50 protein-coding genes (1 of these 50 running past the window's edge) are annotated in these 56,204 nt (G+C 66.0%); 18 read left to right on the top strand and 32 right to left on the bottom strand.

Going from position 1 to position 56,204, the window contains the following annotated elements; all coding sequences use genetic code 11:
• The 6 genes from NJH59_RS21395 to NJH59_RS21370 form a co-directional block, all read right to left on the bottom strand.
• Positions 1-288, bottom strand: partial view of a TonB-dependent siderophore receptor gene (locus NJH59_RS21395; protein ID WP_253087297.1) — the 5' portion only. 2,145 nt of this gene lie to the left of the window's left edge; 288 of the gene's 2,433 nt are visible here — the first part of the coding sequence; the start codon lies at positions 286-288; the stop codon falls past the left edge of the window.
• Between the two features lie 205 nt (positions 289-493).
• Entirely contained in the window at positions 494-1,444 is a 951-nt protein-coding gene (locus NJH59_RS21390) for a FecR domain-containing protein (RefSeq protein WP_043860919.1), read from the bottom strand.
• Positions 1,441-1,971: a sigma-70 family RNA polymerase sigma factor gene (locus NJH59_RS21385; RefSeq protein ID WP_054915138.1), complete on the bottom strand. Its 531-nt coding sequence runs from the start codon at positions 1,969-1,971 to the stop codon at positions 1,441-1,443. The genes NJH59_RS21390 and NJH59_RS21385 overlap by 4 nt, the downstream gene beginning before the upstream one ends.
• Before the next feature lie 195 nt (positions 1,972-2,166).
• Positions 2,167-3,423: an OprD family porin gene (locus tag NJH59_RS21380; protein WP_253087280.1), complete on the bottom strand. Its 1,257-nt coding sequence runs from the start codon at positions 3,421-3,423 to the stop codon at positions 2,167-2,169.
• 172 nt (positions 3,424-3,595) lie between these two features.
• Positions 3,596-4,123: a cytochrome b gene (locus NJH59_RS21375; protein ID WP_058541244.1), complete on the bottom strand. Its 528-nt coding sequence runs from the start codon at positions 4,121-4,123 to the stop codon at positions 3,596-3,598.
• The gene (locus tag NJH59_RS21370) at positions 4,120-5,163 is read right to left on the bottom strand and encodes a catalase family peroxidase (protein ID WP_253087279.1); all 1,044 of its coding nucleotides are present in this window, start codon (positions 5,161-5,163) and stop codon (positions 4,120-4,122) included. Before NJH59_RS21370 ends, NJH59_RS21375 begins: the two co-directional genes overlap by 4 nt.
• Before the next feature lie 131 nt (positions 5,164-5,294).
• Here NJH59_RS21370 and NJH59_RS21365 point away from each other — a divergent pair, with 131 nt between their 5' ends.
• Together NJH59_RS21365 and NJH59_RS21360 are read left to right on the top strand one after the other, a co-directional pair.
• Complete coding sequence (locus NJH59_RS21365) at positions 5,295-5,804, top strand: sigma-70 family RNA polymerase sigma factor (protein ID WP_043860914.1); 510 nt, start codon at positions 5,295-5,297, stop codon at positions 5,802-5,804.
• The gene (locus NJH59_RS21360) at positions 5,801-6,553 is read left to right on the top strand and encodes an anti-sigma factor (RefSeq protein WP_088515176.1); all 753 of its coding nucleotides are present in this window, start codon (positions 5,801-5,803) and stop codon (positions 6,551-6,553) included. The genes NJH59_RS21365 and NJH59_RS21360 overlap by 4 nt, the downstream gene beginning before the upstream one ends.
• On the opposite strand, the gene NJH59_RS21355 is transcribed toward NJH59_RS21360, so the two are convergent.
• Positions 6,492-7,430, bottom strand: coding sequence for a LysR substrate-binding domain-containing protein (locus NJH59_RS21355; RefSeq protein ID WP_043860912.1), 939 nt, complete (start codon positions 7,428-7,430; stop codon positions 6,492-6,494). The genes NJH59_RS21360 and NJH59_RS21355 overlap by 62 nt on opposite strands.
• 113 nt (positions 7,431-7,543) lie before the next feature.
• On the opposite strand from NJH59_RS21355, the gene NJH59_RS21350 reads away from it, so the two are divergent.
• A complete protein-coding gene (locus tag NJH59_RS21350; protein WP_253087278.1) occupies positions 7,544-8,386 on the top strand; it encodes an SDR family NAD(P)-dependent oxidoreductase in 843 nt (280 codons plus the stop codon).
• 149 nt (positions 8,387-8,535) lie between these two features.
• The gene (ppnN, locus tag NJH59_RS21345) at positions 8,536-9,909 is read left to right on the top strand and encodes a nucleotide 5'-monophosphate nucleosidase PpnN (protein WP_043860910.1); all 1,374 of its coding nucleotides are present in this window, start codon (positions 8,536-8,538) and stop codon (positions 9,907-9,909) included.
• Positions 9,910-9,996: 87 nt separating this feature from the next.
• On the opposite strand, the gene NJH59_RS25545 is transcribed toward ppnN, so the two are convergent.
• Positions 9,997-10,632 carry a TetR/AcrR family transcriptional regulator gene (locus NJH59_RS25545; RefSeq protein WP_043860909.1) on the bottom strand — a complete coding sequence of 212 codons (636 nt, stop codon included), beginning with the start codon at positions 10,630-10,632 and terminating at the stop codon, positions 9,997-9,999.
• Positions 10,633-10,637: 5 nt separating this feature from the next.
• Positions 10,638-13,052: a membrane-bound PQQ-dependent dehydrogenase, glucose/quinate/shikimate family gene (locus NJH59_RS21330; protein WP_253087277.1), complete on the bottom strand. Its 2,415-nt coding sequence runs from the start codon at positions 13,050-13,052 to the stop codon at positions 10,638-10,640.
• Positions 13,053-13,211: 159 nt separating this feature from the next.
• Between NJH59_RS21330 and NJH59_RS21325 the strand changes: the two genes are divergently transcribed.
• The gene (locus tag NJH59_RS21325; protein WP_104572640.1) at positions 13,212-13,775 is read left to right on the top strand and encodes a GNAT family protein; all 564 of its coding nucleotides are present in this window, start codon (positions 13,212-13,214) and stop codon (positions 13,773-13,775) included.
• 113 nt (positions 13,776-13,888) lie between these two features.
• On the opposite strand, the gene NJH59_RS21320 is transcribed toward NJH59_RS21325, so the two are convergent.
• Both NJH59_RS21320 and NJH59_RS21315 read right to left on the bottom strand, forming a co-directional pair.
• The gene (locus tag NJH59_RS21320; protein WP_253087276.1) at positions 13,889-16,081 is read right to left on the bottom strand and encodes a TonB-dependent siderophore receptor; all 2,193 of its coding nucleotides are present in this window, start codon (positions 16,079-16,081) and stop codon (positions 13,889-13,891) included.
• Positions 16,082-16,205: 124 nt separating this feature from the next.
• Entirely contained in the window at positions 16,206-17,144 is a 939-nt protein-coding gene (locus NJH59_RS21315; RefSeq protein ID WP_052504229.1) for a helix-turn-helix transcriptional regulator, read from the bottom strand.
• 79 nt (positions 17,145-17,223) lie between these two features.
• On the opposite strand from NJH59_RS21315, the gene NJH59_RS21310 reads away from it, so the two are divergent.
• Positions 17,224-17,685 (top strand): GNAT family N-acetyltransferase, encoded by a 462-nt coding sequence (locus NJH59_RS21310; RefSeq protein ID WP_253087275.1) that lies wholly within the window; start codon positions 17,224-17,226, stop codon positions 17,683-17,685.
• Between the two features lie 79 nt (positions 17,686-17,764).
• Here NJH59_RS21310 and NJH59_RS21305 read toward each other — a convergent pair whose 3' ends face one another.
• From NJH59_RS21305 to NJH59_RS21280, 6 genes are all read right to left on the bottom strand, one after another.
• Positions 17,765-20,188, bottom strand: coding sequence for a TonB-dependent siderophore receptor (locus NJH59_RS21305; protein WP_253087274.1), 2,424 nt, complete (start codon positions 20,186-20,188; stop codon positions 17,765-17,767).
• Positions 20,189-20,296: 108 nt separating this feature from the next.
• Positions 20,297-21,268 (bottom strand): FecR domain-containing protein, encoded by a 972-nt coding sequence (locus tag NJH59_RS21300; RefSeq protein WP_054915125.1) that lies wholly within the window; start codon positions 21,266-21,268, stop codon positions 20,297-20,299.
• Positions 21,265-21,768 carry a sigma-70 family RNA polymerase sigma factor gene (locus tag NJH59_RS21295; RefSeq protein ID WP_043860903.1) on the bottom strand — a complete coding sequence of 168 codons (504 nt, stop codon included), beginning with the start codon at positions 21,766-21,768 and terminating at the stop codon, positions 21,265-21,267. Before NJH59_RS21295 ends, NJH59_RS21300 begins: the two co-directional genes overlap by 4 nt.
• A 147-nt stretch (positions 21,769-21,915) precedes the next feature.
• On the bottom strand, positions 21,916-22,347 hold the full coding sequence (locus tag NJH59_RS21290; protein ID WP_173925090.1) for a hypothetical protein: 432 nt from the start codon (positions 22,345-22,347) through the stop codon (positions 21,916-21,918).
• Between the two features lie 97 nt (positions 22,348-22,444).
• A complete protein-coding gene (locus NJH59_RS21285; RefSeq protein WP_043860901.1) occupies positions 22,445-22,654 on the bottom strand; it encodes a DUF6434 domain-containing protein in 210 nt (69 codons plus the stop codon).
• Positions 22,644-23,558, bottom strand: coding sequence for a helix-turn-helix domain-containing protein (locus tag NJH59_RS21280; RefSeq protein ID WP_088515170.1), 915 nt, complete (start codon positions 23,556-23,558; stop codon positions 22,644-22,646). Before NJH59_RS21280 ends, NJH59_RS21285 begins: the two co-directional genes overlap by 11 nt.
• A gap of 175 nt (positions 23,559-23,733) precedes the next feature.
• On the opposite strand from NJH59_RS21280, the gene NJH59_RS21275 reads away from it, so the two are divergent.
• The 4 genes from NJH59_RS21275 to NJH59_RS21260 all read left to right on the top strand — a co-directional run bounded on the left by NJH59_RS21275 (position 23,734) and on the right by NJH59_RS21260 (position 28,215).
• Complete coding sequence (locus NJH59_RS21275) at positions 23,734-25,092, top strand: glutamine synthetase family protein (RefSeq protein ID WP_043860899.1); 1,359 nt, start codon at positions 23,734-23,736, stop codon at positions 25,090-25,092.
• Between the two features lie 48 nt (positions 25,093-25,140).
• Positions 25,141-26,229: a polyamine ABC transporter substrate-binding protein gene (locus tag NJH59_RS21270; RefSeq protein WP_043860898.1), complete on the top strand. Its 1,089-nt coding sequence runs from the start codon at positions 25,141-25,143 to the stop codon at positions 26,227-26,229.
• A complete protein-coding gene (locus NJH59_RS21265) occupies positions 26,226-27,530 on the top strand; it encodes an FAD-binding oxidoreductase (protein WP_253087273.1) in 1,305 nt (434 codons plus the stop codon). The genes NJH59_RS21270 and NJH59_RS21265 overlap by 4 nt, the downstream gene beginning before the upstream one ends.
• 64 nt (positions 27,531-27,594) lie before the next feature.
• Positions 27,595-28,215, top strand: a complete 621-nt coding sequence (locus NJH59_RS21260; protein ID WP_058541232.1) for a cell wall hydrolase — start codon at positions 27,595-27,597, stop codon at positions 28,213-28,215.
• A gap of 13 nt (positions 28,216-28,228) precedes the next feature.
• Here NJH59_RS21260 and NJH59_RS21255 read toward each other — a convergent pair whose 3' ends face one another.
• The 4 genes from NJH59_RS21255 to NJH59_RS21240 all read right to left on the bottom strand — a co-directional run bounded on the left by NJH59_RS21255 (position 28,229) and on the right by NJH59_RS21240 (position 32,451).
• Positions 28,229-29,059: a hypothetical protein gene (locus NJH59_RS21255; RefSeq protein WP_116054825.1), complete on the bottom strand. Its 831-nt coding sequence runs from the start codon at positions 29,057-29,059 to the stop codon at positions 28,229-28,231.
• Positions 29,060-29,228: 169 nt separating this feature from the next.
• Positions 29,229-30,638 (bottom strand): GntR family transcriptional regulator MpaR, encoded by a 1,410-nt coding sequence (gene mapR, locus NJH59_RS21250; protein ID WP_043860894.1) that lies wholly within the window; start codon positions 30,636-30,638, stop codon positions 29,229-29,231.
• A 39-nt stretch (positions 30,639-30,677) separates the two neighbouring features.
• The gene (ccoG, locus tag NJH59_RS21245) at positions 30,678-32,090 is read right to left on the bottom strand and encodes a cytochrome c oxidase accessory protein CcoG (protein ID WP_253087272.1); all 1,413 of its coding nucleotides are present in this window, start codon (positions 32,088-32,090) and stop codon (positions 30,678-30,680) included.
• Positions 32,091-32,211: 121 nt separating this feature from the next.
• Positions 32,212-32,451, bottom strand: coding sequence for a DUF3203 family protein (locus NJH59_RS21240; protein ID WP_210013941.1), 240 nt, complete (start codon positions 32,449-32,451; stop codon positions 32,212-32,214).
• A gap of 139 nt (positions 32,452-32,590) precedes the next feature.
• Here NJH59_RS21240 and NJH59_RS21235 point away from each other — a divergent pair, with 139 nt between their 5' ends.
• Positions 32,591-33,109, top strand: a complete 519-nt coding sequence (locus NJH59_RS21235) for an MgtC/SapB family protein (protein WP_043860891.1) — start codon at positions 32,591-32,593, stop codon at positions 33,107-33,109.
• A 550-nt stretch (positions 33,110-33,659) separates the two neighbouring features.
• Here the strand turns inward: NJH59_RS21235 and NJH59_RS21230 are convergent.
• From NJH59_RS21230 to NJH59_RS21220, 3 genes are all read right to left on the bottom strand, one after another.
• Positions 33,660-34,559 carry a hydroxymethylglutaryl-CoA lyase gene (locus NJH59_RS21230; protein WP_253087271.1) on the bottom strand — a complete coding sequence of 300 codons (900 nt, stop codon included), beginning with the start codon at positions 34,557-34,559 and terminating at the stop codon, positions 33,660-33,662.
• A gap of 20 nt (positions 34,560-34,579) precedes the next feature.
• Positions 34,580-34,981, bottom strand: coding sequence for a MerR family DNA-binding transcriptional regulator (locus tag NJH59_RS21225; RefSeq protein WP_043860889.1), 402 nt, complete (start codon positions 34,979-34,981; stop codon positions 34,580-34,582).
• Between the two features lie 166 nt (positions 34,982-35,147).
• Positions 35,148-36,074, bottom strand: coding sequence for a LysR family transcriptional regulator (locus NJH59_RS21220; RefSeq protein WP_058541227.1), 927 nt, complete (start codon positions 36,072-36,074; stop codon positions 35,148-35,150).
• Between the two features lie 150 nt (positions 36,075-36,224).
• On the opposite strand from NJH59_RS21220, the gene NJH59_RS21215 reads away from it, so the two are divergent.
• Entirely contained in the window at positions 36,225-37,454 is a 1,230-nt protein-coding gene (locus tag NJH59_RS21215) for an acyl-CoA dehydrogenase (protein ID WP_043860887.1), read from the top strand.
• Positions 37,455-37,538: 84 nt separating this feature from the next.
• Here the strand turns inward: NJH59_RS21215 and NJH59_RS21210 are convergent, their stop codons facing one another.
• The 3 genes from NJH59_RS21210 to xthA all read right to left on the bottom strand — a co-directional run bounded on the left by NJH59_RS21210 (position 37,539) and on the right by xthA (position 40,906).
• On the bottom strand, positions 37,539-38,537 hold the full coding sequence (locus NJH59_RS21210; protein WP_229589335.1) for a TerC family protein: 999 nt from the start codon (positions 38,535-38,537) through the stop codon (positions 37,539-37,541).
• Positions 38,538-38,697: 160 nt separating this feature from the next.
• Entirely contained in the window at positions 38,698-40,008 is a 1,311-nt protein-coding gene (locus tag NJH59_RS21205) for a substrate-binding domain-containing protein (RefSeq protein ID WP_104572630.1), read from the bottom strand.
• An 85-nt stretch (positions 40,009-40,093) separates the two neighbouring features.
• Positions 40,094-40,906, bottom strand: a complete 813-nt coding sequence (xthA, locus tag NJH59_RS21200; RefSeq protein ID WP_043860884.1) for an exodeoxyribonuclease III — start codon at positions 40,904-40,906, stop codon at positions 40,094-40,096.
• A gap of 148 nt (positions 40,907-41,054) precedes the next feature.
• Between xthA and NJH59_RS21195 the strand changes: the two genes are divergently transcribed.
• From NJH59_RS21195 to NJH59_RS21185, 3 genes are all read left to right on the top strand, one after another.
• On the top strand, positions 41,055-41,705 hold the full coding sequence (locus NJH59_RS21195) for an N-acetyltransferase (RefSeq protein ID WP_043860883.1): 651 nt from the start codon (positions 41,055-41,057) through the stop codon (positions 41,703-41,705).
• 66 nt (positions 41,706-41,771) lie between these two features.
• On the top strand, positions 41,772-43,511 hold the full coding sequence (locus NJH59_RS21190) for an autotransporter assembly complex family protein (RefSeq protein ID WP_043860882.1): 1,740 nt from the start codon (positions 41,772-41,774) through the stop codon (positions 43,509-43,511).
• Complete coding sequence (locus NJH59_RS21185; RefSeq protein ID WP_253087270.1) at positions 43,508-47,182, top strand: translocation/assembly module TamB domain-containing protein; 3,675 nt, start codon at positions 43,508-43,510, stop codon at positions 47,180-47,182. The genes NJH59_RS21190 and NJH59_RS21185 overlap by 4 nt, the downstream gene beginning before the upstream one ends.
• A 79-nt stretch (positions 47,183-47,261) precedes the next feature.
• On the opposite strand, the gene NJH59_RS21180 is transcribed toward NJH59_RS21185, so the two are convergent.
• Positions 47,262-47,642: a Mor transcription activator family protein gene (locus NJH59_RS21180; RefSeq protein ID WP_043860880.1), complete on the bottom strand. Its 381-nt coding sequence runs from the start codon at positions 47,640-47,642 to the stop codon at positions 47,262-47,264.
• 455 nt (positions 47,643-48,097) lie between these two features.
• Here NJH59_RS21180 and NJH59_RS21175 point away from each other — a divergent pair, with 455 nt between their 5' ends.
• A complete protein-coding gene (locus NJH59_RS21175; RefSeq protein ID WP_043860879.1) occupies positions 48,098-48,286 on the top strand; it encodes a hypothetical protein in 189 nt (62 codons plus the stop codon).
• 40 nt (positions 48,287-48,326) lie between these two features.
• Here NJH59_RS21175 and NJH59_RS21170 read toward each other — a convergent pair whose 3' ends face one another.
• Positions 48,327-48,713: a fe2+ zn2+ uptake regulation protein gene (locus NJH59_RS21170; RefSeq protein ID WP_088515161.1), complete on the bottom strand. Its 387-nt coding sequence runs from the start codon at positions 48,711-48,713 to the stop codon at positions 48,327-48,329.
• A gap of 210 nt (positions 48,714-48,923) precedes the next feature.
• Between NJH59_RS21170 and NJH59_RS21165 the strand changes: the two genes are divergently transcribed.
• The gene (locus NJH59_RS21165; RefSeq protein WP_317618627.1) at positions 48,924-51,245 is read left to right on the top strand and encodes an acylase; all 2,322 of its coding nucleotides are present in this window, start codon (positions 48,924-48,926) and stop codon (positions 51,243-51,245) included.
• A gap of 84 nt (positions 51,246-51,329) precedes the next feature.
• On the opposite strand, the gene yegQ is transcribed toward NJH59_RS21165, so the two are convergent.
• Positions 51,330-52,649 carry a tRNA 5-hydroxyuridine modification protein YegQ gene (gene yegQ, locus NJH59_RS21160; protein WP_253087269.1) on the bottom strand — a complete coding sequence of 440 codons (1,320 nt, stop codon included), beginning with the start codon at positions 52,647-52,649 and terminating at the stop codon, positions 51,330-51,332.
• A 120-nt stretch (positions 52,650-52,769) separates the two neighbouring features.
• Between yegQ and NJH59_RS21155 the strand changes: the two genes are divergently transcribed.
• On the top strand, positions 52,770-53,831 hold the full coding sequence (locus tag NJH59_RS21155; protein WP_043860876.1) for an AI-2E family transporter: 1,062 nt from the start codon (positions 52,770-52,772) through the stop codon (positions 53,829-53,831).
• Positions 53,832-53,848: 17 nt separating this feature from the next.
• Here NJH59_RS21155 and NJH59_RS21150 read toward each other — a convergent pair whose 3' ends face one another.
• Positions 53,849-55,942 carry a TonB-dependent receptor gene (locus NJH59_RS21150; protein ID WP_253087268.1) on the bottom strand — a complete coding sequence of 698 codons (2,094 nt, stop codon included), beginning with the start codon at positions 55,940-55,942 and terminating at the stop codon, positions 53,849-53,851.
• 80 nt (positions 55,943-56,022) lie between these two features.
• On the bottom strand, positions 56,023-56,204 hold a 182-nt coding region (locus tag NJH59_RS21145; protein ID WP_253087267.1), incomplete at its 5' end, for a hypothetical protein.

Genomic DNA, 56,204 nt, shown 5'->3' with positions numbered 1-56,204 from the left:
GCTGGGGGCCGGGCGCAACGAGTAGCTGCCGTCGCCTTGTGGGAAGGCTTGCAGCCCGCTGCCGGCCAGGATGCGGCTGAGGCCGTCGAGGGTGGCGTACTGGCCTTGCAGGCCGGGGCTCTGCTTGCCGCGGGTGAGGGCGGCGTCGTAAGACAGGTTGAGGCTGCTGGCGGCGGCGAAGGCACCGAGCACGCTGGCCAGCGAACCGGCGGGAATGTTGTAGGCCGTGCGGCTGCTGCTGACTTCATCGGCCATCGCCGAGGGGGCTGGCAGCACGCTGGCGGCCATGGCGGCGGCCAGCAGGTGGGCGGGGAGCAGGCGGGGGGAACGGGGTGACATGGGGGCCTCGTCGGATGCAGAAGGGATGCGCGAAAGGGGGTGTTTCAGACAAGGCGGATGAGAATGAGAAAAGGTACCGCGGGGGGAGGAATTTTTTTTGCTGCATCAAACACTGCGCTGTGCAGGTCAAGAGCCGGCCAGACAAGGCCGGCGCCTACATCACCCGCACCCAGTACCGACCATGCCGCTCGATTCGCAAATCGAACGAGCGCGCCAGCGCCGACAGCGCCGCATCACTGTCGGTCAACGAGAAGTTGCCCGACACACGCTGCTCTGCCAGCTGCGGCGCATAGGTCAGCAACCCCGGCCGGTACCGCCCCAGCTCGTCGAGCAGATCACCCAGCCGCCAGTTCTCCACCACCAGTTGCCCCAGGCTCCACGCCGCCTGGGCCGCCGATGCCAGCTGCGGGCTATCCACCCGCTGATCACTGAACCCGCACGCCTGCCCGCTCTCCAGGCGCTGCGCCTCCCCCAGCAAGGGGCTGACCCGCACCGCATGCTCGAACACCTCGACCTCGCTGCGCCCGGCCTGCTGCGCCACGCTGAAGCGTGTGCCCAACGCCTGCACCACGCCCTGCGCGGTCTGCACCCGCAACGGCCGCTGCTGCACATCCTTGCCACTGGTAAGCAGGATGCGCCCGCGCACCAGCTGAATCAGCCGTTGCCGGCTGTCGAAGCGGATGTTCACCGCCGACGCCGTATCGAGCACCAACTGGCTACCGTCGGCCAGGGTGACGCTGCGAATTTCACCCGTGCCACTGTGCACGTCCGCCAGCAACGCCTGCGCCGGAGTACTGCGGTAGCTGGCCCAGCCACCCAGCCCCAGCCCGGTCGCCAGCAGCAGCCCCTTGACCACGCCGCGGCGGGTCAGGCCATGGGCTTCGGCACGCTTGAAGGCATCGAACGCCAGCCCACCCGGCACACTGGCCAGTTGCCCATGCAACTGCTCGACCCGGGCCCAGGCCCAGCCGTTCTGCGGGGCACTGTCCAACCATGCCCGCCAGGCCCGTTCCAGGCCGGGGCTGGCATCGCCGGCCATGCGCTGCACATGCCAGCGGGCGGCTTCCTTGAGCGCCTGGCGCTGCGCTTCGCGGTCGTTGCTCATGGCTGCTCGTCGAAGGCGAGCAGCAGGCAGCGCTCGGTGGTCTTGTACATGTACTTCTTCACCGAACTGAGCGAAACGCCCAGCGCCGTGGCGATTTCGCCATAGGTCATGCCCAGCCAGTTGGCCATCAGGAACGCCTGGCGCGCCTTGGCGCCGCACCCGGCCAGCAGGCGGTCGACTTCGCGCAGGGTCTCGAGAATCAGCAGGCGCTCTTCCAGCGAGATCTCCTCGTACACCGGCTGGGCGGCCAGGGCCTCGAGGTAGGCCTGTTCAAGCTTCTGGCGCCGGAAGTGGTCGATCATCACCCGCCGCGCCACGGTCGCCAGGTAGCTGCGCGGCTCACGCAGCAGGCGCACCAGCTCCAGCGACTCGGACGAGGCGAGGATGCGCACGAAGGTGTCCTGCATCAGGTCGGCGGCGCGCTGCGGGCAGCTCAGGCGCCTGCGCAGCCAGTGCTGCAACCACAGGTGATGGTGCTGGTAGAGCTGGCCGACTTCGGCGTTGGCGGGTGAGGTGGGGGCGCTCATCCTGGCGACTTCCGGGGAAAAAGGATGCAGATGATAAGCATTCCCAAGAATGTTAGGAAGAGGGCAGGTGAAATAGCGCTGGGCGCATCGCGGGTCAAGCCCGCTCCCACGGGGTCTGCACCGTCCTGCAAGGCAGCGGTTTGGCTGTGGGCGGGCTTGCCCCCGCGAAAGGGCCGCCACGCGGCCCCTCGGCGATTACCACAACGCCAGCGTATACCCCACGATCAAGCGGTTCTCGTCGATATCGCTGGTCAACCCGCCACTGGAACGGAACGTCGCATTGCGCAATCGCACGCTCACGTTCTTCAGCGGCCCGCTCTGCACCACATAGGCGATGTCGGTGTCGCGCTCCCATTCCTTGCCGCCGCTCACCGTCGCGGTCTGGATATGGTTGCCATTCACATAGCGGGTCATGAAGCTCAGCCCCGGCAGCCCCAGCGCGGCGAAGTTGTAGTCGTAGCGCGCCTGCCACGCATCGGTTTCGGCCTTGGTGAACACATTCACCGTCACCAGGTTGACCGAGTACGGGTCCAGCCCCGGGTAGGCGAAGTCGCCGTCCCCCGAGAGGTTCTGGTAGCCCAGGCCGAATTTGTGCGCGCCCACGCCCAGGGTCAGCATGCCGTTGAAGAAGCGGTTGTCGATGCGCCCGCCGTCCACCCGCGCAGCGGAACGCAGGTTGGCGTTGCCTTGTTCGCGGGTGTCGAAGTAGCGCAGGTCGCTGCGCAGGCTCACGCCTTCGGCCAGCGGCAGGTCATGCACCAGCCCGGCGTACTGCTGGCGGTAGAGGTCGTGCATCTGTGCGTAGTAGTAGCTCAGCGCCAGGTTGGGGCGCAGCGCGTAGGTGCCGCCTGCCAGGTCCAGGTGGCTGCTCTGGACACCGGCATAGCTCATCTGGTCGTTGCTCGAGGAGTCGCGCAGGTTCTGTTTTTCCAGACGGCCCACGTTCAGGGTCAGGCCGTCGATGTCCTGCGAGGTCAGCAGGCTGCCGTTGTAGGTTGAGGGCAGCAGGCGCACGTCGTTGATCGAGGCAACCGGCAAGGTGGGCTGCAAGGTGCCGAGCTTGAGCACGCTCTTGCCCAGGCGCAACTTGGCGGTCAGGCCCAGTTCGCTGTAGTCGTGCGCCGGCTCCTGGCTGGCGCCGAACGGCAGCAGGCCGGTGCCCCGGTGCGCCTTGCTGGAGTCGAGCTTCAGGCCCAGCTCGCCCAGCGCATCCAGGCCAACACCCAGGGTGCCTTCGGTGTAACCCGACTCCATGCGCAGGATGAAGCCCTGGGCCCACTCCCGCGCCTGGCTCTGGGGCGCGGCGTGCTGGCGAAAGTCGCGGTTGAAATAGAAGTTGCGGGCCTCCAGGCTGGCCTTGCTGTCCTGGATGAAATCGGCCTGCACAAGCAACGGCGCAAGCGCGGCGCACAGGCCGGCGCTGGCCGTCAGGGGACGGCGGGAAAACGACATGCAATCTACCTTTTGTTGTTGTTCTGGCGGCAGCCGCTGCTGCGGTGCGGGCATATAATTAACATATTATCTTTTTGCTCCGAAAGCCTTTGCAGGCTTGCGAGCGAAAAAAGTTAACGTGTTAACGTTATGCCCGTTGCCAGGTAGGTTGCCTGTTGCTGCGCCGCCGCGCTCAGCGCCCCGGCCACATGCTGCGCAACACGCCATCGCGGCGGACAAAACCGTGTACCAGTGCGGCGGCGATATGCACCAGCACCGTGGCAAACAGCAGGTACGCCAGCCAGCCGTGCAGGGCGCGCAGCAGGGCGTACAGGCGCAGGTCGTGGGGCGCGATGGCCGGCAGTTGCCACGGCAGCGGGTAGCCACCGGCCGATTGCATGCCCCAGCCGATCAGCGGCATGCCCAGCATCAACCCGTACAGCAGCAGGTGCGAAGCCTTGGCGGCCCACTGCTGCAGGCGTGGCAGGTCGCTGGGCAGGGGCGGGGTGGCGTAACGCAGGCGTGTGGCGATGCGCAGCACCACCAGCACCAGCAGGGCCAGGCCGATGGCCTTGTGCAGGCTGACCAGCCAGGGGTGGCGGGGCGAGAGGTCGGCGACCATGCTCACGCCGACAAACAGCATCGTCAGGATCAACACGGCCATCAGCCAGTGCAGCAGGCGCGCCAGCGGGTGGAAGCGGGTGGACGGGTGCAGGTTCATGGGTGGGCCCTCAGGGCGGTTTCGCGGCTGCGCCGGTTGAAGGATTCGGCATAGGCGGCCGAGCGGGCGGCCAGGATCGGGTCGGCCGAGGCCTGGATGCCGTCGGGCAGTATCAGCGGGTCGAAGTTCAGGTCACGGCATTCGCCCTGCTCGGGCGCATCGATGTGGTCGATCACCAGGGTGCCGGCATCGACCTGCTGGCGGGTGACGGGCCAGGGGCGCGCGGGGTCGTCCACCGGGTCGTCGGCGCCGGCCAGGGTCAGGCGCAGGGTCCAGCGCAGCGGGCCCTTGGCCAGGCGTTGCTGCAGGTCGTGCTGAAGGAAGTTCCTGTCGTCGACCTGGGCTGGCAACGGGGCGAAGTCGCTGTGCGGCTGCAGGCTCCAGCGCACGTACTGCACCTTGCCCGCCGCATCCACCAGGCGAAACGCGTTGATGCTGTTGAAGGCCGAGCTGGCAAAGCTGTCGGAGGGCTTGTAGTCCCTGGCCCACTGGCGGAAGGCGGCGCTTTCGGGATGCCTGGCGAAAAACGCCTGCAGGGCCGCCGGGTCCGGCTTGCCGGTGGCCGGGTCGGGCGTCGAGGCCAGCACCTGTTCGTAGAACCCTGCGGCATCGCTGACGGCCAGCACTGGCGGGGTGTTCATGCCGGTACGCCAGCGCTGACCGTCGTCGCTGCTGAACTGCAGCGCCAGGCTGCGGGTGGCGACACTGGCGTCGGCGCTGAACGGGTTGGCGCCGCCGATGGCGAAACGTCCGATCACCGGCACTCTGGATTGGCTGAACACCCGGGCCCGCGACCAACTGGCAGCCTGGCCGCTGCTGTCGAAATAGCCGCTCACGCACAGGCCCTTGGCGTGGTTCTTTCGATAGCCGGGGTAGTGCCCGGCCTGGGCCTCGAAGGTGTCGATGATACGTTGCGGGGTCAGGCGCTGCGGGCCGATCCAGCCGGCAGCGTAGGCAAAGCTTGCGCCCAGGGCGGCGATACCCAGGCCGATGACGGCCAGGCGCAGGGTGCGGGCGCGACCGTTTAACGGAGTGCTCATGGCGGCGATCCGGTCAGTGAATGAGCCGGTACGACGCACCGCACCAGGTTTTATTCCACGCCGGCGGGAATAAATTTCGGCGGCGAGCGTCTGCCTCGTACACTGACTGCCAGCCGCCCAGAACCCCGACCATGAACGATCTTGATGACGACCAGTTGCGCGACATGCTCCAGCGCCTGCGCCGCTTTGCCTTGTGGCTGACCCGTGAGGCCAGCAGCGCCGACGACCTGGTGCAGGCCACGGTGGAGCGCGCCCTGAGCCGGCGCGGCCAGCAGCGTGGCGATGACAGCCTGCGCGCCTGGCTGTTCGCGATCCTGTACCGGCTGTTCATCGACGCCAAGCGCCGCGAGCGCCGGCATGCCCGTTGGCTGGCGTGGTTCGGGCGCGACGAGGCGGTGGGCAGCAGCACCGAGGATATCGTGCTCGCCGAGTCGGGCCTGGCCGCATTCGCGCGCCTGCCCACCGAGCAACGGGCGCTGTTGCTGCTGGTGAGTGTCGAGGGTCTGAGCTACAAGGAGGCCGCCCAGGCCCTGGACGTGCCCATCGGCACGGTGATGTCGCGCCTGTCACGGGCGCGTGCGGCAATGCGAGAACTGGCCGAGGGCAATACGCCGCCCCCGGCATTGCGGAGGTTGAAATGAGCCGGCTGATCCCGTCCGAAGACGAGTTGCACGCCTATGTCGACGAACGCCTCGAGACGGCGCGCCGCCGCGAGGTGGAACTGTACCTGGCAGCCCACCCCGAGCAGGCGGCGCGGGTCGAGGGCTGGCGCGCCGATGCACGCCTGCTGCGCACCGCCCTGGCCGGGCTGGCCGAGCAGCCCGCGAACCCGCGGCTCGACCCGGCAGCCGTGCGCCGCGCCGTGCGCCAGCGCCATCGCCGCCAATGGGCCAGCGCGGCGATGCTGCTGGTGGCACTGGGCATCGGTGGCCTGGGCGGCTGGCAGGCGCGCGAGTCGAGCCTGCAGGCGGGCCTCGCACCGATGGCCGATGCCGTGCAGGCGCACCGCCTGTTTGCCCAGTCGGGCACATTGGACCTGAACGTGCAGCGGCCGGGGCAATTGCAGGCCTGGCTGGGCGAGCACTTTGCCCAGGCAGGGCAGTTGCCGGACCTCTCGGCCTATGGCTTCACGCCGGTGGGCGCGCGGTTGCTCAGCAACGAGCAGGGGCCGGCGGCGCTGCTGCTGTTCCAGGATGCCAGCGGCGAGCGGGTCAGCCTGTTCCTGCGCTCGCCCGGCGAGCACTATGCGCGCATGCCCAGTGGCGAGCGGGTGGACGGCGAGTTGCAGGCCCGCTACTGGTCGCAGGGCGCCTACAACTACGCGCTGGTCAGCCCGGCAGCAGAGCCGCGTGCCGCGCAGTTGCGCCAGGCACTGGGGATTGCCCTGTAGCGGGTGCGAACAGGTCCATGAAGTGGCGTGCCTGCGGGGTACTCTGCTCCCCCGGGCACACCATGTACAGGCCCAGCGGCGGGGTGTCGTGCAGGGCACAGAAGTGCACGCCGTCCTGACGGTTGGCCCGCGCCGCCGCCTGCGGCACCAGGGCCACGCCGAACCCGCAGCCCACCAGGCTGACCAGTGTCTGCATCTGCGCCGCCTGCTGGCTGATGCGCGGGGTGAAGCCAGCGCGTTCGCACAGGCTCAGCATCTGCTGGTGAAAGCCGCTGCCCAGGGCCGGCGGGGTGAACACGAAGTCTTCGTCTGCGGCCTCGCCCAGGTGCACCGGGCCACCGTGGGCCAGTCGGTGCCCGGCAGGCACCGCCAGCAGCAGCGGCTCGTCGAGGATCAGCCGGCTGTGCAGGCGCTCGCTCAGCCCCGGCAACTGGCGCATGAAGGCCACGTCCAGTTCACCACCCAGCACGCCCTCGGCCAGTTGCGCCGAGGGTTGCTGCTGCAGGCTCAGGCGCACCTTGGGCCACTGCGCGCGAAACCGGCGCAGGGCCTCGAGCAGCGGCGGGTAGCCGGCCAGTGCCAGGCTGCCGATGCGCAGGTGCCCGCTGACCCCGTCGGCCACCTCGCGGGCGTGTTCGGCGCCCTGGTCCAGCAGGCTCAGGGTGGCGCGCGCGGTCTCGACGAAGGCCTGGCCGGCGCCGGTCAGGCACACCCCGCGCGAGTGACGTACCAGCAGCGTGCAACCGAGCTTCTGTTCCAGCCGCGCAATCGCCTGGCTCAGCGGTGGCTGGGCCATGTGCAGGCGTTCGGCGGCGCGGTGGATGTGCAGTTCTTCGGCAACGACGATGAACTGGCGTAACAGGCGGGTCTCGATCATGGCGGCGTCCCTGGCGCGGTGTGATATCTGACGGGTATCGGAACCGGCCTTCGATAATATTCAACTTTGCGCGGCGCGCTCGATAGGCTCGACGACTTTACAGGAGAGCGCCCATGAACTTCACCCATCGCACCTTTCTCGTCACCGGCGCCGCCCGCGGCCTGGGGCTTGCCTACGCCAGGGCCCTGGCCGAGCGCGGCGCGCGGGTGGTCATTACCGACCGCGGCGCCGACCGCGCCGGCTGCGGCACCGACCCCGGCCCGGTCGAACAGGCGGCCCAGGCCCTGCGGGCGGCGGGGCACCAGGTACTCGGGCACTGCGCCGAGCTGGCCGATGAATCGGCCTGTGAGGCGCTGGTGGCACGCACTGTGGAGCAGTTCGGCGGCCTCGACGCGGTGATCCACAACGCCGGCTGGGTGGGGTACCAGCCGATCGAGCAGGTGGATGCAGGCTTTGTCGAGCGCGCCCTGGCGATCAACGTGCAGGCGCCCTTGTGGCTGTGCAAGCACGCCTGGCCGCACCTGAAGGCCAGCGCCGCGCCGCGTGTGGTACTGACGACCTCCGACCGGGCGATGTATGCGTGCTACGCGCAAACCGGGCTGGCGGCCTATGCCGCCGGCAAGATGGCGCAGCTGGGCATCATGAATGCCTTGAGTGAAGAGGGCGCCGCACACGGCATTCTGGTCAACGCGGTTTCGCCGGTGGCGCGCACGCGCATGTGGGGCGAGGAGGGCGAGCCGGATGACCTCAAGCCCGAGTGGGTGGTGCCGGGGGTGGTGTACCTGGTGTCGGACGCATGCCAGGTGACGGGGCAGGTGCTGCGCGCCAGCAACGGGCAGTTCGTGGCCACGCGCTTCGAGGAGCAGGCGGGGGTCACCTACCCGAGGGATCTGCGCGGGGTCGAGGCGCAGCAGCCCGAGCAGGTGGCGCAGTGCTGGGCGGCGCACGGAATCTGAGGCATCGCCGGGGGATCGCGCCTACTCTTTCAGGCAGACCGTTTGCCATTGCGACCGGCCACCTGATAAAACCTGTATGCAGCATTGCGTCAGGCGTTAATACCCCGATGCCACAGCCGTTCGCTGGCGTCGTACATATGGAATCCAGAATGACCCCAAGACACGTAATCAACGCATCTGTCAGCCCCAAAGGCAGCCTGGAGACACTCTCCCAACGTGAAGTGCAGCAACTGAGCGAAGCCGGTTCCGGCAGCATCTACACCCTGTTCCGCCAGTGCGCCCTGGCCATCCTCAATACCGGCGCCCACGTCGACAACGCCAAGACCATTCTCGACGCCTACAAGGACTTCGAAGTCCGTATCCACCAGCAGGACCGCGGCGTGCGCCTTGAGCTGCTGAACGCGCCGGCCGACGCCTTCGTCGATGGCGAAATGATCGCCAGCACCCGCGAAATGCTGTTCAGCGCCCTGCGCGACATCGTCTACACCGAAAGCGAACTGGACCGCATGGGCATCGACCTGGAAAGCTCCCAGGGCATCACCGACTACGTCTTCCAGCTGCTGCGCAACGCGCGCACCCTGCGCCCGGGCGTGGAGCCGAAGATGGTGGTGTGCTGGGGCGGCCACTCGATCAGCACCGAGGAATACCAGTACACCAAGAAGGTCGGCCACGAGCTGGGCCTGCGCAAGCTGGACATCTGCACCGGCTGCGGCCCGGGCGTGATGAAGGGGCCGATGAAGGGCGCCACCATCGCCCACGCCAAGCAGCGCATGAGCATCGGTCGCTACCTGGGCCTGACCGAGCCGGGCATCATCGCCGCCGAGGCGCCGAACCCGATCGTCAACGAGCTGGTGATTCTGCCGGACATCGAAAAGCGCCTGGAAGCCTTCGTGCGCGTGGGCCACGGCATCATCATCTTCCCTGGTGGCGCAGGCACGGCCGAGGAGTTCCTGTACCTGCTGGGCATCCTGATGCACCCGGAAAACCGCGACCTGCCGTTCCCGGTGATCCTCACCGGCCCGCGCAGCGCCGAGGCGTACCTGCAGCAGCTGCATGATTTTGTCGGCGCCACCCTGGGCGAGGCGGCCCATGCGCTGTACGAGATCATCATCGACGACCCGGCCCAGGTGGCGCGGCAGATGACCGAGGGGCTCAGGCAGGTCAAGCAGTTCCGCCGCGAGCGCAACGATGCGTTCCACTTCAACTGGATGCTGAAGATCGAAGAGGGCTTCCAGCGCCCGTTCGACCCGACCCACGCCAACATGGCCAGCCTGCAGCTGAGCCGCGACTTGCCGGCACACGAGCTGGCGGCGAACCTGCGCCGGGCGTTCTCCGGGATCGTGGCGGGCAACGTGAAGGACAAGGGCATTCGCCTGATCGAGGAGCATGGGCCGTACGAGATCCATGGCGATACCGCGATCATGCAGCCACTGGACAAGCTGTTGCAGGCGTTCGTGGAGCAGCATCGGATGAAGCTGCCGGGTGGGGCGGCGTATGAGCCGTGCTACCGCGTGGTGAGTTAAGGCCTATCGCGGGTCAAGCCCGCTCACACAGGTGGCAGATGATCCTGTGGGAGCGGGCTTGACCCGCGATCGCCGGCGACGCGGTGTTCAATTCTGCTGCAAGCGCCTGAGCACCAACCCGGTCAGCTCATCGATCATCGGCCGGAACGCTTCGGCCGTGCAGTGCTGCCCGAGCATCACGGTGCGTGTGGTGAGGTGCGAGAACAGCGCATCGAACAGCACGTGCGGCAGTTCCGACAGCGATGCATCCGCGGCCACTGCCCCTTGCCCGCGCTGGCCTTCGAGCAAGCGCAGAATCAGCGAATGCCACACCTGCGGGCCATGCTCGTACCAGGTCTGGCCCACTTCGGGCACATGCGCCGTGCCATTGACCACCAGGCGGTAGAACGCCACGTGCCGCGGGCTGGTGACCACCGCCACCAACTGGTCGAGGATCAGCCGCAGCCCCTCGGCCAGCCCCACGGTGCTGGTGTCCAGCTGGCGCAGGTCGATGATGAAGTCGTCGCACAAGTACTCCACCACCGCCACCAGCAGCTCGTTCTTGCTGCCGAAGTAGCGGTAGATGGTGGCCTTGGAACCGCCTGCCGCGGCGACGATGGCGTCCATGCTGACGCCATCGTAGCCGTGCTCCAGAAACAGCTCGCTGGCGGTCACCAGCAGGTTGCGCCTGCGCTCCACACTTCGGCTCGTAGGGGAAGTCGGGGCACGGTGCAACGGGGTCATGGGCGCTACTCTTTGTCAGGGAGCGCGTACGCTATCACGTAATCCCCGCGATCTGGAGACTGGCGCGCACCGCCGGCCACCACCACCACGTACTGACGGCCCGAGCGCGGCGACACGTAGCTCATCGGCGTGGCCTGGCCGCCGACCGGCAGGCGACCCTTCCACACTTCCTCGCCCGTGGCGATGTCCAGTGCCCGCAGGTAGTAGTCCTGGGTACCGGCATAGAACACCAGCCCGGCACCGGTGCTCACGCCGCCGCCCAGGGTGGGCATGCCCAGCGGGATCGGCAGGTTGGCACGCACGCCATTGATCACCGCGTCCTGCACCGTACCGGCCGGACGTTCCCAGACCTGCTTGCGGGTTTTCAGGTCGATGGCGGCGAACACGCCCCATGGCGGGCTCTGGCAGGGGATGCCCAGTGGCGAGTTGAAGGCCTTGTGGTCGATCACGAACGGCGTGCCGTCCATCGGGTAGGTACTGCCCACGCCGTGCCCGGACTTGAGGTGCGACAGGTCGACGTTTTCACGCTTGACCAGCTTGACCACCTGCGGGATGCGGATGTCGTTGAGGAACAGGTAGCCGTTGCGCTCGTCGATGGCCGCGCCGCCCCAGTTGAAGCCACCGTAGTAGCCCGGGTAGATCAGGGTGTCGCGGGTGCTCGGTGCGGTGAACTCACCCTCGTAGTTGAGTTCGCGGAAGTTGATGCGGCACATCAGCTGGTCGAAGAAGGTCGCGCCCCACATGTCCTGTTCGGTCAGCGGTTCGGCGCCCAGCGCCGGCATGCCTACCGAGTAGGGTTGGGTCTTGGCTACCCAGTCGCCTTCGGCATGGGCCTGGGGCACGGGTTTTTCGACCACGTCGGCAATCGGCTTGCCGGTGCGACGGTCGAGCAGGAAGATCTGCCCGCGCTTGGTCAGCTGGATCAGCGCGGGGATCTTGCCGCCCTTGCCGTCCGGCACGTCGTACAGCGCCGGCTGGGCAGCCACGTCGTAGTCCCAGATGTCGTGGTGCACGGTCTGGAAGGTCCAGCGCTCGCGGCCGGTGGCCATGTCCAGGGCAACCACGGCAGACGAGTATTTCTCGGTCAGCGCCGGGCGATCGCCACCCCAGAAATCGGGCTGCTGGTTGCCGGTAGGCAGGTAGACCAGGCCCAGTTCGTCATCGAACGCCGGGGTAGACCACATGTTCGGCGTGCTGCGGGTATAGGTTTCGCCCTCCGGTGGCAGCTTGGTGATGGCCGGGTTGCCCAGGTCCCACGCCCACACCAGTTCGCCGGTGTCGGCGCTGAAGGCACGCACCACGCCTGACGGTTCGTCGGTGGAGCGGCCATCGAAGACCCAGCCGCCGAGGATGATCAGGTTGCGTGCCACGGTGGGCGCGGAGGTGTAGGCGTAGTACGGCACGCCTTCATCCACCAGGCCCAGGCCCTGGGTCAGGTCGACCGAGCCCTTGTCGCCGAAGTCTTCGCACGGCTTGCCGGTGTCGGCGTCGATCTCGATCAGCCGTGCATCCATGGTGACCTGCACGATGCGCTTGGCGCACACACCACCCGTGGCGCGTGGGGCGGGTGCCAGGTCAGCGAACTGGAACGGCTTCTGGACCTTGGCCGGCTCGTAGTAGCCAAGGCCGCGGCAGCGGTTCCAGGTCTTGTCGTTGGCGGGCTTGGAGTCGAAGGTCCAGCGCTCCTTGCCGGTGTCGGCATCCAGCGCGATGACCTTGCTCAACGGGGTGCAGGTGTACACCGTGTCGGCGATCTGGATCGGCGTGTTCTGCGACTCGGAGGCGCCTTCGGCGATCTCGCCGGTGCGGTAGGTCCAGGCCACCTGGAGCTTGTCGATGTTGCCCTTGTTGATCTGGTCCAGCGGCGTGAAGCGCGTGCCCTGCGGGCCGTTGCTGTAGTGCTGCCAGTCCTGGGGGGCGCCGGCCGTGGTGGCCGGGGTGTCGAGCACAGGTTCCGTGGTGGCGTGCATGACCCCGTGCGGCACGAAGGTCGAGGCGCCGCCGGCCACCAGGGCCAGCCCGAACAGGGCGGCGCAGGCATGGCTGAGGCCACGCTGACGGCCGCCGGCCAGGTACGGGTGCAACACCGCCGCCACCAGGCCGATCACCAGGAACGGCGCCAGGCGCGGCACCAGTGGCCAGAAGCGCAGGCCGACTTCCCACAGCGACCAGGTGACGGTGGCGCCGAACACCAGCGCCATCAGGCCGGCGCCCAGCGGCTTGCGCCGGGCATAGAGCACACCGGCCAGCAGCATGCCCAGGCCGGCCAGCAGGTAGTACCACGAGCCGCCGAGGGTGGCCAGGCGCACACCGCCGACCGCCAGGGCCAGGCCGCTGAGGCCGAGCAGGGTACCGAAGATGTAAAAGGCAAGGCGAGTTGAAGCAGGGGCAGGGGCCCCCGGGTTATCTGTGTTTTTCATTCCTGTTTGTCCATGACACGACCCCAGCTGCGCGGGCATGGGGGCGTGGATTCATGTTTAGTACTGTACGGTACAGTTTTATTTTGAACCTGTTCAGGCGGCAATGAAAGACAAAATGTCGCACCGGTGAAATTTTTTGTGACAATCATCGGGATCAGGATGAACAGCAAGGGGAGTGCAGACATGGTGTTGCAGGTGGTGGCGAGTACGCCCAGGACGGTGGTGGTGATGCCGGATGCGGTGTTGGCGCCGTGGGTGAACCAGGCGTTGATCGACAGCTTTGTGCTGCACCAGCCGTTTTTGCCGTGGGCCAAGGCCGCACCGGCGTTGCAGGACACGCGCAACAACCTGCGCCAGGCGTTGCTGGACCACGCGCGGGTGGCGGCCGAGAAACGTTACTTCATTCTCACGGCCGATCAGACCGCGGTGATTGGCTGTGCGGGACTGCACCCGGACCCTGCGGGCGAGCATGCGCATGTGCTGGGGTACTGGGCCAACGTCGGGTACAGCGGGCAGGGGTTGATGAGCGAAGGCATCGGCGCGCTGCTGGCGGCGCAGGATTTCGGCACCTTGCGCCTGACCGCGGCGTCGGTGAACGGCGCCAGCCATGGGTTGGCCAGGGCGCTTGGGTTCGAGGTGGTGCGGGTGGTGGAGGGTGTGCGCGATACACCGTGGCATGGGGTGCATGACACCTGGATATTCGAGCGCAGGGTTGAGGGATGATTGAGGCGGGGCTGCCTTGCAGCCCATCGCGGGTCAAGCCCGCTCCCACAGGTATTGCGATGTTCCTGGGGCCGGCGCAGTACTTGTGGGAGCGGGCTTGACCCGCGATGCGGTCAGAAGGTGGCGCGCACGCTCAGGCGCAGGTTGCGCGGCTCGCCGTACCAGCCCTGGCTGTAGAAGCCGATCTGCTCGTAGTAACGCTTGTCGAACAGGTTGTCGACATGCGCACTGACACTCAGATGGTCGTTGAGGGCGTAACGGCTCATCAGGCTGACCAGCGTGTAGCCGCCTTGCTCCAGGTCGGTGAAACCGCCCGGCATCGCCACGTCGCTGCGTGACACGCCACTGCGCCACGTCGCGCCACCGCCCACGGTCAGCTTGTCCAGCACACCGCCCAGACGGTAGGTGGTGAACAGCTTGGCCTGGGTGCGCGGGTGGTTGGTGTTGATCGCCTTGTCGTCGGCATTGCGGGCAATGAAGTGGGTGTAGCTGGCCGACAGGTTCCACTGCTCGGTGAGCTGTCCGGCCAGTTCCAGGTCGAAGCCGTCGACCCGCGCCCCGGTGCCGGCCTTGTACGCCTGCTCATTGGGGCGCCCCTCCACGTTCACCCCCGGGATCGCTTCGGCCAGGCCCTCCTGCTGGGTGCGGTACACCGCCAGCGCTGCGTTCAGGCGACCGTCCAGGTAGCCGGCCTTGATGCCGGCCTCGTAGCTGTCACCGGTCACCGGGTCGAGGATGCTGCCGTCCGGCCCGCGCGCGTTCTGCTGGTTGAAGATGCTGGTGTAGCTGGTGTACAGGCTGTAGGTCGAGTTCAGGTCATACACCAGCCCCGCGTAGGGCGTCACTTCGTTGCGGTAGCGGTACTGGCGCAGGCTGCCGTAGTAGTCCTGGTCGATTTCCCAGTTGCTGACCCGTGCGCCGAGTATCAGGTGCAGCGGGTCGGCCAGCGACAGGCGCGTTACCGCGTAGCCGCCGTTCTGGCGGGTGTGGGTGGCATCGCCCGAGGCACGCACGTTGGCCCAGGCGGGCTCGGCAATGTGGTTGCTGTTCCAGTCCATGAAGTTGCCGGTATCCGGCACCGTGCCCAGCGGCCTGAACTGGTCGATGGTCAGGTCGTCGTCGATGCTCATCGCACCGAACGCCAGCTCGTGGCTGCGGCCCAGCAGCTGGAACGGCCCGCTGGCGGTCAGGTGCCAGTCGTCACGGGTGCGTTCGCCCTCGTACTTGAGGAAGCTGGCCGACATGCCGCGCCCGGTTTCGCGGTCCGGGTAGCCGCCGCGGTACAGGTAGCGCATGCGGTAGTTGCCTTCGAAGCGGCTGTAGGCGGCGCGCAGCTTCCAGTCGTTTTCCAGCTGGTGCTCGAGGTCGACGAAGGCGGTGGTGGACTCGGTGCCGAAGTAGCCCCACTTGGTGTTGTTGGCCGCCGAGCGGCCGAAGTCGGTACGCCCACCGTCCTTGTAGAACAGCGGAAAGCCGCTGCCCATGCCGTCGGTTTCGTTCTTCTGGTACTCCAGGCTGGTGGTCAGCCGGGTGCGCGGGCCCAGTTCGCTGCTGACCACGCCGTACAAGGTGCGCGAGCCGTAGTCCAGGTAGCTGACGTGGCTGTCCTTCTGCGAATAGGCGGCCACCACCCGCGCGGCGATGCGCCCGTCCTCGGTCAGCGGGGCCGACACGTCCACATCACCCCGTCGCTCGTCCCAGCGCCCGATGCCCGCCGAGCCGCTGGCGGCGAACTCGGGCAGCGGGCGCTTGCGCACGAAGTTGACCGCCGCCGACGGGCTGCCGGCGCCGGTCAGCAGGCCGGTGGAGCCGCGCACGATCTCGACGCGATCATAGATGGCCGAGTCCATCTCGGTGGCGCCGAAGTTCCAGAAGCCGTTGATCGGCGAGGCCAGGCCGTCGAACTGGAAGTTGTCGATGGTGAAACCACGCGCCGAGAACGACAGGCGATTGCTGTCGTTGCGCACATGGGAAATGCCCGGCGCGCTGTCGAGAATCTGCGCGGTGTTGCTCAGGCCCTCGTCCTCGATCTGCTGGCGGGTCACCACGCTGACCGACTGCGGGGTTTCGCGGATCGCCATCGGCAAGCCGATGGCGGTGGACATCGCGCCGGTGGTGTAGCTGGCGCTGCCTTCGGTGGTCTGCGGCCGGTACGCCTCACCCTGTACGTCGGTGGCCTGCAGTGTCAGCACCGGCTTTTCGGCGGACTCCTCGGCACTGGCCATCAGGGAGACAAAGGCCCCGCCCAGCAGGGCGATACGCACGCTGCTGATCGGTCGGGTAGAGGGGGCAAGGCGGCGCTGCATGGGAATCGTTCTCCGCAGAGTATCGTTATCGTCTGCGTATTATTCACAGTTGCTTGCGGGGCCACGTTTGGCAGATGCCAGACTGCTTATGGGCGCTGCCAAAGCGTGCGTCGGGTGGGGAACTTCAGGCGGTCTCGCGGGGGGCGTGGCCAAAGCGCTGGCGAAACGCGGTGGCGAAATTGCTGGCGTGGCGGTAGCCGACATGGTGGGCGGCCTGCTGGATCTGCCAGCCCTGTTCGAGCAACTGGCGGGCCTGGTCGAGGCGCCGGTTGCGCAGGTAGCCGAACACCGTTTCGCCGTACAGCGCGCGGAACTTGCTGCGCAGTGAGCTGCTGCTCATGCAGGCCAGGCGCGCCAGTTCGTTGAGGTCGTGCTCGTCGCCGGGCTGTTGGTGCAGGTGCTCGCGCACCCGTTCGAGCATCAGCCGGTCGCGTGGGCACAGGCCCGGCGAAGGGGCCGGCAGGCTGTCGAAACTGGCCAGGCCGTGGCTGAGCAGTTGCAGGCTCAGGCCCTGGCACAACAGGTGCTGCAGGGTGCCTTGCCAGCGACCGGACAACATGTCTTCGATGCCCGCCAGCAGGTGCGCGGGCAGGGCCCAGCAACTCAGGGCCGAGCCGTGGCCGCGCAGGCGAGCCTCGATCAGCTCGGCCAAGGCCTCTTCGCCCACATCCTGCGGGCGGCGCAGCGACAGGTTGAGCCCGCGCAGGTGCGCGCCACCGCGGTGCAGTGCCGACATCGGCCGGCCATCGCCGCACAGCGCGGTGATGCAGGCGCCTGGTTGCAGGGGCTGGGTGCGGGTGTAGGTGATCGAGGCCTGACCCTGGAGTACCAGCGCGAGGGTCAGGTCGGGCATGTCCAGCGAATCGGCACGGTAGGTGTGGAAGGCCTGCACGTCGGAGTTCACCAGGCTGAAGCCGGGGGCCAGGCGATGTTCGCTGATATGGCCCTGCATCAGGCACGGATCGTCCTCGCCGCCGTCGCCTTCGGGCAGGCTATAGTGCACGTCGTAGCGCTGGCCCAGGGCATGGAAGTCGCTCAGCAGGTAGCGGGTGGGCGCGGACAAGACAGGGCTCGGGTGTCGAAAAAAGGAAGGCGATAATAGCATTCATTCTCAAATGCAGGGTGGCTGGAGTGGGGCGGTGATGAGCGAAACATGTCAGGTGCGCCAAGCACTGGAAACGGATGCGCCGGCAATCAGCCGGGTGATTGTCCAGGCCTTGCGCACGAGCAACAGCCAGGATTATTCGCCGGCGGTGATTGCGCGGGTGGAGCAGAGTTTTGCCCCCGAGGCGCTGCTGGGGTTGATGGCGCGCCGGCAGGTGGTGGTGGCGCAGTTGGGCGGGCAGGTGGTGGGTACCGCGAGCCTGGAGGGGGACGTGGTGCGCACGGTGTTCGTGGCGCCGGACCGGCAGGGGCTGGGCATCGGTCGGGCCTTGATGCTGCATGTTGAAGAGCTGGCCGGTGCGTCGGGGGTGCAGGCGCTGCGGGTACCGTCCTCGCTGACGGCGCAGGCGTTCTATGCGCGGTTGGGGTATGCGGTGGTACGCGAGGTGGTGGAGGGGGAAGAACGCACCATCGTGATGGCCAGGGCGCTGGGCAGGTGACACCGCGTCGGGGCATTCGCCGGCAAGGCAGGCTCCTACAGGCCGTGCAGGAGCCGGCCTTGCCGGCGAAGCAGGCGCCTCAGAACTGCGGCGTGTACTTGACGCTGAACATCATGTTGCGCGGCTCGCCGTAGTTGTTGTTGCCGCCGAGCTGGTTGTAGCCCGAGGCAATGTAGTGTTTGTCGAACAGGTTGTTGGCGTTGACTGCCACGCTCACCTCTGGCGTCAGCTGATAGGCCAGGCGTGCATTCCACACCGTGTAACCGGGCACATCAAACGTGCTCTCGTAACCCAGTGTGTGGCTCTGGCTGCTGAAGCCCAGGCCCGCGCTTACGCGGCTCCAGTCGCCCGGCAAACGGTAGTCGCTCCATACCCGCAGCATGTGCTTGGGGGTCCACTGGTTGAAGACCTTGCCTTCGTTCTCCGGGTCCTTGATGTACGTGGTGGTGGTGTAGGTGTACCCGGCGAACAGCTGCAGGTCGGGCATCACTTCGCCACTGATTTCGGCTTCGAAACCCTGGCTGCGCACCTTGCCGGACGCTTTCGAGCAATCGCCGGAGCCACATTGCGCAGAAGCGTCGGTGATCGCTCGGTTGTTCTGGTCGTAGCGGAACACGGCGAACGAGGTGTTGACCCGGCCATCCATCAGTTCGCCCTTGAGGCCCACTTCGTAGTTGCTGCCGACAATCGGCTTCAGCACCGATTGTGCGGCATCGAGTTCGCTCTGCGGCTGGAACACGTCGGTGTAGCTGGCGTAGGCCGCCCATTCCTGGGTCAGGTCATAGATGATGCCGGCATAGGGGGTAACCACGCCGGTTTCGGTCATGACGCTTGGGTCAGCGACCGTCACCGTGTTGCCCTGTGTGATGACTGAGGAGTAGCGGAAGTCGTACCAGCTCACGCGCGAGCCAAGCACTACGGTCAACGGCTCGGCCAGCTTGACCCGCCAACTGCCGTACAGGCCTTTCTGGCGCACGTCATATTCGCTTGCGGTGGCTCGGCCGCCGTCACGCATCAGGCTGTCGTAGCTGGGTTTGGGGCGGTCGTGGTCGATATCGAAGATATTGCCGCCGTTGATGAAGGTGCGCGCGAACACATCGTCGGTCTTGAGCTGGGAATAGTTGCCACCCAGGATGAGTTCCTGTTGCAGCCCCAGCGTCTCGAAATGGCCGTTGACGTAGGCGTCCAGACCCACCTTGGTCGAGTCGAAGTCGGTGTACCAGTTGGCATACTGGACACCACTGCCGTCAGGATTCAGCCCTTGGCCGGTGGTTTGCACCCGCTGGTGCAGCGAGTCGTTGCTCTCGCTCATGTACACGGCGGCGGCATGCACCTTCCAGTCGTCGTTGAAGCGGTGGTCGAGGTCGGCAAACACCGTGGTCACGTCGATTTCGGAGTGGTTCCAGCGCGCGCCGGTATAGGTCGAGCGCGGCACGTCCACAGGGCGTCCGTCGGCATAGCGCGGCAGGCCACGCAGCATGGGCCGCGAGGTGTTGTCCGAGTAGCTCACGCCCACACCCACGGTGGTGTCCGGGCTCAGGTCGAAATCCAGCGCGCCGTACAGCGAGTGGGTCTTGCTCCACTCGTAGTCGATGAACGACTGGCTCTGGTCTTCGTCGGCGACGAAGCGCCCGCGGATCGTGCCCTGCTGGTTCAGCGGGCCGCCAGCGTCCAGTTGCAGGCCGTAGTGGTCCCAGGAGCCGGCCTTGCCGGTGACGGTCACGGTGGGTTTGTCCTGCCCGCGCTTGCGCACCAGGTTGATCGCGCCGCCCGGGCTGCCGGTGCCCTGCAGCAGGCCCGAGGCACCGCGCAGGAACTCGATGCGGTCGAAGAAGATCAGGTCCTGGGTCGCCCAGTTGCCCAGCGAGTAGGTGTTGCGCGGAATCGGTACGCCGTCGTACTGCCAGTCGTCGATCTGAAAGCCGCGCGACATCAGGATCATGCCCTTGCCCACGCCTTGCTGGCCGACCAGGCCGGTGGTCTGGTTGGCGGCGTCCTTGAGGTTGGTCAGGCCCTGGTCGTCCATCTGCTTGCGGGTCATGACGCTGACCGACTGGGGGATTTCCTTGAGCGTGTGTTCGCCCTTGCCGATGGTGGTGACCCGCGCTGCGTAGGAGTTCGAGCCTTCGGTGGTGGCCAGGTTGCGCACCTCGGTGATGCTGGTGGCGCCCAGCTCCAGTGCGCCGTCGGCACTCACACCTTGCACCACGCTGAAGTGGCCGCTGCCGGTCACCAGCAGTTGCAGCCCGCTGCCGGCGAGTGCGGCCTGCAGGGCCTGCTCGGCGCTCATCTGCCCACGGACGGTCGGGGCCTGTTTGCCCTGCACCAGGGCCGGGTCGAGGGAGATGATCTGGCCGCTCTGGCTGGCGATGGCATTGAGCGTGGCGGCGAGCGGGCCGGCCGGCAGGTTGAACGCAAGTGCCTGCTGCTGGGCAGACACGGCGCAGCTCAGGGTGGCCAGGGCAACGGCGACGGGGAGGGCGCGGGACCAAGGGTTGAGCACGGAATTCTCCTGATTGTGTGTGCAGTCAGGAGATAGGTGGGATGAGAAATGAAAACCGGACACAAATGCGATTGTTTTTCATAAAAACTTTTCAGAGGGTTCTCGGGCTCAGCTTTTCGGGCCGATCAGGGTCAACCACGGGCCGTAGTGTCGTACCTCGATCGGCAGTGTTTCGGCCAGCGCACCGAAGCTGCGCTGCGGATCGTTGAGCGGGAACACCCCTTGCACGCGCAGGTTGCGCACCTGCGGCGCGACCCGCACGAAGCCGCGGGTGTAGGGGCGCAGCGCGTCGACCACTGCATCCAGCGGGTCATCCAGTACATTCAGGTGCCCGTTCAGCCAGTCGGCGCGGTGACGCTCGTCACGGCCCAGACGCTCGATGCGCTGGGCGTGCAGCAGGGCGGCCTGGCCTTCCTGCAGGTCCAGTTCGCTGCCATCGTGCAGGCGTGCGCGAACCGCATGCTGCAGCACCACCACGCGGGTGGCGTCGGGCTGCTGGCTGACCAGAAAGCGCGTGCCCAGCGCGCGGATTTCGCCCTGGGCGGTGCGCACGCGCAGGGGGCGCTGCGGGTCGGGTGCCACTTCAATCACCAGTTCGCCCTGGCGCAGCAGCACCAGGCGCTGGTGGGCATCGAATTGAAGGTCGACGGCAGTGCTAGCGTTCAGGCTCAGCTGGCTGCCGTCTTCCAGTTCCAGGGTGCGCCGCTCGCCGGTACCGGTGTGCAGGTCGGCCATCAGCGTGGTGCCGACCTCGCTGCGCGCCGCCAGCCACAACCCGCCGCCCAGCAGGCCCAGCCCGCCGATGGCGCGCAGCACATCGCGCCGGGAGGTGCCGGGCTGCATCAGCACGCGCCGGGCTTCGCCGGCCTGGCCGGGCAGGCGCTGGTCCAGCGCCCGCACGGTGCCGAACGCGCCACCCAGGCGCTCCTGCAGCCGGCCCCAGGCCTGGGCATGGGCCGGGTCGCTGTTGAGCCAGGTATCGAAACGGGCGTGCAGGCGGGTGTCGTTGCGGTCGGCGCTCAGGCGCACCATCCAGTCGATGGCCTGCTCCGCGGCCGGGTCGAGGCGGGCCTTGCTCATGGTGCCATCTCGGCCAGGTAGCACTGGCGCAGGGCCTGTTTCATGTAGCGGCTGACGGTGCGTTCCGACAGCGCGAGCTTGCGCCCGATCTCCACATAGCTCAGGCCATCGAGCTGGCTGTAGAGGAAGGCTGCCTTGACCACCGCGGGCAGGCCGGTGAGCGCTCGGTCGATGGCCACCAGCGCTTCGACCAGCAGCAGTTGTTCCTCCGGGGAGGGCGCTACCTGCTCGGGCAGGCTCGACAGGCGTTCCAGGTAGGCATTTTCGAGTTGGCGGCGGCGGTGACGATCGAAGATCAGCCGGCGTGCGATGGTCGACAGAAAGGCCCGCGGTTGCTGGATGCTGTCCGGATCAACCCGCGCCACCAGCAATTGGCAGAACGCCTCGGCAGCCGTGTCTTCGGCGTCGGCGCGGTTGCGCAGGCGCTTCTGGATGTGTTGCAGCAGCCAGCGGTGGTGGTCGCTGAAGAAGAAGCCGAGCTTGGAGGAAGGCGTGTGCACCGGGAACGACTCGACAGTGAATGTGAATAGTTCTCAATACTACAGTGTCGCAATGCCTGTGTGTAGCCTGGGCGGGGGTGCAATCGCGCGCGGGTTGCGCCAAGGCGCGTTGCCGGCTCTGCCGGCAACGCGCCCCAGGCATGGCCGTCAGGCGGCGGCCTGGGCTTGCAGCACCAGTTGCCCGTCGACCTCGACAACCAGCCCGCTGGCGACGAACAGTGGCACCAGGCGTTTGTGCAGCTGTGGCTCGACGAAGGCCTTGATGGCGTCCAGGTCCAGGTTGCCGCTGACATCCAGTTCGGCCTTGGTGTAGGACAGCCAGGCTTTTTTCAGGACCATCAGCACATCGCTGGCGGTGGTGGTGGCGAAGCGGCGATGGGTGACCTGGCCCTGGAAGTCGAAGGTATGGGCGAAGGCGTAGCCGCTCTCGTCGCCCTTGTTTTCCAGGCAGCGGCTGCATGCGCAGGCGCCGTCGGCGAATGCGGCGCGCAGGTAGGTGTTGAAGTCCACCACGGGTTTGAGGCCCAGGCGCTTGTCGACTTCGAACAGGTCCCCGGTCATGTTCGCATCAGCGTTCAACGTCATTTCCTCACAGTCATCCAGTTGGGTTTGCAGGGCGGCACAATACCAGCCTGGGCTGCCAGTGGGTACTTGCGCAGGGATGTCGCGGGTTCAGCTAAGCACTACGACGCCTGGCCCACTCATCCACCACATCCCCCATCGTCCGCGCCGTACCATCGACTATCCATGCCATCAACGGCCGGTCGAACCTGAAATCCTCGCCACACTGCTCACGCATGAACCGCCGCACGTTCTGCGTGTTGCGGTAATCCTCGCCCACCGGTGTATCCCGGGTAATCACCCCGCCATGCCAGTCAAAAGCCATACCGTGTCTCCTTGCGTCGTTTGAGGGTTTCACTGGGCAACTCCTTGAACAGCGCCTGATAACTGCTGGAAAACCGCCCCAGGTGCCAGAACGACCAGCGCATCGCCACTTCCGCCACGGTGTGGCCGCGCGCGGTCAGCAGCTCGCGGTGCGCGCCATTGAGGCGGCGCAGGCGCAGCCAGTGGCTGGGCGTGATGCCGGTGTACGCCTTGAACGCATGCTGCAACTGACGCACCGAACTGCCGGCCACCTGCGCCAGTTGCACCAGGTTCAATGACTCCTCCGGCGAATCCGCCGCCCATTCGCTGACCTTGCGCATGATGGTGCGCTCCTCGGTGCGCCGCCACAGCTCGCCGCGGTCCAGGCACACCGAGGCGGTGTCGAGAATGTACAGACAATCGTCCAGCAACTGCCTGGCCAGCACCTGCTGGCACGGCGCGTCCTCGCTCTGCGAGAGGCGCGTCAGGGTACTGCTCAGCCAGCCGCTGAACAAGGCATTGCGCTGGGAATTGAGCGGTGCCATGAACAGACCTTCGAGCGCCGCAACGTCCACGCCGTGCTCACGCACGAACGCAGGGCCGAACACGACGGCCACTTCCTGGTAGTTCTCGGGGGTGATCCAGATGTTGCGGCTTTCGCCATTGAGCACGTACAGGCTGTTGTCACTGCGGTCGAAGCAGAACGACAGCGAACCGCCGGGGGCGCTGAAGCTCTGCTCCACCCGGGTGTTCATGCGCTCTTCGTACACCTCCACGCCCTGCAGGTCGAGGCAGCGCACCATGCCGGCAAAGTGCCCGGGTGACATCTGCTGGTAGTGCTGTGCCCAGCCTGGCGTGGCGCGTACCTGTTCGGCCACATCGGCACTGGTGAAGGCCTGTACCCGCAAGGGCGACGGGGTTGTCATGAGAACCTCTGAATGCACTGCTTTGGTGCATTTTCTTCTGCTCAAAGTGGATAGATGCAGCCGCAGCTGCGGCACCAAGATAGACCTCAACGCGGCGCAGGGGAAGCCAGGCCTTGCCCGCCCGCGCCACACACACACCCTTGCGCATGCCCTGCATCACGACAACGAGGTTCTCATGAATACCCCCTTCGATCAGCTGTCCACCTGGCTGAAAGAACACAAGATCACTGAAGTGGAATGCGTGGTCACCGACCTGACCGGTATCGCCCGCGGCAAGATCGCCCCCACCAACAAGTTCCTGCATGAGCGAGGCATGCGCCTGCCGGAAAGTGTGCTGCTGCAGACCGTGACCGGCGACTTCGTCGAGGACGAGATCTACTACGACCTGCTCGACCCGGCCGACATCGACATGCTCTGCCGCCCCGACTCGACGGCCATCTACCCGGTACCCTGGGCGCTGGAGCCCACCGCGATCGTGATCCACGACACCTTCGACAAGCAGGGCAACCCCATCGAGCTGTCGCCGCGCAACGTGCTCAAGAAAGTTCTCAAACTGTACGCCGACAAGGGCTGGCAACCGATCGTGGCACCGGAGATGGAGTTCTACCTGACCCAGCGCTGCGAAGACCCGGACCTGCCGTTGCAGGCGCCACTGGGCCGTTCGGGCCGCGCCGAAAGTGGCCGCCAGTCGTTCTCCATCGATGCCGCCAACGAGTTCGACCCGCTGTTCGAGGACGTCTACGACTGGTGCGAGGCCCAGGGCCTGGACCTGGACACGCTGATTCACGAAGACGGCCCGGCGCAGATGGAAATCAACTTCCGCCACGGCGACGCCCTGGACCTGGCCGACCAGATCACCGTGTTCAAGCGCACCATGCGCGAGGCCGCACTCAAGCACAACGTCACCGCCACCTTCATGGCCAAGCCGGTGGGCGACGAGCCGGGCAGCGCCATGCACCTGCACCAGAGCGTGGTCGACAGCGCCACCGGCAAGCCGATCTTCGTCAATGACGACGGCAGCATGAGCGAGCTGTTCCTGCAGCACATCGGCGGCCTGCAGAAGTACATCCCCAAGGTGTTGCCGATGTTCGCGCCCAACGTCAACTCGTTCCGTCGCTTTCTGCCCGACACCTCGGCGCCGGTGAACGTGGAGTGGGGCGAAGAGAACCGCACCGTGGGCCTGCGCGTGCCCACCTCCAGCCCCGAGTCGATGCGCGTTGAGAACCGCCTGCCCGGCGCCGATGCCAACCCGTACCTGGCGATTGCCGCCAGCCTGCTGTGCGGCTACCTGGGCATGGTCGAGGGCATCGCGCCCAGCGCCCCGGTGCAGGGGCGTGCGTATGAACGGCGCAACCTGCGCCTGCCGATCACCATCGAGGACGCGTTGGCGCACATGGAAGACTGCCCGACCATCGAACGCTACCTGGGCAGCAAGTTCGTGCGTGGCTACGTGGCGGTCAAGCGCGCCGAGCACGAGAACTTCAAGCGCGTGATCAGTTCGTGGGAGCGCGAGTTCCTGCTGCTGAGCGTGTGATGCGCTGACCTGCCGATCATCGATAAAACAATCAGAAGAGGTGTCGATATGCGTCTGTTGAAATCCGTGTTGCCGGTGGCCCTGGGGTTGCTGTGGGGGGCCGCCGCACAGGCCCAGCCGAGCGTCAGCGTGTACAACTGGACCGATTACATCGGCCCCACCACTCTGGCCGACTTTCAGGGGGCGACCGGGATCAAGGTGATCTACGACGTGTTCGACTCCAACGAAACCCTGGAGGGCAAGCTGCTGGCGGGGCGCACCGGCTACGACGTGGTGGTGCCGTCCAACCACTTCCTGGCGCGCCAGATCAAGGCCGGGGCGTTTCTGGAGCTGGACCGCTCGCAACTGCCCAACTGGAAGAACCTCGACCCGGTGCTGCTCAGGAAACTGGAGGACAACGACCCCGGCAACCGCCACTCGGTGCCCTACCTGTGGGGCACCAATGGCATCGGCTACAACGTCGACAAGGTCAAGCAGGTGCTGGGCATCGACCATATCGATTCGTGGGCGGTGCTGTTCGAGCCCGAGAACCTGAAAAAGCTCAGCCAGTGCGGCGTGTCGTTCATGGATTCGGCCGACGAGCTGTTCCCGGCAGTGCTCAACTACATGGGCCTGGACCCGCGCAGCGAAAACCCGCAGGACTACAAGAAGGCCGAGGCCAAGCTGCTGGCGCTGCGCCCGTACATCACCTACTTCCATTCCTCCAAGTACGTCACGGACCTGGCCAACGGCGACATCTGCATCGCCTTCGGTTACTCCGGCGACGTGTTCCAGGCGGCCAACCGCGCCAGGGAAGCCCACAACGGCGTGAACATCGCCTATTCGATTCCCAAGGAGGGCAGCAACCTGTGGTTCGACCTGCTGGCGATCCCGGCCGACGCCACCAACCCCAAGGAGGCGCACGCCTTCATCAACTACCTGATGGACCCGCAGGTGATCGCCAAGGTCAGCACCCTGGTGGGCTACGCCAACCCGACGCCGGCTTCGCGCCAGTACATGGCCGCCGACCTGGTCGACAACCCCGAGGTGTATCCGCCCCAGGCGGTGCTCGACAAACTGTACATCTCCAGCACCCCCACGCCGGCCATCATGCGCTTGATGACCCGCTCGTGGAGCAAAGTGAAATCGAACAAATGAACAACGTGAATGGCAATGCGCAACACGCCCGTTCGTACTACGCAGCGACGGCCAGACGCCAGGCCGACTACCCGACGCTGGAGCAGGACCTGATCGCCGATGTGTGCGTGATCGGCGGTGGCTTCACGGGGGTCAACACCGCCATCGAACTGGTTCGCCGCGGGCTTTCGGTGGTGTTGCTGGAGGGGCGGCGCATCGGCTGGGGTGCCAGCGGGCGCAACGGCGGGCAACTGATTCGCGGCATCGGCCACGAGGTGTCGGGGTTTGCCCGCTACGTGGGGCAGGAAGGGGTGGCCTACCTGCAACGCGCCGGCATCGAGTCGGTGGAGGTGGTGGGCCGCCGGGTGCAGGAGGACGGCATCGACTGCGACCTGCGCTGGGGCTTCTGCGAGCTGGCCAATACCCCGGCGCAGTACGCAGCGTTCCAGGCTGAACAGCAGAGCCTGGAGGCGCTGGGCTATAGGCACCAGACCCGACTCTACGGGCCGCAGCAGATGCACGAGGTGGTGGCCTCGAAGGTGTATGCCGGCGGGCTGCTGGACATGGGCTCCGGCCATCTGCACCCGCTCGACCTGGTGCAGGGCGAGGCGCGCCTGGCGGCGTCGCTGGGGGTGCAGGTGTTCGAGCACAGCACGGTGCTCGAACTGGTGCATGGCCCCACCGTGCAGGTGCGCTGCGCGCGCGGCAGCGTGCGGGCCGGCAGCCTGGTGCTGGCGTGCAATGCGCACCTGGACGACCTGGAGCCACGCCTGAGCGGCAAGGTGCTGCCGGCCGGCAGCTACATCATCACCACCGAGCCGCTGTCGGCACCGCGCGCCGCCGGGCTGATCCCGCAGAACCTGGCGCTGTGCGACCAGAAGGTCGGCCTGGACTACTACCGCCTTACTGCCGACCGGCGCCTGCTGTTCGGCGGGGCCTGCCATTATTCCGGGCGCGACCCGGCGGATATCGCCGGCTACATGCTGCCCAAGCTGCTCAAGGTGTTCCCGCAACTGGCGGATGTGCGCATCGACTTTCAATGGGGCGGCAAGATCGGCATTACCGCCAATCGCTTCCCGCAGGTGGGACGCCTGCAGCAGCACCCCAACGTGTTCTACGCCCAGGGCTATTCGGGGCACGGGGTGAACGTCACCCACTGGACGGCGAAGCTGCTGGCCGAGGCGATCCACGCCGGGCATAGCCAGGGCCTGGATATCTTCAGCAAGGTGCCGCACATGACCTTCCCCGGCGGCCCGGCCCTGCGCTCGCCACTGCTGGCGCTGGGCATGTTGTGGTACCGCCTGCGCGAGCTGCTGGGGTAGGGCGGCGCAAATCGCCGGTTGCAGCTACTGTGCATCTATCAGAGGCTCACAAGAAGGCTCGGTCATGCGCTCATTCGCTGCAGTTTGCTGTCTTGCCGTGTGGTTGATCGCTGTTCTGCCGGGCTCTGCCGCCGCGGCGCCGCCTGCGGCGGTAGCCGAAGACAAGGCCCAGGTGCTGGAGCAGAAGGCTGCCGAACAGGGGCGCGAGGCCAGCGTACCCAGCGACCAGGCCATCACCCGCAGCGAAGTGCAGGCGGTCGACCCCAAGGGCGAGGCCGCGCTGGATGACGCGATCACCTGCCTGGCGCGCACCCTCTACTGGGAGGCCAAGGGCGGTGAGGCGGCGGACATGCAGGGTGTGGCCAGCGTGGTGATGAACCGGCTGGGGCACGAAGGGTTTCCGGGCACCGTGTGCGAGGTGGTCAAGCAGGGCATCAAGGAGCGTACATGCCAGTTCTCGTGGTGGTGCGACGGGCGCTCGGACGATGTGGAAGAGCCGGTGCAGTACACCGTGGCCAAGGAAATCGCGCGCAAGGCGCTGAATCAGCAACTGACCGACAGCACCGATGGTGCGATGTACTTTCATGACCGCCATGTGCATCCCGCGTGGGCCAGGACGTACTTGAAGACCGCCGAAACTCCCAGGTTCCTGTTCTACAAGCCGCGTGCGGGGGAGGCCCGTTGAAGGGGCGACGCGGTTACGAGCAGCCCGGGTAGGTGGTGCATTGGCGCCCGTCCATCTCGAAGGTGCTGAAGGTCTGCTGGCGGTAGCTGCAGGAGGCTTCGCCAACCCACTTCCATTGTGAAGCGCAGGGCTTCATGCCATCGCCGACCGGTGACCAGTTCTCGGGGTAAAGCGGCCACTCCTTGTCGATGAGGCGGTACACGAAGCGCAGGTCGGTCTTGTTCAGCTGGGTGTAGGCGACGTTGGCGACCGGGCCGGGGTGCCTGGAGGTCCGCTCCAGGGGTTGCCACTGGCTGTCGGCGGCGAGGCAGTCGATGTCCCTGGCCAGCACGTGGCGCTCATGCCCGGGCACGATGTGGTAGGCCGTGCCGCACAGGCGGCGCACAACCAGCTCGGGGTCTGCGTCGCGTACCGGCCCAGTGCCGTCGGGCAGTGCCGGCAATACCTCGACCCCCGCCAGGCTGTACCGCCCGCTGGGGGACTTGATGCTCACCGTGATGTTGTCCAGTTGCTGGGTGCAACTGCCGATGGTGTAGGTCAGCGGGATCCTGAACGTGACGGTGCGCGCGTCGGGGTGCGCATCGGCCTGGTCGGTGCGGTACTGGTTGGGGCGCGAGCGCATGCCGCCGGTGGCGGGGGAGGCCACGGTGCAGCGGTACGGGTCGAGCGGGGCGTAGCTGGCGTTATAGGTGACGCCGTGGTTGGGCGGGAGTTCGGCGATCAGCGTGGTGCTGCTCAAGCCGTAGTGGCTGGTGGCGCCCACGACGCTTTCCTTGGCGACGAAACCGATCAGGCTGCAGGCGGGCAGCAGGGGCAGGGCCAGTAGCAGGTACAGCGGTTTCATCCGGGGCCATCCGTGGGCAAGTGCGGGAGGGGATGGTGCGCGATTGTGCGGGTGTGGGCAAGGGGCTGCACCGACCCAATCGTGGGTCAGGCCCGCTCCCACAGGATCACCGCAGTCATGTGGGAGCGGGCTTGACCCGCGATGGGGCGTTGACCGTCATGCCAGCCCCTCAGAACGACCGCACAATCCGCCCCAGCGTCTCCATCGCCTGCTCCGACTGCTCGGTCCAGGGGCTGCCGTAATTGAGGCGGATGCAGTTGCGAAACCGCCGCGTCGGCGAAAAGATCGGCCCCGGCGCAATGCTGATGCCCTGGGCCAATGCCATCTGGAACAGCTTCAGCGAGTCCATCTGCTCCGGCAGCTCCAACCACAGGAAGTACCCGCCGCTGGGGTGGCTGACCCGCGTCTGCGCCGGGAAGTGCCGGGCAATCGCCGCCAGCATGGCGTTCTGCTGCTCTTCCAGCGCATAGCGCAGGCGCCGCAGGTGGCGGTCGTAGCCACCGTGCTGCAGGTAGTCGGCAATCGCCGCCTGCGCCGGCATCGATGCACACAGCGAGGTCATCAGCTTGAGCCGCTCGATCTTCTGCGCATAGCGCCCGGCCGCCACCCAGCCGATCCGGTAGCCCGGCGCCAGGCTCTTGGAGAACGAGCCGCAATGCATCACCAGCCCTTCGGTGTCGAATGCCTTGGCCGGCTTGGGCGCCTGCTGCGCGTAGTACAGCTCGGCATACACGTCGTCTTCGATCAGCGGCACCTGGTGCACGCTCAGCAGCTCGACCAGCTGCTTCTTCTTGTCTTCCGGCATGCTCGCGCCCACCGGGTTCTGGAAGTTGGTCATGCACCACACGGCCTTGACCGGATGCCGCTCCAGCGTCTGCGCCAGCACCCCCAGGTCGATGCCTTCGCGCGGGTGCACCGGAATCTCCACCGCCTTGAGCTTGAGCCGCTCCAGAATCTGCAGGCAGGCATAGAACGCCGGTGCCTCGATGGCCACCAGGTCACCCGGCTCGGTTACCGCCTGCAGGCACAGGTTCAACGCCTCCAGCGCACCGTTGGTGATCAGCAGTTCTTCCATCGGCAGCATCAAGCCGCCGACCATGTAGCGCAGGGCGATCTGGCGGCGCAGTTGCGGGTTGCCCGGCGACAGGTCGGTGACCACCATGCGCGGGTCCATCTCGCGGCTGGCGCTGGCCAGCGAGCGCGCCAGGCGCGGCAGCGGGAACAGGTTGGGGCTGGGGAACGCCGAACCGAAGGCCACCGTCTGCGGGTCCTTGATCGAGTCGAGGATCGAGAACACCAGCTCGCTGACGTCCACCTCGGTCGATTCGCTGGCCTGCTCGATGATCTGCGGCTCGTTGAACTGGCGCGGGGCGTGGGTGTTGACGAAGTAGCCCGAGCGCGGCCGGGCCCGGATCAGCCCGCGACGCTCCAGCAGGTAGTAGGCCTGGAACACCGTGGACGGGCTGACCCCGTGGGTCTGGCTGGCGTAACGCACCGACGGCACGCGCTGGCCGGGGCCGAGTACCCCGGAGCGAATCAGTTCGGCAATGTCGTCGGCGAATTTCTCGTAGCGTTTCATCATGGCTCTGGGCGGTCTGACTCAGCGGAGTGTATGTGATCAGCGGTTCAAAGGCGCGACAAAACGGCTGCGCGCAAGGCTGCGCACGTTCGGCTGGTCGGTGTCGATGAGTTCGAAGCTGATCTCCTGGGAGCTGCTGGGCGCACGGTCGGCCAGCATCGCCACCGAGACCGGTATATCGCTCATCTCGCTGGCCGCCAGGGTGAACTCGGTCTTGCCATGCAGTTCGAAGCCCTCGGCGTCCACCAGGCGCAGGCGGTAGGTCTGCGGCTGCTGGGTCTTGTTGATGACCTTGAGGGTGTAGATGTTCTCGATCTGCCCCAGGGCGTTCTCGCGGAACAGGCCGCGGTCCTTGATCACGTCCATCGACACCATCGGGCGTTGCTGCAGGGCGATCACCAGGGCGCCGATCATCACCACCAGCACGGTCACGTAGCCCAGCAGGCGCGGACGCATCCACTGGGTGGTGCCGCCTTGCAGGGTGTGCTCGGACTTGTAGCCGATCAGCCCGCGTGGGTAGCTCATCTTGTCCATGATGCTGTCGCAGGCGTCGATGCAGGCGGCGCAGCCGATGCACTCCATCTGCAGGCCGTCGCGGATGTCGATGCCGGTGGGGCATACCTGCACGCACATGTGGCAGTCGATGCAGTCGCCCAGGCCCTGGGCCTTGTGGTTGGCGTCCTTCTTGCGCGGCCCGCGCGACTCGCCGCGCTGCGGGTCATAGGCGATGGTGAGGGTGTCCCTGTCGAACATCACGCTCTGGAACCTGGCATACGGGCACATGTGCATGCACACCGCCTCGCGCAGCCAGCCTGCGTTGATGTAGGTGGCACCGGTGAAGAACAGGATCCAGAACAGGCTGACGCCACCCAGCTGCAGGGTGAACAGCTCCTGGGTCAGTGGCCGGATGGGGGTGAAGTAGCCGACGAAGGTCAGTGCGGTCAGCAGGCTGACGCCCAGCCACAGGGTGTGCTTGGCTGCGCGGCGCGCCAGCTTGTTGGGGCCCCAGGTCGCCGCATCGAGCTTGATGCGCTGGTTGCGTTCGCCCTCGGTGACCTTTTCGCACCACATGAACACCCAGGTCCAGGTGCTTTGCGGGCAGGTGTAGCCGCACCAGACGCGCCCGGCGAACACGGTGATGGCGAACAGGCCGAAGGCGCAGATGATCAGCAGCGCCGACAGCAGGATGAAGTCCTGCGGCCAGAAGGTGGCGCCGAAGATGTGGAACTTGCTGTCGGCCAGGTCCCAGAGGACCGCCTGGCGCCCGTCCCAGTTCAGCCAGACGGTGCCGAAAAACAGCAGAAACAGAAAACCCGCGCCACCCAGGCGCAGGTTTCGGAAAAAGCCGGTGAAGCTACGGGTGTGGATGTGTCTGTCGCTGCTGGCGGCCTTCTTCTTGAACGTGGAGGGCTCGGCAATTTCAACGATCTGGACGGGAATTCGTTCGCTCATGGTTCGTCGCTCATCAGGCCTCGATCAGGCCAGAGCACTATGGCGTCCCATCTGTTTGCATAACAGGTGCAGATATCTGGATAAAAACCGTATCAGATTATCCCTTGAAACCCTGCAGCCCTTATATGATCGAGCCCTCCTCGGAGGTCTTCAAATGCCTGCGACTATCCACCGCACCTGCCACGGTGAGCGCGTCAGCCTCTGCCTCGGTGATCGGCACCCGTTGCCCGGCCAGGGTCGCGATCGACATGCGCAGGTCGGCATCGGTGATGATCTGCACCTCTGCCGCTTCACCTTCGATGTTAAAGTCGTCGGCTATCAGGGTGCAGCGCTTGGTGGTTTCGTTGATTTCAATGGGCATGGCGGTGTCCTCGAACGGGGGGCTTACAGCTGTGACCCCGTTGCCGGCCGGGTTGCTGAGCGTGGCCGATCAGCGGTCGACAGCACTCGCGCGCCAGGCTGTTGTCCATCCAGTATCCCCTTGCTGATGGACGCTGCTCATGGACGCCTGGTGGCACCAAGTCTGGTCGACACTGATTGCCGAATTCGCCGATATCACCGATGCCAAGCAACTGACGCAGGTGACGGTGCGCCTGCTGATGGCTGCGCTGCTGGGGGCGGTGCTGGGCTTCGAGCGCGAGCTCAAGGGCAAGGCGGCGGGAGTGCGCACGCACATGCTGGTGGCCATCGGTGCGGCGCTGTTCGTGCTGGTGCCGCGCATGGCCGGGGCGGACGACGCAGCGTTGAGTCGGGTGGTGCAGGGGATCGTCGCCGGCATCGGCTTTCTGGGGGCGGGCACCATACTCAAGGGCAAGGAGGACGATGCGGGTCATGTGAAGGGCCTGACCACTGCTGCGGGCCTGTGGATGACCGCCGCCATCGGCGTGGCCGCAGGCATGGGGCGCGAAGCCACTGCGCTGGTGAGCACGGTGCTGGCGTTGCTGGTGCTGGGGGTGATGCCGTGGGTGGTCGACCGCCTGGAGAAGCGCAAGCCAGAGGATGACCAGCAGAACGAGTAGGGCAGCAAGCACTGAGGGGAGCCTGGGCTCCCCTCAAATTTTGTTGCGTGTGCTCTTTTTATTATTGGAGGGTGGTCTATTGTTGTTTTTGGCGACCCTTGCCTCTTGTTGCGTTGCGATCCCCATCCGGGATCAAGAGCAAACGTATTTTTTTGAGCGCTGATCGACCTTTATCATTGCTGATCCAACCGAGACGGGCGCTACCTTGGGGTAGTTTTATTGTTCTCTGTCAGGTCGCGGGGCACGCCCCCGAAAAGCCATCCACTTCAAAAAAATCTGTTAGCTGCGCCTCTGCCGTGTTGTTCTTGTTATGTCAGAGCCGGTACGTCTTATTTTTATTGGGTTGTCGCATTTTTTATTGTTGTTGTACGAAAGATATAGCAGGTGCCGTGCCAACTTTTTAAAACCCAATAAAATCAATGGTTTGCTGGTTTTGTGGAAAAATCGTCACGGGAAATTGTGCTGATTTGTTTCCGTGTTACCCGGATTTTTCCTGTCGGGTGTGGGGGCGGTAACACTCGCCCCCCATTGACCCTGTTGCTGCGCACCGTTACCGGGCAACGCGTGCCCTGGCCACACGCGAACCGCTGGCGCGGCCCAGCACGGCACTGATGCGCTGGCCGGCGTCGATCAGCTTGTCCAGGTCGATGCCGGTCTCGATGCCCAGGCCCTGCAGCAGGTACAGCAGGTCTTCACTGGCCACGTTGCCACTGGCGCCCTTGGCATACGGGCAGCCGCCCAGGCCGGCGACCGAACTGTCGAACACGTTGATTCCCTCCAGCAGGCTGGCGTACACGTTGGCCAGCGCCTGGCCGTAGGTATCGTGGAAGTGCCCGGCCAGCTCGGCACGTGGCACCTGCGCGCCGACCACTTCGAACAGGCGGCGGGTGGCGCCCGGGGTGCCGGTGCCGATGGTGTCGCCCAGCGACACTTCATAGCAGCCCATGTCGCGCAGCTCGCGGGCGATGGGGGCGACCTGCTCGGCATCTACCTGGCCTTGATAGGGGCAGCCCAGCACGCACGAGATATAGCCGCGTACCTTCACCCCGTGTTCGCGCGCCGCCTGCATGATTGGCGCGAAGCGCTGCAGGCTTTCGCTGATCGAGCAGTTGATGTTGCGCTGCGAAAACGCCTCGGACGCGGCGGCGAACACGGCCACCTCCTTGACGCCTGCGGCCAGTGCGTCTTCGAAACCGCGCAGGTTGGGGGCCAGCGCCGCATAGGTGATGCCGGGCTGCTGGCGGATGCTGGCGAACACGTCGGCCGAACCGGCCATCTGCGGTACCCACTTGGGCGAGACGAAGCTGCCCACCTCGATATAGGACACACCGGCGTCGGTCAGGTCATCCACCAGGCGGACCTTGTCCGCCACGCTGATGGGTTGGGCTTCGTTCTGCAGGCCGTCGCGGGGGCCGACTTCGACCAGACGCACATGGGTAGGCAATGACATGGCTAGGGTTCCTGTGGGCCTCAATGGCCGTTTTTCTGATTGTTCAGGGTGGTGGCCAGCGCCTGCTGGCAGCGCTCCTCGGCGGTGTCGAGCTCCAGCTGCATCTGCTGGATGTCGAGCAGTTGCTGTTCGAGCTGGGCGCGGCGCTCGGCGATCTTCGCCAGCATGCTGTGCAGCTGTTTCTGATTGCCGCTGGTGGGGTCGTAGAGTTCGATCAGCTCGCGGCACTCGGCCAGCGAGAAACCGATGCGCTTGCCGCGCAGGATGAGCTTGAGGCTGACCTTGTCGCGGGCCGAATACACACGCTCCAGGCCACGACGTTCGGGGCTGAGCAAGCCCTGCTCCTCATAGAAGCGGATGGCCCGGGTGGTGATGTCGAGTTCGCGGGAAAGGTCGGAGATGCTGTAGGTCTGGCTGCTCATTGCATGGCTCGGGGAAGGGGGCATGCGGCTAAGCTACTGGCTGGTTGACGTATACGTCAAGCAGGCATTCGGGATGCCTGTCGCGGGTCACGCCCGCTCCCACAGCTTCAGCGCAGGTCGGGTGGGAGCGGGCTTGACCCGCGATGGCTTCAACGCAGCCCGCAGCTTATGCGCGTGCCTCCCGCTCGTCCTGCGCCACCACCGCCTGGCACAACTCGATCATCTGCTCGCGCATCCAGCGGTTGGCCGGGTCCTGGTCGGTGCTTTCATGCCAGTACAGGTGGGTTTCCAAAGGCGGCACGTCGCCCACCGGCAGGCTCACGTAGCTCAGTTGATGGCGCCGCGCGAAGCGCTCCGGCACGGTCATCACCATGTCGGTCTGCTGCAGCACCTGCGAGGCCATCAGGTAATGCTGCGAGCGCAGCGCGATCTTGCGCTTGAGCCCCTGCTTGCCGAGCGCCAGGTCCACATACCCCAGGCCGTTGCGCCGGCTGGAGATCTGGATGTGGGTCAGGCTCAGGTAATCCTCCAGGCTGATGCTGTCCCTGGCCAGCGGGTGGCCCTGGCGCATCGCGCACACGAACGGGTCTTGCATCAGCTTGACGTGACGCACCTGCGGGTCGGTGTTCAGCGGTGCATCCACGGCAAAGTCCAGGCGTCCGGCGGCCAGTTCCTTGGTGGTCTCGCGGCGCTTGCACAGAAAGCTCTCGATCACCACGTTCGGCGCCAGCCGGCGCAGGCGCTGGAACAGCGATGGCAGCACCACCGCCTCGGTAAGGTCGGTCATGCTGATGCGGAAGGTCTTGTTGGCCTGCAAGGGGTTGAAGATGCGGCTCTCCTGCACTGACACCCGCAGCAGCGACAAGGCATTGCGCACCGGGCCGATGATGTTCTGGGCCATGGGCGTGGGCACCATGCCCTGGGCCGTACGCACGAACAGCGGGTCGTTGAAGGTCTCGCGCAGCCGCGCCAGCGCATTGGACACCGCAGGCTGGGTGATGCCGACGATCTGGCCGGCACGGGTCAGGTTGGCTTCGGTGTAGATCGCATCGAAGACGATGAACAGGTTCAGATCGACCTTGCTGAGGTTCATGGATGCCGCTCTTGTTGGAGTTATGGCCCGATCATATATCGGTTATGAATGTTTATACACGCCGAGAATAGGCTAGGTGGATTTTGCCCGGTGATCTAGCATCCAAGCCAGATCTCTTAAATCACTCGCCTTTCCCAGCAGGTACCGCTCATGGATTTCGCCTATTCACCCAAGGTCCAGGCACTGCGCGAACGCGTCACCGCGTTCATGGACGCCTATGTATATCCCGCCGAGGCGGTGTTCGAACGTCAGGTTGCCGAAGGTGATCGCTGGCAGCCGACCGCGATCATGGAAGAACTCAAGGACAAGGCCAAGGCCGAGGGCCTGTGGAACCTGTTCCTGCCCGAGTCGCAGCTGGGCGCCGGCCTGACCAACCTGGAGTACGCGCCGCTGGCCGAAATCATGGGCCGCTCGCTGCTGGGGCCGGAACCGTTCAACTGCTCGGCCCCGGACACCGGCAACATGGAGGTCCTGGTGCGCTACGGCAGCGAGGCGCAGAAGCGCCAGTGGCTGGAGCCGCTGCTGCGCGGTGAGATCCGTTCGGCGTTCGCCATGACCGAGCCCGACGTGGCCTCGTCCGATGCCACCAACATGGCCGCACGGGCGGTGCGCGACGGTGACGAGTGGGTGATCAACGGCCGCAAGTGGTGGACCTCCGGCGCTTGCGACCCGCGTTGCAAGATCATGATCTTCATGGGCCTGAGCAACCCGGACGGGCCGCGTCACCAGCAGCACTCGATGATCCTGGTGCCTACCGATGCACCGGGGGTGAAGATCGTTCGCCCGCTGCCGGTGTTCGGCTACGACGATGCGCCCCATGGCCACGCCGAGGTGCTGTTCGAGAACGTGCGCGTACCGTATGACAACGTGCTGCTGGGCGAAGGGCGCGGCTTCGAGATCGCCCAGGGCCGTCTCGGGCCGGGGCGCATCCATCACTGCATGCGTTCGATCGGCATGGCCGAGCGTGCCCTTGAGCTGATGTGCAAGCGTTCGGCCGAGCGCACCGCATTCGGCAAGCCGCTGGCGCGCCTGGGTGGCAACATCGACAAGATCGCCGACTCGCGCATGGAGATCGACATGGCCCGGCTGCTGACCCTCAAGGCGGCCTACATGATGGACACCGTCGGCAACAAGGTGGCCCGCAGCGAGATCGCGCAGATCAAGGTGGTGGCACCGAACGTGGCGCTGAAGGTGATCGACCGGGCCATCCAGATTCACGGCGGGGCAGGGGTCAGTGCCGACTTCCCGCTGGCCTACATGTACGCGATGCAACGCACCCTGCGCCTGGCCGACGGGCCGGATGAAGTGCACCGCGCGGCGATCGGCAAGTACGAGATCGGCAAGTACGTGCCCCGGGAGATGCTGCGCAGCGGGCACTGAGCCCGCGTCGATGCCCTCGCGGATCGCCTGCTGACCGGGTGGGGCGGGCATGATCCGCGAGGGTATTCGACACGCTGCCCGAGGCTACTCCACCCGTTTCACCTCCTTGGCCGCCGTTCGTGTCTTGAACAGCGACAGCAGCACGCCACCGGCCAGCAGCCCGAACGTCACGCACAGCGACAGCAGCGGCGGCACCTTGCCGATCAGGCCGTGGGCGAAGATCTTGCCGCCGATGAATATCAGCACCAGCGCCAGGGCGTACTTGAGGTAAACGAAGCGGTGCACCAGCGCCGCCAGGGCGAAGTACAGCGCACGCAGGCCCAGGATGGCGAAGATGTTGGAGGTGTACACGATGAAGGGGTCCTGGGTGATCGCCAGGATGGCCGGCACGCTGTCTACCGCGAACACCAGGTCGGCCAGCTCGATCAGCACCAGGGCCAGGAACAGCGGCGTGGCGTACAGCAGTGCCCTGGGCTGGCCAGCCGGCCTGAGGCGCACGAAGAAGCGCGCCCCATGCAGGTCATCGGTCACGCGCATGTGCCGGCGCACGAACCTGATCACCGGGTTGTGTGCCAGGTCCGGGTGCGTTTCGTGGCGGGTGAACAGCATCTTGAGGCCGGTAAACAGCAAGAATGCGCCGAACAGGTACAGTATCCAGTCGAATTCCTGCACCAGCGCACTGCCCAGGCCGATCATCAGGGCGCGCAGCACCACCACGCCCAGAATGCCCCAGAACAGCACGCGGTGCTGGTAGCGGCGCGGGATGCCGAAAAAGCCGAAGATCATCGCCATGACGAACACGTTGTCCATCGACAGCGACTGCTCCACCAGCAGCCCGGTGTAGAACTCCAGCGCGCTCTGCGCACCCAGCTCCAGCCACACCCAGCCACCGAACAGCAGCCCCACGCTGAAGTAGGCTGAGTACAGCAGCAGGCTTTCGCGCATTTCGATGTCGTGCGGGCGACGGTGCAGCACGCCAAGGTCCAGGACCAGCAGAGCCACCACCAGGGTGATGAACACCAGCCACAGCCACACGGCCGTGCCCAGGAAATCGTCGAAGAGAAATAACGGCAGAGCGCTCATGAGCCCCTCCTTGTCGTCGTAGTTGTATGAAAACAACTGTGACTCCGACATGGCGGCGATCAGCCGTCAGAGGGGCCCGGTGTCACTGAGCCAAAGCCTAGCTCGCCTCTGGAAAGGGTGAGGGGGGAGGCTGTTACAAATGGTTTCCCGGGTGGGTGGGTCAGTAGACCCAGACTTCCACGCGGCGGTTGCGGATTCGGCCTTCCTCGGCGGCATTGGTCGCCACGGGCATCTGACCGCCGAGGCCCGTCACTTCGCGCAGGTTCACCCCTTCGCGCACCAGTTCGCGGCGTACCGCCATGGCCCGCAGCCGCGAGAGCAGGGCGGCGCGGTCGGGGTCGTCCTTGGCGTCGCCGAACCCCACCAGCACCACGCTGTGCTGCAGCTTCTGGTGTTCGCGCAGGTACTCCAGCACGCGCTGTACATCGCGAAGTGCCTTGTTGTCGAGGCTGGCGCTGCCTTCCTGAAAGCGGAAATTGACATTCAGGCGCCTGGCGTTGGCGATCAACTGGCGGTACTGCGCCGGCATGCCCGGCAAGGCCTGTACCTGGACCGGCCGCACCTGCTGTGCGACGAACCCGCTGCTGGCCACGATGGCCTGGCCCGCTGCGCTCTGGGCGAACTCCACCAGGGCACTGGCCAGCGGGTTGCGCTGGGCGGGCGGCAGGTACAGGTACAGTCGCCGCGACAGCGGGTAGTCTTCGCTGGCCACCAGGGCGGGGGTCGGCAGCATGGCCTGGGAGGTGCCGTCGACAATGGCCAGCACCTTGGCCCCGTGCACCGACGCCAGGCTGCTGAAACCGATGGCCTGGCGGTCGGCACTGACCTCGTCGGCCAACTGCTCGCCGGACTCGAAACGCCTGGCGTGGCTGGCCAGCGAATACTGCTGGGCGTCCAGCACCAGGGCCTTGAAGGTGTCGAAGGTGCCCGAGCGGTCATCGCGGGCGTAGAGGTGGATCGGCCCGCTGCCGGCGCCCAGTTCATCCCAGGTGGTGATGCGGCCGGCGAAGATCTGCGCCAGTTGCGTGGTGCTCAGCTGGGGCAGCGGGTTGTCCGGGTGCACGATGACGGCCACGCCATCGAGGGCGATGACCTGTTCGGCGTCGGCACTTTTCAGGTCGCCCAGCGCGTGCAGCGCCTGCTGCTCGCTGTCGTTGATCGGGCGTGAGGTGGCCGCCAGGTCGGCGTCGCCGCTTTTGAGCGCAGCAAAGCCGGTGCTCGAGCCATGGGCGGCAATGCTCACGCGCAGTGTCTGGCCCTGTGGCGAAACCCCCTGCACCCACACCTCGTTGGGCCGTGCGCCGGGCAGGGTCTGGATCGACCGGGCGCCCTGGGCCTGCAGCAGGCCGCGTACCAGCGCGGGGCCGAGCACGCTGCCCACGGTATTGGAGCCTTGCAGGCGCAGGCTGGCCGGCTCGGCGCAGCACAGCGCCGGCAGCAGGCCAAGCAGCAGACAGAAAGATCGCAACATTGCCGGGGGTGCTCTGCACTCAAGATGGTGAGCGCAGATTAAGACAGATCGATGACAGTCCAATGACTGCCATCGAGCGCATGACTCAGTTCAGTTCCAGCCAGATCGGCGCATGGTCGGAGGGTTTCTCCATGGCGCGCAACTCGTAGTCGACCCCGGCGGCCTTGATGCGCGGCAGCAGTGCTTGGGAGGTCAGGATCAGGTCGATGCGCAGCCCGCGCTTGGGCTCGTCCTCGAAGCCGCGGCTGCGGTAGTCGAACCAGCTGAAGCGGTCGGCCACTTCCGGGTGCAGATGGCGGAAGCTGTCGGTCAGGCCCCAGTTCTTCAGGCGCGCCATCCACTCGCGCTCTTCGGGCAGGAAGCTGCACTTGCCGGTCTTCAGCCAGCGCTTGGCATTGTCGGGGCCGATGCCGATGTCGCAGTCCTCGGGCGAGATGTTCACATCGCCCATCACCACCAGTGGCTGGTCGTTCTGGAATCGGGATTCGAGCAGGGCCTGCAGGTCTTCGTAGAAGCGCTGCTTGGCCGGGAACTTGGTGGGGTGGTCACGGCTTTCGCCCTGGGGGAAGTAGCCGTTCATGATGGTGATGGGGTTGCCGTGCTCGTCGGCGAAGGTGCCCCAGATGAAACGCCGCTGCGCGTCCTCTTCATCGGTGCTGAAGCCCTTGACCAGGCTCAGCGGCGCCTGGCGCGACAGCAGGGCGACACCGTAGTGGCCCTTCTGCCCGTGAAAATGCACGTGGTAGCCCAGCGCCTGCACCTCGGCCAGCGGGAACTGCTCGTCGGACACCTTGGTTTCCTGCAGGCCGATCACGTCCGGCTGGTGCTTTTCGATCAGCGCGGCCAGTTGATGGGGGCGGGCGCGCAGGCCATTGATGTTGAACGAGACGATCTTCATGGGGGGCGCAATCCTGAGCAAATCGGGAATGCTAGCCGATGGCGCCCGGCGTGTCAGCACGCGTGGCGTCCTGGCCTATAGTCAAAGGGAACGTTGGCCAGCGCGCACTACTCAGAAAGAGGCATTGAAGCCCACCAGGAGAGTCACCATGTCCGATACCCCTGCCGTACCGGCCGAAGTTCGTCAGCTCGACAGCGGCTACAGCCGTGAGGCGCGCTCGCTGCTGTACCAGGCCTACCGGCATGAGCCGACCTTCCGCTACCTGTTCGAGGCCGATCGCCCCGGCTACGACCATCGCGTGCGCGCCACGGTACGCGAGCTGGTGCGTCAGCATTTCTTTCAGGACCTGCCGGCGCTGGGCCTGCTGGTGCAGGACCGGCTGATCGGCATCGCCCTGATCGCCCCGCCGCAGCGGCGCCTGGGCATCACCGAGAGCTGGGCGTGGCGCCTGCGCATGCTGCTGAGCGCCGGCCTGCGCTGTACCCGGCGCTACCTGGACTACCAGGCCGCGGTCATGGCCTGTGTGCCGGGCGACGCGGTGCATGTGCTGCCGCTCCTGGGCATTCACCCGCAGTTCCAGGGCCATCACTATGGCGAACAGTTGCTGCTGGCGCTGCATGACTGGTGCGCCGAGGACGAACAGTCCGAAGGGGTGGTACTGAATACCGGCAATGACCACTACCTCGAGTTCTACAAGCGACAGGGCTACCTGGAAATCGGTGAAATTGCTGTAGGACCAATCCGCGAGCATGTGTTTTTTCATCCCAATCCCCAGCGTTTGCGCCAGGCACAGGCCTGAAGGGGTGGTGTATCAGACCGTCGGCGAGCTGCGGGCAACCGCCAAGCTCTGGTAGCATCCGCGCCTATGACGTATTCAGGACGATTCACCTGCGGGTTGATTTTATGGGTTGCCAGCTGCGCGGTGTACGCACAGAGCGAGCTGGTAGTACGCATCAAGCCCGCCAACAACGAGCTCAAGGCCAACGTCGAAGGCTATATCGGCAGCCTTGGCACCCGCGATGAAGAAGCGCTGCTGCGCTTCAGCCGCGGCGCCGTGGAGCAGGCCAGAAAAGCCGCCCAGGCGCTGGGCTACTACCAGGCGCAGATCGACAGCCAGGTCAAACCTTCGCCCAAGGCCGACAAGGGCCCGCAACTGGTGCTCAGCATCGAGCCGGGCGAGCCGGTGCGCCTGCGCGAGGTGACCGTGCGCGTCGAGGGCCCGGCCAGCGAGATGACGGCCTTCCGGGTTCCTTCGAGCAAGGCGCTGCGGCCTGGGGCAGTGCTAAACCATGGCAACTACGAGGACGCCAAGCGGCTGATCCAGAACCAGGCCTCGCGCTACGGTTTCTTCAGCGGGCATTTCCTGCGCCAGCGCCTGGCGGTCGACCCGGCGGCGGGTGTGGCAGATATCGAACTGGTGTACGACAGCGGCCCGCGTTACCAGCTGGGCAAGGTCCGCTTCGAAGGCGACGCGCCGTTCGACGAGAGCCTGCTGCAACGCATGGTGCCCTTCAAGCAAGGCACCCCCTACGACTCCGAACTGATCGCCGAACTGAACAACGCGCTGCAGTCGAGCGGCTACTTCGAAGGCGTGCGGGTCGACGCTGCGCCCACTGCCGCCGTGGCGCAGAGCATCCCGGTAGAGGTGCAACTGCAAACCCGCAAGCCCCGCACCATGGGCCTGGGCCTGGGCTTTTCGACCGACGTCGGGCCGCGCGGCAAGGCCAACTGGACCCGCCACTGGGTCAACCCGCAAGGCCACAGCTATGGCCTGGAAACCGAACTTTCGGCGCCGCGCCAGAACGTCGGCCTGTGGTACGACATACCGCTCGACCCGCCGTTGACCGACAAGCTGCGCTTTGCCGGCGGCTACCAGAACGAAGAGATCGCCGGCACCGACAGCCTCAGCAAACTGCTCACCGTGGGCCCGGAATGGCACAGCAAGCTGCCCAGCGGCTGGCAGCGCGTGGTATCGCTCAAGTGGCAGCGCGAAGAGTACCGCCTGGGTGACGATTCGGGCTTGAGCACCCTGCTGATGCCGGGTGTGAGCTACAGCTACCTGCGCAGCGACAACCGCATCGACCCGCACAACGGCTACCGCTTGCAGTTCGACGCGCAGGTGGCCAAGGAAGGGCTGCTGTCCGACACCAACCTGCTGCATGGCAACGTGCTGCTCAAGGGCCTGACCACCGTCGCGCAGAACCACCGCTTCCTGGGCCGGGTGCAGTTCGGCGGCAGCGCCACCAACGGCTACAAGTCGGTGCCCCCCTCGCTGCGCTTCTTTGCCGGTGGCGACCAGAGCGTGCGTGGCTACGACTACCAGACCCTTTCACCCAAGAACGCCGATGGCGACCGTATCGGCGGGCGCTACCTGGTGGCCGCCAGTGCCGAGTACCAGTACTCGATCGCCGAGAAGTGGCGCCTGGCGACCTTCGTCGACCAGGGCAACTCGTTCAACAGCCTGGAGCTTCCCAGCCTCAAGACCGGCGTCGGCTTCGGTGTGCGCTGGGTGTCGCCGGTCGGCCCGCTGCGGCTCGACCTGGCCAAGGCGCTGGACGATGACGGCGGCATACGTTTGCACTTTTCCATGGGGCCCGAGTTGTGAGCAAGGTGTTGAAACGCGGCGGGCTGGCCCTGCTGGCGCTGCTGGTCGTGCTGGTGCTGGCCGTGGGTATCCTGCTGGGTACCCAGGCCGGCAGCCGCTGGGCCTTGAGCCTGGTGCCGGGCTTGCAGCTGGACAATTTTCAAGGCCGCCTTGGCGGGCAATGGCAGGCCGATCGGCTGATCTGGCAGCAGGGCGAGGACCGGGTCGAAGTGCTTGCGCCGGTGTTTGCCTGGTCGCCCGGCTGCCTGTTGCGCATGACCTTGTGTATCGACCAGCTGCGCGCCGGGCAGGTCAACCTGGACTTCGCCCCCAGCGAGGCAGCGCCCGACAGCGGGCCGCTGCAGTTGCCCAGCCTCCAGTTGCCAGTGGCGATCGAACTGGGCGAAGTACAGGTCGGCCAGTTGCATCTGGACGGCAGCGAGCAGTTGAGCCAGTTGCAACTGGCTGCGCACTGGACCGCCCAGGGCCTGCAGATCGACAGCCTGAACCTGCAACGCGAAGACCTCAGCCTGAACCTCAGCGGCCTGCTGCAACCGGTGGGTGACTGGCCGTTGCAGCTGCAGGGTCAGGTGCAACTGCCGGCCATCGACGACCAGCCCTGGCAACTGGCGGTGCAGATAAAAGGCGACCTGCAGAAAAGCCTCGACCTGCAGGCCGACAGCAGCGGCTACCTGCAAGGGCGCCTGGCGGGTCAGTTGCAGCCCCTGGCCGAGCACCTGCCGGCCCAGGTACGCCTGAGCGCCACCGGCTTCAAGCCATCGGCCGGATTGCCGGACACCCTGCAGTTCGAGCAGCTGGAACTCAGTGCCTATGGCGACCTGGCAAAAGGTTACCAACTGGTGGGCGCCGGCCGCCTGCCGGCCGAGCAGGGGCCGATCAGCCTGAGCCTGCGTGGCCGGGTGGATGCCAAGGGCGCCCAGATCGCTGCCCTGGACCTGAGCGCCGCCGCGCAGCAGCGTGTCACGCTCAGCGCCACTGCCGACTGGCAGAGCGGTCTGGTTGCCGATGCCAGCATCGACTGGCTGGACTTCCCGTGGCTGCGCCTGTACCCGCTGGACGAGGCTCCGCAGGTCACGCTGCGGCGCCTGAACGCCAAGGTCAACTACCGCGACGGCAACTACCAGGGCGATTTCAGTGGCGACCTGGACGGGCCGGCAGGTGCCTTCAAGGTCAGCAGCCCGTTCAAGGGCGACCTGGGCCAGGTCAGCCTGCCACAGCTGGCCCTTGAAGCCGGCCAGGGCAAGGTGGCCGGCAGCGTCGCCGTGCAGTTTGCCGAGGGCGTGGCGTGGGACGCGGCACTGGAATTGTCGGCGCTCAACCCGGCGTACTGGCTGGCCGAGCTGCCGGGCACCCTGGCGGGCCCGCTGCGCAGCAAGGGCGAACTCAAGGGCGACACGCTGCGCCTGAATGCCGACCTGGACCTCAAGGGGCGATTGCGCGGCCAGCCCGCCGTGCTGCAGGCCAAGGCCGACGGTGCAGGCGAGAACTGGACCCTGGGCACCTTGCTGATCCAGCTGGGGGACAACAAGATCAACGGCAGCGCCAGTGTGCAGCAACGCCTGGCCGGTCAGCTTGACCTCAACCTGCCGCGCCTGGGCCAGCTGTGGCCGCAACTGCAAGGCCAGCTCAAGGGTCGGCTTGATGTGGCCGGTACGCTCAAGGCGCCGCAGGGGCAACTGACCTTGCAGGGCCAGCAACTGGGCCAGGCCGAAAACCGCGTGCAACGCCTTGACCTGGACGCCCGGCTGGACAGCGCCCAGCGTGCCCTGATCGACCTGCAGGCCGGGTCGATCCGCCTGGGCGAAACCAACCTGGGCACCCTGACCGCCAAAGGCCAGGGCGACATTGGCAAGCAGCAATTGCAACTGGCCCTCGATGGGCCGCAGCTCAAGCTCGACCTGGGCCTGGACGGTCAGCTCGACAAGGGCAACTGGCGCGGACGCCTGGCCAGCGGCCAGGTGCAGGCGGGCGGGCAGGACTGGCAGCTGCAGGCACCGGCCAGGTTGCAGCGCCTGGCCAATGGGCAGGTGGATTTCGGCGCCCATTGCTGGCGCTCCGGGCAGGCCAGCCTGTGTGGTGAAGACCAGCGCCTGATGCCCGACCCGCGCCTGCGCTACCACCTCAAGCAGTTCCCGCTGCAAAGCCTGGCGCAGTGGTTGCCCAAGGACTTCGCCTGGCAGGGCATGCTCAATGCCGACATCAACCTCGATCTGCCGGCCAGCGGGCCCAAGGGGTCGATCGTGGTGGACGCCAGTGGCGGCACCTTGCGGGTGCGGGAAAAGGATCGATGGCTGGACTTTCCGTACCAGGCGCTGCGCCTGAACAGCACCCTGGGCCCGCGCCGCGTGGACACGCGCCTGGAGTTCGTGGGCGGGCGCCTGGGCGAGCTGACCCTGTCGGCGCGTATCGACCCACTGGCGCGCAACAAGCCGCTGAGCGGAGACTTCCGCCTGAGCGGGCTGGACCTGTCGGTGGGCCGGCCGTTCGCGCCGATGGTCGAGCGCCTGGCTGGCCAGCTCAACGGCAGCGGACAGATCACCGGTACGCTGCTGGCGCCCCAGGTCAACGGCAACCTGACGCTGAGCAATGGCGAAGTGTCGGGTGCCGAGTTGCCCATCAGCCTCAGCGACCTCAGCCTGCGGGCACAGATCGCAGGCGAGCAGGTGCAACTGGGCGGCGAGTGGAAGAGCGGCCCGGTCGGCCAGGGCCGCCTGAGTGGCCAGATCGGCTGGGCCCAGGGCCTGGCGGTGGAGTTGCAACTGCAGGGGCAGCGCCTGCCGGTCACCGTCGAACCCTACGCCAACCTGGAGGTGGCGCCGGACCTGAAGATCCAGATGATCGGCGAAAAGCTCGCGGTCACCGGCAAGGTGCTGGTGCCCAAGGGCAAGATCACCGTGCGCGAACTGCCGCCTTCGACTGTAAAGGTGTCGGATGACACGGTCATCATCGGCCACCAGACCGAGCAGGGCAAGGCGCCGATGGCCGTGGCCATGGACATCGACGTGGAGGTGGGGCAGGACAAGCTGGCATTCAGCGGCTTCGGCCTGACCGCCAACCTGCTGGGGCGCGTGCACATTGGCGACAACCTCGATACCCGTGGCGAGCTCAGCCTGGCCGATGGGCGCTACCGCGCCTATGGCCAGCGCCTGACCATCCGCCGAGCGCGGCTGCTGTTTGCCGGGCCGATCGACCAGCCCTACCTGGACATCGAGGCCATTCGCCAGACCGACGACGTGATTGCCGGCATCCGCCTCAGCGGCAGCGCCGAACAGCCCACCACCCAGGTGTTTTCCGAGCCGGCGATGAGCCAGGAGCAGGCCTTGTCGTACCTGGTGCTGGGGCGTCCGCTGGGCAATACCGGCGAAGACAACAACATGCTGGCGGAGGCGGCCCTGGGCCTGGGCCTGGCGGGCAGCGCGGGGATTACCGGCAGCCTGGCATCGAGCCTGGGCATCGAGGACTTCCAGCTCGACACCCAGGGCAGCGGCGACAACACCAGCGTGGTGGCCAGCGGCAAGCTGACCGAGCGCCTGAGCCTGCGCTACGGCGTAGGGGTGTTCGAGCCGGCCAACACCATCGCCTTGCGCTACCTGCTCAGCAAGAAGGTCTACCTGGAGGCTGCCAGCGGTATCGCCAGCTCGCTGGATATCTTCTACAAGCGCGACTTCTGATACGGCCAGTCAAGGGCTGCGCACACAACAACGCCAGGCGCGACCGCTCGCGCCTGGCGTTGTTGTGTGCGGGGTGTGTCTAGCGCGTGTGCGCTTCCTGGCGCCGGATGTTGCCGATCTGGCGCAGGCTCAACCCGTACTTGTCGGCCAGCACGCTGCGTGACTGGCCATTGGAGCTTTCCTGCTGGATCTGCTGGTTGCGCAGCTGGCGATTGAAGTGGTCGGCCTTGGGAATCTCCAGCGCCATGCCGGCGTAGCGCTTGATCAATGCATCCAGCGCTTCGGTTGGCAGGATCTCGGCCAGCGTGGTGCGCTCGCGGTGCTTGGGAATGTACTTGGGGCGGCCGCCGTAGATGGTGGTCAGGCGGTAGGCATGCTCCAGCCCGATGCATTCGATGAGCATCTGCAGTGACTGGGGCAGTTGTTCGATGTCGATCTTGTTCAGGTCACACAGTTCCATGATGACTTCCTTGTTGGCGGTATGAGCGAAGGGGCCACTTCATCGGGTGCCGTCCGTGCCTGAGCATCCTTGCCAGGTGCGGCGCGCCCCACGTCGACAGCGTTGAACTGCCAAGTGGCCTGAAGGAATTCTCGGTCAACCGCCAAGGGGAGATCTAGGCAGCAAGCGGGTCAGGGGAGGTAGTCTTTCCGTACACATTGCGTGAGGAAGTCGGTGGTCTGTTGTAGGAACCAGCGGCGCCAGGGAGGGCGTGGCCGCGTGTCTGCGGCGAGCCTGCTCCAGTGCTGTGGTTCAGGTTGCTCAACCCTGAACGCAGGGCACGGGCACACCTGGCGGATGATTTCAGGTTGTCGCGTCGGGAAAAACCGGGAAACATCCTCCTGCGTGACGTGGCGTTGTATCATGGCCGCCGGCCGCAGTAGGGCCCTCAAACCCGTTGTCGTAAGGATTTTTCAATGACTCAAGCTCAACGCCTGAAATACTCGATCCTGGTTGCCCTGGTGGTGCTGGCAATCATGCTGGGCGGCTCGTACCTGCAGAACGCCGGCGTGATCAGCGAAAAGGTGTTCCAGTACATCGCCATCGGCGTAGCCGTATTGGCCGTGATCGTGAACGGCATCATGCGGCGCAAGGTCAAGTTCTGACCGCTTGCGAGGCTGCGGCCGGCGTCACCCGGCCGTTGGCCTAGCGTGAAACCGGCTGTTCCAGCACCGCGCGAGCCTCGGGGTTGAGGCTGTAGCATTTGTCGCTGCCCAGGCTGATCACACCTTCGACGCACAGGCGCTTGAGCACTTCGCGAACGCTCAGGAACGACAGCGGAATATCCAGCTGCTCGAGCTGGCTGTGCACCCCGCGCACCCCGATACTGCGCCCCTCTCTGGCGGCCGCGTGCAGCGCATCGATGACCTTCAGCCGGATCAGGCTGGTGCGCAGGCCGAATGCCTTGAGCAGTTCGCGGATATGTTCGTTGCCGGCGCGGTCCGGTTCAGCCGCTTCGGGCTTTTCCGGCAGCGGCGCGTGGGCTTTGCGTCTGAAACGCAGCGGTGTGATTGGCTGTTGCTGGTTGTACATGTGAAAACTCCCTTTCCCGAGCCTGTCCAGTTTGCGTGTGGTGCTCTCACTCTATAAGACGAACGAGCGCGGCAAATCTGCATCGGCAAGGCAAAAAATATTGCCTTTATGTAGAGAGAGAGACGAACGAGCGGCGCAAAAGCGGTAAATTTTCATGATGAAATTCGTCTAGTCAGGATGTTCGTTCACCCTGATGCTGCCGGAGTCCGCGTGTTTGCCAATCGCTCGATCCCCTCGTTCTGCCTGACGGCCCTGCTGGTTGCTCTGAGTTGTTCAGCCCACGCCCGCGAGGCGCCGCCGGGCGAGGCCCGGGCCGAGATCCGCCGCACCAGCTTCGGTGTGCCGCACATCGTGGCCCGCGATGAGCGTGGCCTGGGCTATGGCATCGGGTATGCCTACGCGCAGGACAACCTGTGCCTGCTGGCCAACGAAGTGGTGACCGTCAACGGTGAGCGCTCGCGGTTCTTCGGGCCGCAGGCGCTGACCCTGGAGCAGCGTGAAAACCTGGCCAGCGACGTGTTTTTCACCTGGCTGAACACGCCGGCGGCGGTGTCTGCGTACTGGCAGGCGCAACCGGCGCCGATCCGTTCATTGCTCGAAGGCTACGCGCTGGGCTACAACCGCGCGCTGGCCGAGCGCACTGCCCAGGGCCTGCCTGCCCAGTGCCAGCAGGCCGAGTGGCTGCGCCCCATCACCGCCCTGGACCTGGTCAAGCTGACCCGGCGCCTGCTGGTCGAGGGTGGGGCCGGGCAGTTCGTCGAAGCCGTGGCCGGTGCCGCGCCCCCCGGTGCAGCGGCGGGGTTGCCGGCTGCGGCCTTCAGTGTGGCCCAGGCGCGCCAGGCCAACTTTGCGCTTGAGCGCGGCAGCAACGCGGTGGCGATAGGGCACGAGCGTTCGGCCAATGGCGGTGGCCTGTTGCTGGCCAACCCGCATTTCCCCTGGGTGGGCGGCATGCGCTTCTACCAGATGCAGTTGAGCATCCCCGGCAAACTGGACGTGATGGGCGCCGCGTTGCCCGGCCTGCCGCTGATCAATATCGGTTTCAACCGGCATCTGGCCTGGACGCACACTGTCGACACCTCCCGGCACTTCACCTTGCACCGCTTGCAACTGGACCCGAAAGACTCGACCCGCTACCTGCTCGACGGCGTGTCCACCCCCATGACCCGCCAGCCGGTGAGCGTGTCGGTCAAGGCTGAGGACGGCCAGCAGCAGGTGGTCACCCGCGAGCTGTACGGCACGATCTATGGCCCGCTGGTGCAGTGGCCCGGGCGGCTGGACTGGACCGGGCAGGTGGCCTTCAGCCTGCGTGATGCCAACCTGGGCAACACCCGCGTGCTGCAGCAGTGGCACAGCATGAACCAGGCCGACAGCCTGCAGGCCCTGCAGCAGTCGGTGCAGCGCCTGCAGGGCATACCCTGGGTCAACACCCTGGCGGTGGATGCCAGGGGGCAGGCGTTGTACCTGAACCAGTCGGTGGTGCCCTATGTGGATGCGCCGCTGCTGGCGCAGTGCAGCGACCCGGCGGCGGGCCTGGAACTGATCGTGCTCGACGGTTCGCGCAGCGCCTGCAACTGGAAGGTCGATGCGCGAGCGGCGCAGCCCGGTATCTTCCCCGCGCAACTGCAGCCCAGCCTGCTGCGTGGCGACTTCGTACAGCACTCCAACGATTCGGCCTGGATGGTCAACCCGGCGCAGCCGCTGCGCGGCTACTCGCCGATCATCAGCCGCGAAGACGTGCCCCTGGGCCCGCGCAGCCGCTTTGCCCTGCAGCGGTTGAACCGCCCCGGCAAGATCAGCGCGCAGGACCTGCACCACATGGTCATGGACGACAAGGTGTACCTGGCCGAGCTGGCGCTGCCCGACCTGCTGCAGTGGTGCAAGGGCGCGCCGGCCGATCCGCAGCTCAAGGCCGTATGCGACAGCCTGGCGGCGTGGGATGGCAAGGCCGGCCTGGCCAGTGGCATCGGCCTGGTGCACTTCCAGAACATCCTGCAGACGTTGCAGGAGCACGGTGGTTTCTGGCGCGTGGCATTCGATCCGGCCGACCCCCAGCACACCCCACGCGGCCTTGCGCTGGAGCGTGCCGAGGTGGCCAGGGCCGTGCGTGAGGCGGCATTGGCGTCGCAGGCGCAGGTGGCCGAGGCCGGGCTGAGTGCGAATGTGCAGTGGGGGCAGATCCAGCAGGCGGGCGACGGCACGCCGATGCATGGCGGGCCATCGAGCCTTGGGGTGTACAACGCCATGCAGAGCGTGCCGGGCGAGGGGGGCAAGCGCACCGTGATCAGCGGCACCAGTTACCTGCAAGTGGTCAGTTTCGATGACAAGGGGCCGCACGCGCAGGGGCTGCTGGCGTTTTCCCAGTCCAGCGAGGCGGGGTCGGTGCATGCCAGTGACCAGACCCGTGCGTTCTCGGCCGGGCACTGGCACACCATTCCATTCACCGAGGCGCAGATCAAGGCGGACCCGCAGTATCAGGTGCAGGTGATACGTGAGACGGATACTGCAGCTGTAGCCAGCAGCCCACGTTGAGCGTCAGCTGTATCGCGGGTCAAGCCCGCTCCCACCAGGATTGCGCACTACCTGTGGGGGAGGGCTTGACCCGCGATAGCGTGGCTACGTATTCAGATCCCGCAACAACAGCCCGAAGCCCAGCTCCACCTGTTCGGGAATCGGCAGGTACACCGTGTGCCCATCCCCCGGCGCCACCTCCAGCGGGTTGCCCGCGCGATCCCGCAGCTGGTGCAGGTCGAAATGGTAGTTGCCCCGCGGCGTCATCAGCTCCAGGTGATCGCCCAGCCCGAAACGGTTCTTGACCTTGACCTCGGCCAGCCCGTCGACCCGCTCCCCGGTCAGCTCGCCCACGAATTGCTGGCGCTCGGACACCGAGTTGCCCCGCTCGTAGTTCTGGTACTCGTCGTGCACGTGGCGGCGCAAGAAGCCTTCGGTGTAGCCGCGTTGCGCCAATGACTCCAGGTCGAGCATCAGCGAACGGTCGAATTCACGCCCCGCCAGCGCATCGTCGATGGCCTGCCGGTACGCCTGGGTGGTGCGGGCACAGTAGAAGTGCGACTTTGTACGCCCCTCGATCTTCAGCGAGTGCACCCCCATGCGGGTCAGGCGCCCGACGTGCTGCACGGCACGCAGGTCCTTGGCGTTCATGATGTAGGTGCCGTGCTCGTCCTCGAATGCCGGCATGTCTTCGCCGGGCCGGTTGGCTTCCTGCAGCACGAACACCTGGTTGGTGGGGGCGCCGACGCCCAGGGTCGGCTGGACTTCGCGCACGATGTCACCCATCTCGTTTTCCTGGGCCGGGGTGGCGCTGTACTGCCAGCGACAGGCGTTTGTGCAACTGCCCTGGTTGGCATCGCGCCGGTTCAGGTAGCCCGACAGCAGGCAGCGCCCCGAATACGCCATGCACAGGGCGCCGTGCACGAACACTTCCAGCTCCATCGCCGGCACCTGCTGGCGGATCTCTTCGATTTCTTCCAGCGACAGCTCCCGGGACAGGATCACCCGGCTCAGGCCCTGGGATTGCCAGAACGCGACACTGGCCCAGTTCACCGTATTGGCCTGTACTGACAGGTGGATCGGCATGGCCGGGAAGTGCTGGCGCACCAGCATGATCAGCCCAGGGTCGGACATGATCAGCGCGTCCGGGCCCATGGCGATCACAGGTTCCAGGTCCTTGAGGAAGGTCTTGAGCTTGGCATTGTGCGGGGCGATGTTGACCACCACGTAGAACCGCTTGCCCTGGGCCTGGGCTTCCTGGATGCCCAGCGCCAGGTTGGCATGGTCGAATTCGTTGTTGCGCACACGCAGGCTGTAGCGCGGCTGGCCGGCGTAGACCGCATCGGCGCCATAGGCGAAGGCATAGCGCATGTTCTTCAGGGTGCCGGCAGGGGCGAGCAGTTCGGGTCGGGCGAGGTGGGTCATGGCAAGGTCGCGACAAAAGCGCGGATGCTACGCGCCTGCACCACCGATTTTATTGATCCACGGCAACGGCACTTTCTGCAGTGCGCCGCGCACTAATCATCAGAGCGCAAAGGAGCGGACATGAACGAATCGGTATTGCAGCAAAAAGCCCTGATGTGGTTGCTGGTCCTGGTGACCCTGGCCTTCATCTGGATTCTATTGCCCTACTACGGCGCGGTGTTCTGGGCGGTGATCCTGGGCATCGTGTTTGCGCCGTTGCAGCGCCGGTTGCTGTTGCGCCTGGGCTGGCGGCGCAACCTGGCGGCGGGTATCACGCTGCTGGTGTGCCTGCTGATCGCGATTCTGCCGGTGATCGTCATCAGCACGTTGCTGGTTCAGGAAGGCGCCACGCTGTACAAGAACATCGAGAGCGGCCAACTGGATATCGCCGGCTACATCGAGCGCTTCAAGGACATGCTGCCCGCTGTGGCCCAGCATGGCCTGGAGCGCCTGGGCATGGGGGATCTGGAGGGCTTGCGCGACAAGATCGCCAAGGGCGCGATGCAGGGCAGCCAGTTCTTCGCCACCCAGGCGTTCAGCTTCGGGCAGGGCACGTTCGAGTTTCTGGTGAGCTTCGGCATCATGCTGTACCTGCTGTACTTCTTCCTGCGCGATGGCGCCGAGCTGGTGCGCAAGATCCGCACGGCGGTGCCCCTGGCCGAACACCAGAAGCGTCGCCTGCAACTGAAGTTCAATCGCGTGGTGCGTGCCACGGTCAAGGGCAACCTGCTGGTGGCGGTGACCCAGGGCGCGCTCGGCGGGTTCATCTTCTGGGTGCTGGATATCCCCAGTGCGCTGGTGTGGGCGGTGCTGATGGCGTTTCTGTCGCTGCTGCCGGCGGTGGGTGCCGGCATCGTGTGGGGCCCGGTGGCCGCGTACTTCCTGCTCAGCGGTTCGATCTGGCAGGGTGTGGTGCTTGCCGCCTTCGGGGTGTTCGTGATCGGCCTGGTGGACAACGTGCTGCGCCCGATCCTGGTGGGCAAGGACACCCGCATGCCCGACTACCTGATCCTGATCTCGACCCTGGGCGGGCTGGCGGTGTTCGGCCTCAACGGCTTCGTCATCGGGCCGTTGATCGCGGCGCTGTTCATGTCCAGCTGGGGGATTTTCGTGGCGACCAAGCCTCAGGTGCAACTGCCCTGAGGCGCCGCTGGCGAGCGTCACTTCCAGCTATAGGACATGCCCACGTAGGCTGCGAAGCCTTCGCCGGGGGTGGAGCGTGCGGCATCGAGGCCCTTGTCGTCGTAGCCGGGCGTCACGGTTGCGGCATAGCGCTGGTTGGTGAGGTTGCGCAGGTCGAGCCAGGTGGCCCAGTCCTGTCGGGGGGAGGCGTAGCCGAAGGTTGCGCCCAGCAGGGCATACGCATCGGCCTGGTAGGAGTTGGCGTAGTCGACCTGCACCTTTGAGGCCATCTGCGTGTTGAGCCCGGCATAGAAGCCGCTGGGATGGTCCAGGCGCACCTGCGCCTGGTAGTAGTGCATCGGCATGCCGGGCAGGCGGTTGTCGCCGAACGCCGCGTCATCGCGGTAGTGGAAGTCGCTGAAGGTGTAGGCCTGGCGCAGCGACACCCGGCCAACTCCGCTGTGTTCCCACAGCAGGCTGTCGAGGCTGGCTTCCACCCCCTGGTGCACGGTAGGGCTGGCATTCACCTCGCCGACGATGGCGTTGGTGGTGCTGCTGGCGGCCACGGTTTCCACTGTCAGCAGTTCGTGGCGCACGGCCGAGTAGTACCAGGCCAGGTCCCAGCGCCCCAGCCGCGAGTCGCCGCGGGCGCCGAGCTCCAGGGTGGTGGCGGTCTGGTTGCGCAGCTCGATGGGTTGGGTCTGCAGGCCGTTGATCGCTGGCGAGCTCCAGATCAGCGCCCAGGGGTGCGCAGGCTCCACCGAGCGGCTCAGGTTGCCGTACAGCTGCAGCGCGGGGCTGAAGTCGTAGCGCAGCCCCAGGCGCGGTGCGTAGTCCCAGTCATGCTGGCTGACCTTGCCGCCGCTGGCCGGATAGGTGACGGCGCTTTCTCGGCGGGTATAGATCATCGCCAGGCCGCTGGTCAGCCACAGGTCTGGCACCAGTTCCAGTTCGTTGCTGAAGTGGAGGACGCTGTCCGAGCCCTGGTAGGTGAAGTCGCGGGTCTTGGTGCCTATGGGCTGAGTGGGGTCGGTCTCGACCCGCACGAACTCCGAGGCCCCCGTGTTGGGCAGGTGCTTGGTGGTGCGCCAGCCCAGGGTGGTCTTGCTCTCGTGGCCGAACAGGGTGTCGCGGCGCAGGTAGTTGAGCGTGCCGCTGACGTCGGTGTACGCCACCTTGAGGCGCTTGGTGCCTTCACGCAGGTCCATCGGGTAGTCGTGGTAGACCAGGCCGGCTTCCAGTTGCGAGTCGTCATCGAGGTAGAAGGTGGTCTTGTTGCCCAGCCAGGTGCTGCCCGGTTGCGGGCGGCTGGCGTCGCGGCTCAGGTACAGCGGGTTGGCAGCGCGCGGGTGGTGCTTGATCTGGTCCTTGGTCAGGCGCCCGGCCAGTTCGTTTTCGGTTTCGCGGTAACGCAGGTAGAAGCGGGTTTCCAGGTTGGGGTTGAAGCGGTAGCCGACGTTGGCGGCGATGCCCTTGCTGCTGCCGCTGCTGTGGTCCTGGTAGCCGTCGTATTCCGAGTCGGTGAGGGCGACGTAGTAGTCCAGGTCACCCAGTACCTGGCCGGAGCTGACCTGGCGTTTGCCGTAGCCACGGCTGCCGGCCTCGACCCGTACCTGCAGGGGCGCGGCGTCGTAGCCGGTGTGGGTCACGTAATTGATGGCGCCGCCCAGGGCCAGGGCGCCGCGGTCGAAGCCGTTGGCGCCGCGCAGTACCTCGGCGCGGCTTAGCCACAGGGGCTCGAACAGTTCATAGGGCGTGCCGCCGGGGCCGGTCAGGGGCAGGCCGTCGAACAGGGTGTATACGCCGGAGCCGTGGGCGCCGGGGGCACGGTTGAGGCCCGAGCCGCGAATCGACAGTTTGATGCCGTCGTTGCCGGCGGATTGGGCGAACACGCCGGGCTGGTAGGCGAGCACGTCCTGGTTGCTGGCGACGCGGCCTTGTTCGACCTGTTGCATGTCGATCAGGTTGGTGGCCCCGGGGATTTGCTGCAGGCGCTCGCGGGCGTCCTGAAGTTCGTTGTGTTCCTGGTCCTGGATCAGTACCTGGCCGAGTTCGATGCCTGGGTTGGCTTGGGCGGTGGCGGTGCAGGCGATCAATACGGCGAGGGACGAGCGGGGCAGGGTGGGGTGCATCGAAGGGGTTCCGGGACGGTTGGGCGGGTATCTGACGTTGCAAGTATCAGACGAAGCACAGTGGGTGATCTGTAGTGCAGTCATGCTTTTGATCTGCTCTGGATCTGCTCTGGATCTGCTCTGGATCTGCTCTGGATCTGCTGTTGATTTGCTTTTGATTTTGATCTGCTTTTGATCTTGATCTTCCGTCCCCCAGAAGGCCGAGTGGAGGTGTCGTGCAGGGGGCGGGGCGAAGCCCCTTCGGCGTTAGCCGAAGCGAGCG

The organism is Pseudomonas sp. VE 267-6A, from assembly GCF_024126555.1.
GTDB lineage: Bacteria > Pseudomonadota > Gammaproteobacteria > Pseudomonadales > Pseudomonadaceae > Aquipseudomonas > Aquipseudomonas palmensis.
The sequence above is the reverse complement of the archived record's forward strand: the minus strand, read 5'-3'. Positions and strand labels throughout refer to the sequence as shown.

What these genes read in the sequence shown, in the direction of transcription:
- xthA (WP_043860884.1), bottom strand. Translation starts at nt 40,906, where the DNA reads ATGAAGATCGTCTCGTTCAACATCAATGGCCTGCGCGCCCGCCCCCAT.
- NJH59_RS21205 (WP_104572630.1), bottom strand. Translation starts at nt 40,008, where the DNA reads ATGTTGCGATCTTTCTGTCTGCTGCTTGGCCTGCTGCCGGCGCTGTGC.
- mapR (WP_043860894.1), bottom strand. Translation starts at nt 30,638, where the DNA reads ATGAAACGCTACGAGAAATTCGCCGACGACATTGCCGAACTGATTCGC.
- NJH59_RS21180 (WP_043860880.1), bottom strand. Translation starts at nt 47,642, where the DNA reads ATGGAACTGTGTGACCTGAACAAGATCGACATCGAACAACTGCCCCAG.
- NJH59_RS21380 (WP_253087280.1), bottom strand. Translation starts at nt 3,423, where the DNA reads ATGTCGTTTTCCCGCCGTCCCCTGACGGCCAGCGCCGGCCTGTGCGCC.
- NJH59_RS21360 (WP_088515176.1), top strand. Translation starts at nt 5,801, where the DNA reads ATGAGCCGGCTGATCCCGTCCGAAGACGAGTTGCACGCCTATGTCGAC.
- NJH59_RS21350 (WP_253087278.1), top strand. Translation starts at nt 7,544, where the DNA reads ATGAACTTCACCCATCGCACCTTTCTCGTCACCGGCGCCGCCCGCGGC.
- NJH59_RS21370 (WP_253087279.1), bottom strand. Translation starts at nt 5,163, where the DNA reads ATGAGCACTCCGTTAAACGGTCGCGCCCGCACCCTGCGCCTGGCCGTC.
- NJH59_RS21255 (WP_116054825.1), bottom strand. Translation starts at nt 29,059, where the DNA reads ATGAAACCGCTGTACCTGCTACTGGCCCTGCCCCTGCTGCCCGCCTGC.
- NJH59_RS21235 (WP_043860891.1), top strand. Translation starts at nt 32,591, where the DNA reads ATGGACGCCTGGTGGCACCAAGTCTGGTCGACACTGATTGCCGAATTC.
- NJH59_RS21175 (WP_043860879.1), top strand. Translation starts at nt 48,098, where the DNA reads ATGACTCAAGCTCAACGCCTGAAATACTCGATCCTGGTTGCCCTGGTG.
- NJH59_RS21150 (WP_253087268.1), bottom strand. Translation starts at nt 55,942, where the DNA reads ATGCACCCCACCCTGCCCCGCTCGTCCCTCGCCGTATTGATCGCCTGC.
- NJH59_RS21260 (WP_058541232.1), top strand. Translation starts at nt 27,595, where the DNA reads ATGCGCTCATTCGCTGCAGTTTGCTGTCTTGCCGTGTGGTTGATCGCT.
- NJH59_RS21280 (WP_088515170.1), bottom strand. Translation starts at nt 23,558, where the DNA reads ATGACAACCCCGTCGCCCTTGCGGGTACAGGCCTTCACCAGTGCCGAT.
- NJH59_RS21275 (WP_043860899.1), top strand. Translation starts at nt 23,734, where the DNA reads ATGAATACCCCCTTCGATCAGCTGTCCACCTGGCTGAAAGAACACAAG.
- NJH59_RS21230 (WP_253087271.1), bottom strand. Translation starts at nt 34,559, where the DNA reads ATGTCATTGCCTACCCATGTGCGTCTGGTCGAAGTCGGCCCCCGCGAC.
- yegQ (WP_253087269.1), bottom strand. Translation starts at nt 52,649, where the DNA reads ATGACCCACCTCGCCCGACCCGAACTGCTCGCCCCTGCCGGCACCCTG.
- NJH59_RS21195 (WP_043860883.1), top strand. Translation starts at nt 41,055, where the DNA reads ATGTCCGATACCCCTGCCGTACCGGCCGAAGTTCGTCAGCTCGACAGC.
- NJH59_RS21385 (WP_054915138.1), bottom strand. Translation starts at nt 1,971, where the DNA reads ATGAGCGCCCCCACCTCACCCGCCAACGCCGAAGTCGGCCAGCTCTAC.
- NJH59_RS21330 (WP_253087277.1), bottom strand. Translation starts at nt 13,052, where the DNA reads ATGAAAAACACAGATAACCCGGGGGCCCCTGCCCCTGCTTCAACTCGC.
- NJH59_RS21375 (WP_058541244.1), bottom strand. Translation starts at nt 4,123, where the DNA reads ATGAACCTGCACCCGTCCACCCGCTTCCACCCGCTGGCGCGCCTGCTG.
- NJH59_RS21270 (WP_043860898.1), top strand. Translation starts at nt 25,141, where the DNA reads ATGCGTCTGTTGAAATCCGTGTTGCCGGTGGCCCTGGGGTTGCTGTGG.
- NJH59_RS21240 (WP_210013941.1), bottom strand. Translation starts at nt 32,451, where the DNA reads ATGCCCATTGAAATCAACGAAACCACCAAGCGCTGCACCCTGATAGCC.
- ccoG (WP_253087272.1), bottom strand. Translation starts at nt 32,090, where the DNA reads ATGAGCGAACGAATTCCCGTCCAGATCGTTGAAATTGCCGAGCCCTCC.
- NJH59_RS21225 (WP_043860889.1), bottom strand. Translation starts at nt 34,981, where the DNA reads ATGAGCAGCCAGACCTACAGCATCTCCGACCTTTCCCGCGAACTCGAC.
- NJH59_RS25545 (WP_043860909.1), bottom strand. Translation starts at nt 10,632, where the DNA reads ATGACCCCGTTGCACCGTGCCCCGACTTCCCCTACGAGCCGAAGTGTG.
- NJH59_RS21190 (WP_043860882.1), top strand. Translation starts at nt 41,772, where the DNA reads ATGACGTATTCAGGACGATTCACCTGCGGGTTGATTTTATGGGTTGCC.
- NJH59_RS21285 (WP_043860901.1), bottom strand. Translation starts at nt 22,654, where the DNA reads ATGGCTTTTGACTGGCATGGCGGGGTGATTACCCGGGATACACCGGTG.
- NJH59_RS21365 (WP_043860914.1), top strand. Translation starts at nt 5,295, where the DNA reads ATGAACGATCTTGATGACGACCAGTTGCGCGACATGCTCCAGCGCCTG.
- NJH59_RS21390 (WP_043860919.1), bottom strand. Translation starts at nt 1,444, where the DNA reads ATGAGCAACGACCGCGAAGCGCAGCGCCAGGCGCTCAAGGAAGCCGCC.
- NJH59_RS21220 (WP_058541227.1), bottom strand. Translation starts at nt 36,074, where the DNA reads ATGAACCTCAGCAAGGTCGATCTGAACCTGTTCATCGTCTTCGATGCG.
- NJH59_RS21310 (WP_253087275.1), top strand. Translation starts at nt 17,224, where the DNA reads ATGAGCGAAACATGTCAGGTGCGCCAAGCACTGGAAACGGATGCGCCG.
- NJH59_RS21215 (WP_043860887.1), top strand. Translation starts at nt 36,225, where the DNA reads ATGGATTTCGCCTATTCACCCAAGGTCCAGGCACTGCGCGAACGCGTC.
- NJH59_RS21155 (WP_043860876.1), top strand. Translation starts at nt 52,770, where the DNA reads ATGAACGAATCGGTATTGCAGCAAAAAGCCCTGATGTGGTTGCTGGTC.
- NJH59_RS21325 (WP_104572640.1), top strand. Translation starts at nt 13,212, where the DNA reads ATGAACAGCAAGGGGAGTGCAGACATGGTGTTGCAGGTGGTGGCGAGT.
- NJH59_RS21320 (WP_253087276.1), bottom strand. Translation starts at nt 16,081, where the DNA reads ATGCAGCGCCGCCTTGCCCCCTCTACCCGACCGATCAGCAGCGTGCGT.
- ppnN (WP_043860910.1), top strand. Translation starts at nt 8,536, where the DNA reads ATGACCCCAAGACACGTAATCAACGCATCTGTCAGCCCCAAAGGCAGC.
- NJH59_RS21265 (WP_253087273.1), top strand. Translation starts at nt 26,226, where the DNA reads ATGAACAACGTGAATGGCAATGCGCAACACGCCCGTTCGTACTACGCA.
- NJH59_RS21355 (WP_043860912.1), bottom strand. Translation starts at nt 7,430, where the DNA reads ATGATCGAGACCCGCCTGTTACGCCAGTTCATCGTCGTTGCCGAAGAA.
- NJH59_RS21300 (WP_054915125.1), bottom strand. Translation starts at nt 21,268, where the DNA reads ATGAGCAAGGCCCGCCTCGACCCGGCCGCGGAGCAGGCCATCGACTGG.
- NJH59_RS21170 (WP_088515161.1), bottom strand. Translation starts at nt 48,713, where the DNA reads ATGTACAACCAGCAACAGCCAATCACACCGCTGCGTTTCAGACGCAAA.
- NJH59_RS21210 (WP_229589335.1), bottom strand. Translation starts at nt 38,537, where the DNA reads ATGAGCGCTCTGCCGTTATTTCTCTTCGACGATTTCCTGGGCACGGCC.